Origin of the sequence: Arthrobacter echini (genome assembly GCF_004803505.1) — a bacterium.
GTDB lineage: Bacteria > Actinomycetota > Actinomycetes > Actinomycetales > Micrococcaceae > Arthrobacter_D > Arthrobacter_D echini.
Genome location: NZ_SSWH01000002.1, coordinates 112,707 through 157,298 on the forward strand (window position 1 = coordinate 112,707; position 44,592 = coordinate 157,298).

36 protein-coding genes and 1 pseudogene (3 of these 37 only partly in view) are annotated in these 44,592 nt (G+C 67.1%); 18 read left to right on the plus strand and 19 right to left on the minus strand.

What is annotated here, in order from left to right; genetic code table 11:
* From E8P82_RS02970 to E8P82_RS02985, 4 genes are all read right to left on the minus strand, one after another.
* A protein-coding gene (locus E8P82_RS02970) for an adenylate/guanylate cyclase domain-containing protein (protein ID WP_136453215.1) crosses the window boundary here: on the minus strand, window positions 1–958 show its 5' portion. 134 nt of this gene lie to the left of the window's left edge; only the first 958 of its 1,092 coding nucleotides appear in the window; it begins with the start codon at window positions 956–958; the stop codon falls past the left edge of the window.
* A gap of 260 nt (window positions 959–1,218) precedes the next feature.
* Window positions 1,219–1,812 carry a PH domain-containing protein gene (locus E8P82_RS02975; protein ID WP_136453011.1) on the minus strand — a complete coding sequence of 198 codons (594 nt, stop codon included), beginning with the start codon at window positions 1,810–1,812 and terminating at the stop codon, window positions 1,219–1,221.
* Window positions 1,813–1,815: 3 nt separating this feature from the next.
* Window positions 1,816–2,697: a biotin--[acetyl-CoA-carboxylase] ligase gene (locus tag E8P82_RS02980; protein ID WP_136453012.1), complete on the minus strand. Its 882-nt coding sequence runs from the start codon at window positions 2,695–2,697 to the stop codon at window positions 1,816–1,818.
* 90 nt (window positions 2,698–2,787) lie between these two features.
* Window positions 2,788–3,654 (minus strand): SDR family oxidoreductase, encoded by an 867-nt coding sequence (locus E8P82_RS02985; RefSeq protein WP_136453013.1) that lies wholly within the window; start codon window positions 3,652–3,654, stop codon window positions 2,788–2,790.
* 263 nt (window positions 3,655–3,917) lie between these two features.
* Here E8P82_RS02985 and E8P82_RS02990 point away from each other — a divergent pair, with 263 nt between their 5' ends.
* Together E8P82_RS02990 and E8P82_RS02995 are read left to right on the plus strand one after the other, a co-directional pair.
* Window positions 3,918–5,501 carry an acyl-CoA carboxylase subunit beta gene (locus tag E8P82_RS02990; RefSeq protein WP_136453216.1) on the plus strand — a complete coding sequence of 528 codons (1,584 nt, stop codon included), beginning with the start codon at window positions 3,918–3,920 and terminating at the stop codon, window positions 5,499–5,501.
* On the plus strand, window positions 5,498–5,761 hold the full coding sequence (locus E8P82_RS02995; protein ID WP_136453014.1) for an acyl-CoA carboxylase subunit epsilon: 264 nt from the start codon (window positions 5,498–5,500) through the stop codon (window positions 5,759–5,761). Before E8P82_RS02990 ends, E8P82_RS02995 begins: the two co-directional genes overlap by 4 nt.
* On the opposite strand, the gene E8P82_RS03000 is transcribed toward E8P82_RS02995, so the two are convergent.
* Window positions 5,738–6,211 (minus strand): hotdog fold thioesterase, encoded by a 474-nt coding sequence (locus tag E8P82_RS03000; RefSeq protein ID WP_246020911.1) that lies wholly within the window; start codon window positions 6,209–6,211, stop codon window positions 5,738–5,740. The genes E8P82_RS02995 and E8P82_RS03000 overlap by 24 nt on opposite strands.
* 89 nt (window positions 6,212–6,300) lie before the next feature.
* Here E8P82_RS03000 and E8P82_RS03005 point away from each other — a divergent pair, with 89 nt between their 5' ends.
* The 5 genes from E8P82_RS03005 (at window position 6,301) to E8P82_RS03025 (ending at window position 13,054) form a co-directional block, all read left to right on the plus strand.
* Window positions 6,301–8,028: a DUF885 domain-containing protein gene (locus E8P82_RS03005; protein ID WP_246020912.1), complete on the plus strand. Its 1,728-nt coding sequence runs from the start codon at window positions 6,301–6,303 to the stop codon at window positions 8,026–8,028.
* A gap of 179 nt (window positions 8,029–8,207) precedes the next feature.
* Complete coding sequence (locus tag E8P82_RS03010; protein WP_425455985.1) at window positions 8,208–9,617, plus strand: dicarboxylate/amino acid:cation symporter; 1,410 nt, start codon at window positions 8,208–8,210, stop codon at window positions 9,615–9,617.
* A 194-nt stretch (window positions 9,618–9,811) separates the two neighbouring features.
* Window positions 9,812–10,384, plus strand: coding sequence for an AMIN-like domain-containing (lipo)protein (locus E8P82_RS03015; RefSeq protein WP_136453016.1), 573 nt, complete (start codon window positions 9,812–9,814; stop codon window positions 10,382–10,384).
* 66 nt (window positions 10,385–10,450) lie between these two features.
* The gene (locus tag E8P82_RS03020; protein ID WP_136453017.1) at window positions 10,451–11,083 is read left to right on the plus strand and encodes a Maf family protein; all 633 of its coding nucleotides are present in this window, start codon (window positions 10,451–10,453) and stop codon (window positions 11,081–11,083) included.
* Between the two features lie 108 nt (window positions 11,084–11,191).
* Entirely contained in the window at window positions 11,192–13,054 is a 1,863-nt protein-coding gene (locus E8P82_RS03025; RefSeq protein WP_136453018.1) for an acetyl/propionyl/methylcrotonyl-CoA carboxylase subunit alpha, read from the plus strand.
* 86 nt (window positions 13,055–13,140) lie between these two features.
* On the opposite strand, the gene E8P82_RS03030 is transcribed toward E8P82_RS03025, so the two are convergent.
* Complete coding sequence (locus tag E8P82_RS03030) at window positions 13,141–14,562, minus strand: MFS transporter (RefSeq protein WP_136453019.1); 1,422 nt, start codon at window positions 14,560–14,562, stop codon at window positions 13,141–13,143.
* 170 nt (window positions 14,563–14,732) lie between these two features.
* The gene (locus E8P82_RS03035; RefSeq protein ID WP_136453020.1) at window positions 14,733–16,151 is read right to left on the minus strand and encodes an NAD(P)H-quinone dehydrogenase; all 1,419 of its coding nucleotides are present in this window, start codon (window positions 16,149–16,151) and stop codon (window positions 14,733–14,735) included.
* Window positions 16,152–16,295: 144 nt separating this feature from the next.
* On the opposite strand from E8P82_RS03035, the gene E8P82_RS03040 reads away from it, so the two are divergent.
* The 4 genes from E8P82_RS03040 to E8P82_RS03055 all read left to right on the plus strand — a co-directional run bounded on the left by E8P82_RS03040 (window position 16,296) and on the right by E8P82_RS03055 (window position 19,981).
* Window positions 16,296–17,096 carry a purine-nucleoside phosphorylase gene (locus E8P82_RS03040; protein WP_246020914.1) on the plus strand — a complete coding sequence of 267 codons (801 nt, stop codon included), beginning with the start codon at window positions 16,296–16,298 and terminating at the stop codon, window positions 17,094–17,096.
* Between the two features lie 104 nt (window positions 17,097–17,200).
* On the plus strand, window positions 17,201–18,934 hold the full coding sequence (locus E8P82_RS03045) for a phospho-sugar mutase (RefSeq protein ID WP_136453022.1): 1,734 nt from the start codon (window positions 17,201–17,203) through the stop codon (window positions 18,932–18,934).
* 37 nt (window positions 18,935–18,971) lie between these two features.
* Window positions 18,972–19,652 (plus strand): deoxyribose-phosphate aldolase, encoded by a 681-nt coding sequence (gene deoC / locus E8P82_RS03050; RefSeq protein ID WP_246020915.1) that lies wholly within the window; start codon window positions 18,972–18,974, stop codon window positions 19,650–19,652.
* A gap of 29 nt (window positions 19,653–19,681) precedes the next feature.
* Window positions 19,682–19,981: a hypothetical protein gene (locus E8P82_RS03055; RefSeq protein ID WP_136453024.1), complete on the plus strand. Its 300-nt coding sequence runs from the start codon at window positions 19,682–19,684 to the stop codon at window positions 19,979–19,981.
* Window positions 19,982–20,079: 98 nt separating this feature from the next.
* Here the strand turns inward: E8P82_RS03055 and mfd are convergent, their stop codons facing one another.
* Window positions 20,080–23,682 carry a transcription-repair coupling factor gene (gene mfd, locus E8P82_RS03060; protein WP_136453025.1) on the minus strand — a complete coding sequence of 1,201 codons (3,603 nt, stop codon included), beginning with the start codon at window positions 23,680–23,682 and terminating at the stop codon, window positions 20,080–20,082.
* A 263-nt stretch (window positions 23,683–23,945) separates the two neighbouring features.
* Between mfd and E8P82_RS03065 the strand changes: the two genes are divergently transcribed.
* Genes E8P82_RS03065 through E8P82_RS03080 form a run of 4 tightly spaced genes read left to right on the plus strand, consistent with a single transcriptional unit; the run spans window position 23,946 to window position 27,777 of the window.
* A complete protein-coding gene (locus E8P82_RS03065; RefSeq protein WP_136453026.1) occupies window positions 23,946–24,443 on the plus strand; it encodes a DUF2505 domain-containing protein in 498 nt (165 codons plus the stop codon).
* A gap of 43 nt (window positions 24,444–24,486) precedes the next feature.
* Complete coding sequence (locus E8P82_RS03070; RefSeq protein ID WP_136453027.1) at window positions 24,487–24,708, plus strand: SCO4848 family membrane protein; 222 nt, start codon at window positions 24,487–24,489, stop codon at window positions 24,706–24,708.
* Window positions 24,709–24,758: 50 nt separating this feature from the next.
* Complete coding sequence (nhaA, locus tag E8P82_RS03075) at window positions 24,759–26,117, plus strand: Na+/H+ antiporter NhaA (protein ID WP_136453028.1); 1,359 nt, start codon at window positions 24,759–24,761, stop codon at window positions 26,115–26,117.
* Window positions 26,110–27,777 carry a sensor histidine kinase gene (locus E8P82_RS03080; protein ID WP_168796470.1) on the plus strand — a complete coding sequence of 556 codons (1,668 nt, stop codon included), beginning with the start codon at window positions 26,110–26,112 and terminating at the stop codon, window positions 27,775–27,777. The genes nhaA and E8P82_RS03080 overlap by 8 nt, the downstream gene beginning before the upstream one ends.
* Window positions 27,778–27,819: 42 nt before the next feature.
* On the opposite strand, the gene sufU is transcribed toward E8P82_RS03080, so the two are convergent.
* The 6 genes from sufU to E8P82_RS03110 form a co-directional block, all read right to left on the minus strand.
* The gene (sufU, locus tag E8P82_RS03085; protein WP_136453030.1) at window positions 27,820–28,278 is read right to left on the minus strand and encodes a Fe-S cluster assembly sulfur transfer protein SufU; all 459 of its coding nucleotides are present in this window, start codon (window positions 28,276–28,278) and stop codon (window positions 27,820–27,822) included.
* Window positions 28,275–29,546, minus strand: a complete 1,272-nt coding sequence (locus tag E8P82_RS03090; protein WP_136453219.1) for a cysteine desulfurase — start codon at window positions 29,544–29,546, stop codon at window positions 28,275–28,277. The genes sufU and E8P82_RS03090 overlap by 4 nt, the downstream gene beginning before the upstream one ends.
* A 284-nt stretch (window positions 29,547–29,830) precedes the next feature.
* On the minus strand, window positions 29,831–31,516 hold the full coding sequence (locus E8P82_RS15135; RefSeq protein ID WP_211096784.1) for a hypothetical protein: 1,686 nt from the start codon (window positions 31,514–31,516) through the stop codon (window positions 29,831–29,833).
* Between the two features lie 298 nt (window positions 31,517–31,814).
* On the minus strand, window positions 31,815–33,146 hold the full coding sequence (locus E8P82_RS03100; RefSeq protein WP_168796471.1) for a glycerophosphodiester phosphodiesterase: 1,332 nt from the start codon (window positions 33,144–33,146) through the stop codon (window positions 31,815–31,817).
* Window positions 33,147–33,270: 124 nt separating this feature from the next.
* Window positions 33,271–34,620: a hypothetical protein gene (locus tag E8P82_RS03105; protein ID WP_136453032.1), complete on the minus strand. Its 1,350-nt coding sequence runs from the start codon at window positions 34,618–34,620 to the stop codon at window positions 33,271–33,273.
* A 42-nt stretch (window positions 34,621–34,662) separates the two neighbouring features.
* Window positions 34,663–36,075 (minus strand): tyrosine-protein kinase domain-containing protein, encoded by a 1,413-nt coding sequence (locus E8P82_RS03110; RefSeq protein ID WP_136453033.1) that lies wholly within the window; start codon window positions 36,073–36,075, stop codon window positions 34,663–34,665.
* 450 nt (window positions 36,076–36,525) lie between these two features.
* Here E8P82_RS03110 and E8P82_RS03115 point away from each other — a divergent pair, with 450 nt between their 5' ends.
* The 3 genes from E8P82_RS03115 to E8P82_RS03125 are packed head-to-tail and all read left to right on the plus strand — an operon-like array spanning window position 36,526 to window position 39,948.
* Window positions 36,526–37,485 carry a glycosyltransferase family 4 protein gene (locus tag E8P82_RS03115; RefSeq protein WP_246020916.1) on the plus strand — a complete coding sequence of 320 codons (960 nt, stop codon included), beginning with the start codon at window positions 36,526–36,528 and terminating at the stop codon, window positions 37,483–37,485.
* Window positions 37,470–38,981 carry a lipopolysaccharide biosynthesis protein gene (locus E8P82_RS03120; RefSeq protein ID WP_168796472.1) on the plus strand — a complete coding sequence of 504 codons (1,512 nt, stop codon included), beginning with the start codon at window positions 37,470–37,472 and terminating at the stop codon, window positions 38,979–38,981. Before E8P82_RS03115 ends, E8P82_RS03120 begins: the two co-directional genes overlap by 16 nt.
* Window positions 38,982–39,015: 34 nt before the next feature.
* Window positions 39,016–39,948, plus strand: coding sequence for a glycosyltransferase family 2 protein (locus E8P82_RS03125; RefSeq protein WP_136453036.1), 933 nt, complete (start codon window positions 39,016–39,018; stop codon window positions 39,946–39,948).
* Between the two features lie 11 nt (window positions 39,949–39,959).
* Here E8P82_RS03125 and E8P82_RS03130 read toward each other — a convergent pair whose 3' ends face one another.
* Window positions 39,960–42,473: a PKD domain-containing protein gene (locus E8P82_RS03130; protein ID WP_168796473.1), complete on the minus strand. Its 2,514-nt coding sequence runs from the start codon at window positions 42,471–42,473 to the stop codon at window positions 39,960–39,962.
* A 230-nt stretch (window positions 42,474–42,703) separates the two neighbouring features.
* The gene (locus E8P82_RS03135; protein ID WP_136453038.1) at window positions 42,704–43,615 is read right to left on the minus strand and encodes a glycosyltransferase family 2 protein; all 912 of its coding nucleotides are present in this window, start codon (window positions 43,613–43,615) and stop codon (window positions 42,704–42,706) included.
* Window positions 43,616–43,673: 58 nt separating this feature from the next.
* The gene (locus E8P82_RS03140; protein WP_246020917.1) at window positions 43,674–44,390 is read right to left on the minus strand and encodes a hypothetical protein; all 717 of its coding nucleotides are present in this window, start codon (window positions 44,388–44,390) and stop codon (window positions 43,674–43,676) included.
* Window positions 44,391–44,393: 3 nt separating this feature from the next.
* Window positions 44,394–44,592, minus strand: a pseudogene (locus tag E8P82_RS15480) (PKD domain-containing protein) (its annotated part continues 11 nt past the right edge of the window); the annotation flags it as partial.
* On the minus strand, window positions 44,500–44,592 hold the final stretch of the coding sequence (locus E8P82_RS15240) for a LamG-like jellyroll fold domain-containing protein (protein WP_136453040.1). The gene runs 2,790 nt beyond the window's last position; the window shows 93 of its 2,883 coding nt (coding positions 2,791–2,883); its start codon lies off the right edge, out of view; the stop codon is at window positions 44,500–44,502. The pseudogene E8P82_RS15480 and the gene E8P82_RS15240, both read right to left, overlap by 104 nt.

Consider the following 44,592-nt stretch of genomic DNA (forward strand, 5'->3'; position numbering starts at 1 on the left):
CGGAGTCGACCAGTACCTGCCCCGGCTCGGCGAGCGCCGTGAGCCGGGCGGCGAGATTGACCGTCGGACCGTAGATGTCCCCGAGGCGCGACAGCACGCGCCCCCACACCAGGGAACAGCGCGCCGAGGGCAGGAAGTCGTCGTCGGAGAATGCCTTCGCGAGTGCCAGCGAGATCTCCGCGCCGGCCTCGGGCGACTCCGCGATGTAGAGGACCTCGTCGCCGACCGTCTTCACCAGCCTGCCACCGCCCACGGAGATGATCTCCGAACTCTTGTTCTCGAAGCGCTGTACGAGCTGGGCCAGCGTGCGCTCGTTCATCCGCCGCGACAGGCTCGTGTAGGAGACGAGATCCGCGAAGCCGACAGCGCGCGCGAGCGGCAGGGGCGCATCCTGCTCGTCGCCGTCACGCCCCTCGTCACTGGACCGCAGACCCGATTCCGCACGGAGCGCCAGACGCTGGACGGCCGCATTCATCTGGCGACGCCACGCGTAGACGAGCGTCTTCTCCAGAGGATCGATCAGATCCGGCAGTTCGGTGACGAGCGTCTTCCGCGCGTCGGAGTCCGAGAGCCCGCGCTGGGCGACGATCTCCTCGACGATCGCCTCGATCTGCCAGACCACCATGCGGTCCGTCATCTGCCCGACGGCGCGCGTGATGGAGATGGCGGCGTCCTCGGTGAGCTGCTCCTGACGCACCAGGTCGATGATCGTGGTGAGCGCATCGAGATCCTTGTCGGTGAAGGCGACGTCGTCGTCCCCGATATTGGGGAAGCCCATGGCACGCCACAGCTTCCGTGCGGACAGCAGGGAGACCCCGGCAGACGCCGCGATGTCGCGGCGTCTGAGGGTGCGCTCGGCGCCGAGGAGCTCGCACTCGAGCTGCCGTATCGTCTCGCGGTCGAGCTCGACGGGGGCGACGGCCGACGACGCCGCAGCCGTGCCGGTCCCTGCAGCCATGTCGGGCTGCAACTGCCAGACCTCCTTCGCCTGGGGCGGCGCGTCGGCCGTATGGATGCCTTCAGGAATCCCTCCAGCACCAGTCCCGGCGGGAGTCCCGGACCCGGCAGCGCGTGGAACACCGGATTCGTCGGAGGGACTCCCGGAGGAGCCGGAGCACTCCGGACGATCACCAGGATCGGCTGCAGGATTCCCCGCACCGGCTGCTCCGGCGTCGTCGGCCCCGGCAGGCCCGCCGGAGGAGTGACGGTCGTCGACGGTCATGATTGATCGGGCCTCCATCCGTTCCGGTCCTCCCGCGTCCCGCCGCGGTAGTAGTGCCCACCGCTGTCCATGTCTACACCATCAAGGATGCGGGTCGAGGGAAGCTCACTGATGGCCAGGCCGAGATATTCCTTGAACGTTGCAATCTGCGGAACATCACGGTACGGGTATGCGCGGTCGTAGTACGGTCCGATCAGGAGTGTCCCGCTCCCTGTCATCCGCTGCAGCAGTCTCTGCTCCGTGTGGATCTGCAGCCCGGATGACAGCGGAATGTCCTGCTCGATCCGCCGGCTGACGCCCCGCCGGTGAATCAGCCGCCTGCTCGTGAGCACGTACCGCGTACTGGACCAGCGGATGAGGGGCCGGATCACCACGACCAGGAGCAGCAGGACGACGACGGCGAACGCCAGCAGGAGGACCACGGGCTGCCATTCGCCCAGTTGGGCCAGGCTCCCGCGGCCGAGGTAGCCCAGGCAGAACCCGCCGGCGGCCAGGACCACGAAACCGCCGAGGACGGGGCGCACGAGCGGCAGCGGCGAGGGTCTGGTCCGTACGATCACGCGCTCTCCCGGCAGCAGTTTCACGCGCACGCTCTACTCCTGGGGGCGCAGGTGCACGATATCGCCCGCGGAGATGGTGTGGCGCTCGCCGTCGTCGTCGCGCACCACGAGGGCCCCGGTGGCATCGAGTTTCAGCGCCCGCCCGTTCAGCGCGCCGCCCCCGGGCACCTCTGCCCGGATGTCCTGGCCGAGGGTCCCCATGCGCGCCCGCACCCGTGCCGCAAGCGCCGGCCCGTCGTCCCAGGCGGCCTCGGCATCGCCGTCCACGTCGCAGAACGCGCGGTAGTGATCGGCGAAGGTGCGCAGGAAGGACTTGAGCAGGATGTTGCGGTCGGTGGTGGCCGCATACTCCAGCAGGAGGCTCGTGGCCGTGGGGACCGGAAGCTCGTCGTCGGTGAGACTGACGTTCAGCCCGATGCCCACGACGACGGCGGGAGGCTCGGCTCCGGCGCCCGGCACGAAGGTCGCCAGCACGCCGGCGAGCTTCCGTCCGTCGACGGTGACGTCGTTGGGCCACTTGAGCTGAGGGGCGATCCTCGTACGGTCCTCGACGCTCTCGGCCAGAGCCAGCGCGGCGAGCAGGGAGAACCAGGAGTAGGCGGTTGTGGGAACGGGCCGTCCCTGCCGGTTGAAGGGTCGCAGGAGCACGCTGAGCAGGAGCGATGAACGCTCCGGCGCCACCCAGGTCCGGTCGAGGCGCCCACGCCCGGCGGTCTGCAGCTCGGCCGCGAGGACACTCAGGTCGGGCCAGCCCGCGGGCTCCCGCTCGGCGTGCCGGACGAGGTCCGTGGTGGTCGAACCGGTGTTCGCCACGATCTCGAGCCGTGAGACCGGACCCGCCGGCAGGCAGAGGGCCGCCCTCAGTACGCTCGTGTTCAGGCCCGGGCGCTCGAGATTGGAGTAGCGGGAGGACATGCCACCGATCCTATCCGGCCCGCTCCCGGTGGCCGTTCCGATGGAGAGCAACGGTGGCCGTTCCGTTAGCAGGAACGGTGGGAGGACCGGTCAGAGGAAGATGTCCGGGACGAGCCGGTCCTCGGGGGCTCCGAGGCTGTAGCCGGTGAGATCGGTGATTCCCTCCTCACGAAGCACCTGCTCATCGGTGAAGAAGGTGCCGCTGCAGCTGCGCGCGGGCCGCACGAGGATCGCGTGAGCGGCATCGGCGACGATGCGCGGACTCCTGGCCGCCTGCACGAGGCTGCTGCCTCCGGGCATGGCCCTGATCGCGGCCGTGTCGATGAGTGTCGCCGGCCAGAGCGAGTTCACGGCGATCCCCTCGTCCTTCAGCTCCTCGGCCAGACCGAGGGTGGTCAGGGACATGCCGTACTTGGCCATGGTGTAGGCCAGATGCAGCCCGGCCCATTTCGGCTCGAGATTCAGCGGCGGTGAGAGCGTCAGGATGTGCGGATTCTGCGACTGTCCGAGGGCCGCCAGCGAGAACTTGCTGAGCATGAACGTGCCACGGACATTGATGTCCGCCATGAGGTCGTACCTCTTCATGTCGACGTCCGGGGTCTTCGAGAGGTCGATCGCGGAGGCATTGTTCACCACGATGTCGATACCGCCGAAAGTACTGATGGTGGCGTCGACGGCGGCCCTGACGTCGTCGTCCTTCCGCACGTCCCCCACGACGGCCAGCGCCCGCCCGCCCGCGGCCTCGATCTCGGCGGCCGCCGTGTGCACCGTGCCCTCGAGCTTGGGGTGGGGTTCCCCGGTCTTGGCCATGATGGCCACGTTCGCACCGTCGCGGGCTGCTCGCAGGGCGATCGCGAGGCCGATGCCGCGGCTTCCACCGGACATGAGCACGGTGCGTCCGGCCAGGGACCGCGCCGTGTCGGAGGTGGATTCGTGGTCCTCGCTGCGTGCGCTCATGGCTCCACCCTATGCAACCCAGTGCAGTCCGGTCACCGCAGGGCGCCCCGGCGACGCCGTACCCGCGGCGACGTCGACGCGCGCGCTAAGTGATGATCCACGAAACTGTAGGTCTTCTACAACGGTGGCACCTGCCATGATCACTAGACTGGGTCGGACGCACCGCAGCTGGCGGGGATCCACTGTCGGAATCCTCCAGTTTCGGCCGGCGCCGCTTCACCCGCCGACTTCACCCGCCGACCGGAGTACCCATGCACCAGGACCTGCAGCCCGATCTGACCACGACGGCCGGGAAGCTCGCCGACTTCAGGAGGCGCGAGGCACTCTCGCAGGAGCCCTCCGGGCAGGCTGCCATCGAGAAGCAGCATGCACGGGGCAAGAACACGGCCCGCGAGCGCATCGACCTGCTGGTGGACGAGGGCTCCTTCGTCGAGTTCGACGCCCTCGCCGTGCACCGCTCCACCGCGTTCGGCATGGAGAGGAAGAAGCCCCTCGGCGACGGCGTGGTCTCCGGGTACGCCACCGTGGACGGCAGGCTGGTGGCGCTCTACAGCCAGGATTTCACGGTGTACGGCGGGTCACTGAGTCAGGTCAACGGCGAGAAGATCGTGAAGGTGCAGGAGTTCGCACTGCGCAACGGCTGCCCCGTGATCGGCATCAACGACGGCGGCGGGGCCCGCATCCAGGAGGGCGTGGCCTCGCTGGCCATGTTCGCCGACATCTTCCGCAACAACGTGCACGCCTCCGGAGTGGTCCCGCAGATCTCGCTCATCATGGGCCCGTGCGCCGGTGGTGCGGCATACTCGCCCGCCCTGACCGATTTCGTGGTGATGGTGGACAAGACCTCCCACATGTTCATCACCGGACCCGATGTCATCAGGACGGTGACGGGTGAGGACGTGGACATGGAAACGCTCGGCGGAGCACGCCAGCACAACACCACCACGGGCACCTCGGCGTACCTCGCCACCGACGAGGCGGACGCCGTCGGGTTCGTGCGTGAACTCCTCGACTTCCTCCCCTCGAACAATCTCGCCGAGGCTCCGCTGACCGACTGGCTGGAGGACCCGGACCCGACGGAGGAGGATCTGGCTCTCGACGGCCTCATCCCCGACGCCGCGAGTCAGCCGTACGACATGCACGCGGTCATCGCGGCGATCGTCGACGACGGTCACTTCCTCGAACTGCAGGCCCTCTACGCACCGAACATCGTCATCGGCTACGCACGGGTGGAGGGCCACACGATCGGTATCGTGGCCAACCAGCCGCTCCAGTTCGCGGGCACCCTGGACATCAACGCCTCGGAGAAGGCCGCGCGCTTCGTCCGCCACTGCGACGCCTTCAACATCCCCCTGCTCACCCTCGTGGACGTTCCGGGGTTCCTTCCCGGCAAGGACCAGGAGTTCCAGGGCATCATCCGGCGCGGGGCGAAACTGCTGTACGCCTACGCCGAGGCCACAGTGCCGAAGCTGACCGTCATCACGCGCAAGGCCTACGGCGGTGCGTACATCGTCATGGGGTCCAAGAAGCTCGGTGCCGACCTGAATCTGGCCTGGCCCACGGCGCAGATCGGCGTCATGGGTGCCCAGGGTGCAGTCAACATCCTGTACCGCGGGCAGCTCAAGGAGGTCGCAGACGCCGGCGGCGACGTCGAGGCGGCCCGCGCCGACGCCGTCCGGCAGTACGAGGAGGAACTCCTGAATCCCTACCAGGCCGCCGAGCTGGGCTACGTCGACGCCGTCATCGCTCCGTCCGAGACGCGACTGCAGATCGTCCGCGGGCTCCGGGCCCTGCGCGACAAGCGTGCGTTGAACCCCGCCAAGAAGCACGGGAACATCCCGCTGTGAGCGAGCAGGAGGGCGCACAGGAGCGTGAGCCCGACGCCGGGTCCGCGAACGCCGCAGCCCAGGTGCCGCCCGCGTTCTCGGTCGTCTCCGGCTCCCCGACCGCCGAGGAGCTCGCTGCCCTCACCGCCGTCGTCGTCGCCCTGCAGGGTGCGCAGCAGACTCCGGCGAGCGACGGACCGGGGCGATCCTGGGTTCGCCGGGCCCTGCTCTCCCTCGGGCCGAGGCCCGGCCCGGCGTCATGGAGACGCAGCGGCCGCTGAAGCATCGACCACTGAAGGGCGCCGAATGGTGCGGCTGCGCCCGCGGAACTCCGCGACGAGGGTTGCACCCTGCCTGACATGGATGTCGTAGATCCCGCTCCTGCCGGTACGCGAGACGAGAGCACCCTCGGCCGTGAGCGTCTGGCCCTGATAGGCAGGCGCGAGGAAATTGATGTCCGCGCCGGAGGCCACGGTGATGGTCGCCGGATCGCCCGCAGGGTCGTTGCACGTCAGTGCGAAGCACGTATCGGCGAACGCGAAGATGATGCCGCCGTGGGCCATGCCGAAGCCGTTGACCATCTCGTGCCTGATCTCCAGGGAGATCAGCGCCGCTCCCGGCGCCACACGGTCGACGACGATGCCCAGCCAGGCCGACATGTGATCCCCGGCCAGGATCGCGTGGGTCTGCGACATCGGATCGGGCTGTGGCGTCGGACTGGGCTGTTGCATGGGATGCTCCTCACCGGCAGGGAACGGCTGCGACACGCACCGTGCTCCCGACGGTAGCCTCCGGCAACCGTCGGCGCTAGGCTCGGAGCGTGACCCACACCACTGACGACTCCGCCCTGCCCGCTGATCCGATCCGGTCGTCCACGGCCATCGACGCCGTCGCCACCTCGTACTACGAGACGCTGCTGCGCCTGATGCCGGACTTCGCCACCGAGCTGGGCCTGCCGGGCCACGAGACGGAGTACCGCGACTTCTCCCCCGCGGGGCTCGATGCCCTCGCGGACGCAGCACGCGAGACCCTCCGCCGCCTCGGGGGCCTGACTCCGGCCGACGACGTCGATGTCGTCACCCTGGATGCGATGCGGGAACGGCTCGGACTCGACCTCGAGATCCACGAGGCGGGGCTCGATGCGTCGCAACTGAACAACATCGCCTGCCCCGCCCAGAGCATCCGTGCCATCTTCGATCTGATGCCGACGGACACGGTCGAGGACTGGGGCCACATCGCCGGCCGGCTGGCGAACGTACCCGACGCCATCGACCGCTATATCTCCTCGCTGCGGGCCGGCCGGGAGCGCGGTCTCGTCGCGGCACGCCGCCAGGTGGGCATCGTGATCGGGCAGGCCACGAAGTACGCCGAGGACGGCGGCTTCTTCGACGCGCTCGGGAGCACGACGAGTACGGCGAGCGCGGACGGCACCGGCGACGAACAGCTGCCGGAGTCGCTCACCCGCCGGCTCCGTTCCGGTGCCGACGCCGCCTGCACCGCCTACCGGTCCCTCGCAGCCTTCCTCGGTGAGGAGCTCCTGCCCGCCGCACCCGAGCAGGACGCCGTCGGACGGGAACACTACGCACTGATGTCCCGCCTCTTCCTCGGTTCCGCCGTCGACCTCGAGGAGACGTACCGGTGGGGTGTCGGGGAACTGGACAGGGTGATCGCCGAGCAGGAGGCCGTGGCGGAGGAGATCCGTGCAGGGGCAACCGTCGAGGAGGCCATCGCTCTCCTCGACGCGGATCCCGACCGCCAGTTGCACGGTACCGAAGCCCTGCAGAGGTGGATGCAGAAGCTCTCGGACACGGCGGTCGCCGCGCTGGCGGGCACGCATTTCGACATCCCCGAGGTGATGCGCCGCATCGAGTGCCGGATCGCTCCGACCACCGAGGGCGGCATCTACTACACCGGTCCCAGCGAGGACTTCTCCCGTCCCGGCCGCATGTGGTGGTCCGTGCCCGAGGGCGAGGACTCCTTCACCACCTGGCGGGAGACGACCACGGTGTACCACGAGGGGGTCCCCGGTCACCATCTGCAGATCGCCACCGCGACACTCCAGCGGGCCCTGCTCAATCCCTGGCGTCGCAACGCCGTCTGGGTCTCGGGACAGGGCGAGGGCTGGGCGCTGTACGCGGAGCGCCTCATGCAGGAACTCGGTTTCCTCGCCGACCCGGGCGACCGCCTCGGCATGCTCGACGCCCAGCGCATGCGTGCTGCCCGCGTGGTCTTCGACATCGGGGTCCACCTGGAACTGGAGGTTCCCGAGCGCTGGGGGACCGGGACGTGGACGCCGGAGAAGGGGTACGACTTCCTCGGGAAGAACATGTCCATCAGCGAGGGCCAGCTCGACTTCGAATTCGCGCGCTACCTCGGCTGGCCCGGCCAGGCTCCCTCCTACAAGATCGGTCAGCGTCTCTGGGAACAGATCCGCGACGAGGTCCGGACGAACGAGGGCGGGGCGTTCGACCTGCAGGCCTTCCACACCCGGGCACTGAACCTCGGCTCGGTGGGCCTGGACACCCTGCGGCGGGCCCTGGTGTCGTGAGGACGGAGGTCGCCCGAGGATAGATCTTCGTCACACCCGGGCGGCGGTGATTCCCCGCCCGGGTGCCTGCTCCCCGGACCGGCGCGGATGCCGCGCCGAGGGGACGACGACGCAGGGCTGTCCTCGCGTAACATTGCGCAACAAGAGATTCCATCGGGTATCGGACGACACCTAGAGTTCTGGGCGTGTCCACCGAAACCAGCTCCCCCACCCGACGCAGGCTGCCCCGCTGGGTCACCTCCTTCGGCCCGCAGATCATCGCGGCCCTGCTCGTGGGTCTTGCCCTCGGCCTGCTGGCCAAGTACACGGGCCACACGGAGGAGACCCCGAACGCCCTCGGTACCACCCTCGCGACACTGGGTTCGAGCTATGTGGCACTGCTCCGCGCCGCCGTCGTCCCCCTGATCTTCACGGCCGTGGTCAGCTCCATCGCCAATCTGCGCGCCGTCACCAACGCCGCACGGCTCGCCGGGCAGACCCTGCTGTGGTTCGCGATCACCGCGCTGATCGCCGTGGTCATCGGTATCGTCCTCGGTGTCGTCTTCCAGCCCGGGGCGGGCACCGGCGCAGGTCAGCCCGAGGAGTACACGGGCAGGACCGGCAGCTGGTGGGCCTTCCTGACCGGGCTGATCCCCACGAACTTCCTCGGTCTGCAGGCCTCGTCCGCCCTGGACGACGCCGGTGCGGTCGAGACGAGTCTGAACTTCAACGTGCTGCAGGTCCTCGTGGTCGCCGCGGCCGTCGGTATCGCGGCCCTGAAGGTCGGTGCACCTGCCGAGCACTTCCTGACCTTCAACGCCTCGGCACTCGCCGTCATCCAGAAGGTCCTCTGGTGGATCATCCGGATCGCCCCGCTCGGCACGGTCGGGCTGATCGGCAACGCCGTCGCCGTGTACGGCTGGGACACCATCGGCTCCCTCGGCAAGTTCACGCTGGCCATCTACGTCGGTCTCGCGCTCGTGTTGTTCGTGGTCTATCCCATTCTCATCAAGGCCCACGGCCTGTCGATCAGGCAGTACTTCTCCGGAGCCTGGCCGGCCATCCAGCTGGGTTTCGTGTCCCGCTCCTCGGTGGGCACCCTCCCGCTCACGCAGCGGATCACCGAGCGCAATCTCGGAGTACCCCGCGGATACGCCTCCTTCGCCGTACCCCTGGGCGCGACGACGAAGATGGATGGCTGCGCCGCCATCTACCCGGCCGTCGCCGCGATCTTCGTGGCCCAGTTCTTCGGCATCGAGCTGGACCTCACGCAGTACCTGCTCATCGTGCTGGTGTCGGTACTCGGATCGGCCGCCACTGCCGGTACCACCGGCGCAGTGGTCATGCTGACCCTGACCCTCTCCACCCTCGGACTCCCCCTCGCCGGCGTCGGGCTGCTGCTCGCCGTCGACCCGATCCTCGACATGGGCCGGACGGCCGTGAACGTCGCCGGCCAGGCCCTCGTCCCCACGCTCGTCGCCCGGCGGGAGAAGCTGCTGGACCTCGCCCTCTACAACGCGGAGCGCTCGGGTGATCCGTTCGTCGACGACAGCGAGGACGGCACCACGGTCCACGTGGAGACCGAGAGCACGGCGTCCACGACCCGCTGAGCGCGTCCGCAGGAAGGGTCGACCGGCCGTTCCTTCGCTGCACCGGTGTGGCCCGGTCCACGTGATCCGATCGGGCGGGCCGGGGGTCGTCCTGCCGTCTAACGATTCAGACTCGATCGATCACCCGCGGCACCATCACCACACGGCGGGCGCATCATAGTGTGCACCTATCCAGTTCGACAAGGTGGTGCGCCATGAACACAACACGACACGAGACTCACCGGACGAGGAAACTCCCCGCCACCCTCGCCGCCCTCGCCCTCACTGCGGGCCTCGGCCTCGCAGGGGCGCCGCCGGCCACCGCCGCCTACTGCGGCATCACGTGGGGATCGACGGTCAAGGCCGCCCCCAGTCACTCCTCCTCCCCGATCACCGACGTCCGCTCGGGCCGGCACGACTGCTTCGACCGGATGGTCATCGACACCCGCGGCCCCGTCTCCGGGTATCGCGTGGCCTACGTGGACCAGGTCACCCGTCCGGGCTCGGGATTCACCGTCCCCCTGCGCGGTGGCGCACAGCTCTCGGTGACCGTCGCGGCGCCCGTCTACGACGGCTCGGGCCGGACGACCTATTCACCGTCCAACCAGAACGAGCTCGTCGACACCGCGGGGTACTCCACCTTCCGGCAGGTGGCCCTGGCCGGAAGCTTCGAGGGACGGACGACGATCGGTCTCGGCGTCCGCGGTCGGCTCCCCGTGCGCGTCTTCGTCCTGCCGGGTCCCGGGAACGGTTCGAGGGTGGTGGTCGACGTCGCACACCGCTGGTGAGGCGCCGCTGACCGTACCCCGGCCCCGTCGTCCGTGACGGGACCGGGGTACACCTAGTCTTGAACGATGACCCCCCGCCTGATCCTCGCCTCCAAGTCCCCGGCCCGCACGAGACTCCTCACCGACGCCGGAATCCGCCACGGCGTCCTGGTCTCCGACGTCGACGAAGGCGCAGTGGCCGCCTCCTACGGCGAGATCGACGCCCATGACACGGCACTGCTCCTCGCCCGCGCCAAGGCCGAGGCCGTCGCGGCACTCGAGGACGCCGACGATTCCCTGGTGATCGGCTGCGATTCCGTCTTCGAGTTCGACGGTGAAGCGTACGGCAAGCCCTACCGACCGGAGATCGCCGTGGAGCGGATCGCGCGCATGCAGGGACGCTCGGGAGTCCTGCACACGGGCCACTGGCTCGTCGACACGCGTGGAGCCGGCTCGGGCGGGACCGTCGGCGCCGTCGCCTCGGCCACGGTGTCCTTCGGCAGGATGACCGCTGACGAGATCAACGCCTATGTCGCCAGCGGAGAACCCCTGCAGTGCGCAGGATCCTTCACGATCGACGGTCTCGGTGGAGCGTTCATCGACGAGGTCCGGGGCGATCCGCACGCCGTCATCGGGCTGAGCATCTCCACGCTGCGCACCCTGCTGCGTTCCCTCGGAGTGCCGATCACGGCGCTCTGGGGCACCGGAATCTCCTTGTAGGTTCCCTACAAAGGATCACCGACTGACACTTCCATACGGCACGATCCATGCGCGAAAGCGACAAAAGCGGTCTAGGCTCCGAACGGAGAAGAAGGAGTCCCGCGTCCCATGAGCCAAGCCCCCCTCACCCCGTCCGAGCCCGCAGCCGATCCCACAGTGGATCCCGCAGCCGAGAGCAGGCCGGACACCACGCAGCAGCATCGTCCGGTCACGAAGGTCCTGGTGGCCAATCGCGGGGAGATCGCGGTCCGTGTGATCAGGGCGGCACGGGACGAGGGGATCACCTCTGTGGCTGTCTATGCCAATCCCGACCGCGACGCACTCCATGTCCGGATGGCCGACGAGGCCTTCGCACTCGGCGGTGACACGGCGGCCGAGTCCTATCTGGCCGCCGACAGGATCCTCCAGGCCGCGAAGCACAGCGGTGCCGATGCCATCCACCCCGGCTACGGCTTCCTGTCCGAGAACGCCGAGTTCGCCCAGCGGGTCATCGATGCCGGGATCACGTGGATCGGACCAGCTCCGGAGTCCATCGCGCAGCTGGGCGACAAGGTACGGGCCCGTCACATCGCGGAGAGCGTCGGGGCGCCCCTCGTGCCCGGCACCAAGGACCCCGTCGCCTCCGCCGAGGAGGTCCTCGCGTTCGCGGAACAGTTCGGCCTGCCCATCGCCGTCAAGGCGGCCTTCGGCGGCGGCGGCCGCGGCATCAAGGTGGCGCGCACCCTCGGGGAGATCCCCGAACTGTTCGAGTCCGCGGTACGCGAGGCGACCGCCGCCTTCGGGCACGGCGAGTGCTTCGTGGAGCGCTTCCTGGACGCCCCGCGCCACGTCGAGACGCAGTGCCTCGCCGATGCCCACGGCAACGTCGTCGTGGTGTCCACCCGGGACTGCTCGCTCCAGCGTCGCAACCAGAAGCTGGTCGAGGAAGCCCCGGCTCCGTTCCTCTCGGACGAGCAGAACGAGCGCCTGTACGACTCCTCCAAGGCGATCCTGCGGGAGGCCGGGTACCAGGGCGCCGGCACCTGCGAGTTCCTGGTCGGTCAGGACGGGACCATCTCCTTCCTGGAGGTCAACACCCGGCTGCAGGTGGAGCACCCCGTCTCCGAGGAGGTCACGGGGCTGGACCTCGTCCGGGAACAGTTCAGGATCGCCCGTGGCGAGGAGCTCGGGTACGGGGATCCGGCCGTGCGCGGGCACTCGTTCGAGTTCCGGATCAACGGGGAGGACGCCGGTCGCGGCTTCCTGCCCACCCCCGGCACGATCAGGACGCTCACCCTCCCCACCGGGCCCGGCGTCCGGGTCGATTCCGGCATCGAGGCCGGGGAAGTCGTCGGCGGTAATTTCGACTCGATGCTCGCCAAGCTGATCGTCACCGGCGACACCCGGGAGCATGCACTGCAGCGGGCACGGCGGGCCCTGGCGGAGCTGGTGATCGAGGGCATGCCCACCGTGGTGCCCTTCCACACCGCCGTCGTCGCCGATGCCGCGTTCGCCCCCACCGAGGGCCCCTTCTCGGTCCACACCCGGTGGATCGAGACCGAGTTCACCAACACCATCGAACCGTGGAGCGGATCCGGTGACACCTCCGGTGCCGATGCCGGCGGGCCCCGCCAGCTGATCACGGTCGAGGTCGACGGTCGTCGCCTGGAGGTCTCCCTGCCAGCAGGTCTCGGTGCGGGCCCGGGCTCGAAGAACGGCAACGGTACGAAGCCGAAGAAGTCGCCGCGCGCACGGGCCGGCAAGGCCACGGCCGGCGGGGACGATCTCACCTCGCCGATGCAGGGCACGATCGTCAAGGTCGCAGCACGCGACGGCGATGTCGTCGCCGAGGGAGATCTGATCGTGGTGCTCGAAGCGATGAAGATGGAACAGCCGCTGATGGCGCACAAGGCCGGCACGCTCTCGGGCCTGACGTCGACCGCCGGCGACACCGTCGCCGCGGGCGCCGTGATCGCCACCATCAGGGACTGAGCAGCGCCTGGCCCGAAGAACCGGTGAGCACTCCGGCCGAGATCCGGGAACCCGCCGCCTGGGACGACGGCGGCGGGTGGACCGTATCAGGCCACGTTGTTCTCGTAGTCGTGGTCCCGGGTCTCCCGGGACAGGTACAGGGCGATGAAGGTCGCAACCGCGGCGACGGTCAGGTAGGCCCCGACCAAAACGGTGCTTCCACCGGCCGCCCGCCACAGCGCCACGGCGATGAAGGACGCAGGAGCCGCACCGATCATGCTCGCCACGTTGTACGCCACGGCCGAGCCCGTGTAGCGCACGTTGGCCGGGAAGAGCTCGGGAAGCACCGCCGCCATGGGTCCGAACGTGAGTCCCATGAGAATGAAACCGAGGATCAGCAGCGCCATGATCCCGACGATCCCGGCCCCGAAGAGCGGTGCCCACAGCAGCCCGAACACGGCGATACCGACCGTGGTCGCGAGGAGCATCTTGCGCCGGCCGTAACGCTCTGCCAGCGGGCCCGAGATGAGCGTGAAGATCCCGAAGAACACCACGCCGATGATCAGCATCCACAGGAAGTCCGGCCTGCTCATGCCCAGCCCGGGGACGAAGTCGTCGATGTCGTTCTGGCCGAAGGTCCGTCCTGCCGCCTCGGCACGCTCCTGCGCCTGCTCGATGGTCGCCGGAGCAGTACCGTAGGTCAGCGTGAAGGCGGTCATGAAGTAGAAGAGCACGTAGGTCGCGAACATGATGAACGTGCCGAGCAGCAGTGGACGCCAGTGGGAGGCGAAGACCGTGCCGAGCGGGAGCTTGACCACGCGCCCGGACGTCTGGACCTTCTGGAAGGACGCGCTCTCGATGAGCTTGAGCCGGACGTAGAGGCCGACGATGACCATGATGGCGCTCAGCAGGAACGGCAGACGCCAGCCCCACTGCAGGAACTCCTCCGGGGTCAGGAGCGTGCTCAGGAGGACGAAGAGCAGATTCGCCAGGATGAAACCTATCGGTGCGCCGAGCTGGGGGAAGGTCCCGAAGATCGCTCGCTTCCCCTCCGGGGCATTCTCCGTGGCCAGCAGCGCAGCTCCGCTCCACTCGCCGCCCAGGGCCAGGCCCTGCAGGAAACGCAGGACCACCAGCAGGAACGGCGCCCAGAACACCCAGCCCGCACCCTCCGCCGTCGGCAGCACGCCGATGAGGAAGGTGGCGATGCCCATGGTGAGCAGCGAGGCCACCAGCGTCGCCTTCCGTCCGATCCTGTCCCCGAAGTGGCCGAACAGGATGGACCCGAGGGGCCTTGCCACGAAGGCGACGCCGAACACGGCGAAGGAGGACAGCAGCTGATTGGCCGAGGTCTGGTTGGGGAAGAACAGCGCGGGGAACACCAGGACGGCGGCCGTCGCGTAGATGTAGAAGTCGTAGAACTCGATCGTGGTACCGATCAGGCTCGCGAAGATCACGCGTCCCCTGGTGTTCCGGGGCGCTGTGGTTCCGCTGGTCCCGCTGTTCCCGGCGGAGGTCGAAGGCGTCATGGCGTGGACTTTCTCTAAGGAGGCGCCGGACCTACAGCCCGTCACGGCTCTCCGGAGGAGAGGCCACCGGGGCTGCTGATACGGCTGGTTGCTCATCAGTGTTCACCAGGGGAATCGTCGTGTCGACAATTCGGACGCCGGTGCGTAACACTCGTGCCACCGCCGTGTGGTCAGAGGTGCACGTGCAGGCGCCGGGCAGCCTCCGAGATGGAGCCGGTCAGCGAGGGGTACACCGTGAAGGTGCTGGCGACGTCGTCCACGTGGAGTTTCTTCGTCACGGCGAGAGCGAGCGGGAAGATGAGCTCGGAGGCGCGCGGACCGACCACGACGCCGCCGATCACGGTGCCGGAGCCCTTGCGCGATATCACCTTCACGAAGCCGTCCTTGACATTCATCATCTTCGCGCGCGGATTGGTGTGCAGGGAGAGCTTGACCACGTCGCCCTGGAAACGGCCCGACGCGAGATCCTCCTCCGTGACCCCGACAGTGGCGATCTCGGGCGAGGTGAAGATGTTCGACGCGACCTGCTTGAGCTTGATCGGGGTGACGGAGTCACCCATGAGGTGTGCGATGGCGATCCTGCCCTGCATCGCGGCCACGGATGCCAGGGCGAAGATACCGGTGCAGTCCCCCGCCGCGTAGATGTTCGACGCGGTGGTGCGCGAGACGCCGTCGACCTCGATGTGACCGGATTCGCTGAGCTGGACGCCGGCTTCCTCCAGGCCGATCCCGGCAGTACGCGGTACTGCCCCCACCGCCACGAGGCAGTGGCTGCCCTCGACCGTACGCCCGTCGGCCAGGTGGACGAGTACGCCGTCGTCGGTACGATCCACGGCACTGGCGCGCGACCGGGACAGGACGGTCATGCCGCGGTCCCTGAACACGCCCTCGAGGACCTCGGCTGCATCCGCGTCCTCGCCGGGAAGGACACGATCGCGGCTGGAGACCAGGGTGACCTTGGAGCCGAGGCCGTTGTAGGCGCTGGCGAACTCCGCGCCGGTGACGCCCGAGCCGACCACGATCAGGTGCTCGGGGATCTCGCGGAGATTGTAGAGCTGCGTCCAATTGAAGATGCGCTCGCCGTCGGGCTTGGCGCTGGGGAGTTCCCGCGGGGTGGCGCCGACCGCCAGGAGGACGGCGTCGGCCTCGATGATGCTCTTCCCACCGTCCTCCTCGACCTCCATGCGCAGGTCGTCCAGCAGCTTCCCGCTACCGATGATCACGCGCACTCCGAGTCGTTCGAGAGTCGCCCGGATGTCCGAGGACTGGTCGAGGGCGAGTTTCAGCAGTCGCTGATTCACCTTGTCCAGATCCGCGAAGACCGCGCTGTCCGCCGAGAACCGCACGCCGAGACCGGCGGCGTCCGTGAAGCGGGTCATGGTGTCGGCGGTGGCGATGAGCGTCTTGGACGGGACGACGTCCGTCAGGACCGCCGAGCCACCGAGCCCCTGGCGCTCGACGACGGTGACCTTGGCTCCCAGTGAAGCGGCGACCAGGGCGGCCTCGTATCCGCCGGGCCCTCCGCCGAGGACGGTCAGACGCAGCGAGCTGAGATCGAGTTGATTGGGCACGCACTGATTATGGCCCATACCACCGACACGCCGAAACGGTGCATGGCTGATCGATGCTTCGAGTACCGGTGCTCGACCACCGAAGGATGCCTGAACGAACAACGAGGCAGGCAGAGCGCCACGAGCGAGGGATCCGGTGCCCGCAGGGGGTACGTTGGATCCGTGAATTCCGAACCGTTCGATCTGGCCCGCGAGGCAGCCGACCAGATAGCCCGCGCCACCGGTGTGGACCACCACGACACCGCCCTCGTCCTCGGTTCCGGGTGGGGTGAGGCCGCCGAGCTGATCGGTGAGACCACCCACACGCTCGACGCCGCGGACATTGCCGGCTTCTCGGCCCCCGCCGTCGCCGGTCACACCGGCACCATCCGCTCCGTCCTGACCCCGGCAGGGTCCCGGGCGCTGGTCCTGGGGGCGCGCACGCACTTCTACGAGGGCAGGGGAGTCCGGTCCGTGGTGCACGGCGTGCGGACCGCCGCTGCCACCGGCGCGACGACGATGATCCTCACCAACGGCTGTGGCGGCCTGCAGGAGCACTGGCAGCCCGGCACTCCGGTCCTGATCAGCGACCACATCAACCTGACCGCGTCCTCGCCCCTGGAGGGTGCCACGTTCGTGGATCTGACCGATCTCTACTCGGCGCGCCTGCGCGAGGTGGCCCGCCGGGTCGATCCCTCGCTCGAGGAGGGTGTGTACGCCCAGTTCACCGGCCCGCACTACGAGACGCCCGCCGAGGTCCGGTACGCCAAGCGCATCGGTGCCGATCTGGTCGGCATGTCCACCGCGCTCGAGGCCATCGCGGCCCGGCACGCCGGGATGGAGGTCTTTGGGATCTCCCTGGTGACAAATCTCGCCGCCGGCATCAGTCCCGTACCGCTCGATCACTCCGAGGTGATCGAGGCCGGAGCACAGGCGGGCCCGCGCATCTCACGCCTGCTGGCCGATATCGTCGGCTCGCTCTAGCCGGACCTCGCTCCCGTGCACTCTCGACCCCGTCAGCCGCAGAACCTCGTTCAGCCACACCAGCACCCCGACGGCGCCGACCGTCGCCCGACGACAGGACCCCGATGACCCGCGCCGACCTGGAAGCACTCCTGTCCGCCAGCGACACCTGGGCCGCCGGCGACCCTGATCCGCAGACCGCCGCCGAGCTGCGGACCCTGACCACGCAGGTGCGCTCGGGCGACGACCCCTCGGCGGAGCAGGAGCTGCGCGACAGGTTCTCCGGGCCGCTGGCCTTCGGTACAGCGGGTCTGCGCGCAGCGCTCGGCGCGGGCCCCAACCGGATGAACCGCGTGGTGGTGCGCAGGGCCGCGGCCGGTGTCGCCGCCCACGCGCTGGAGCTGGCGGCCGGCGCCTACACCCCGCGCGCCGTCGTCGGCTTCGATGCGCGCCACAATTCGCGGATCTTCGCCGAGGAGACGGCTGCGATCTTCGCCGCCCGGGGCATCCAGACCTTCCTGATGCCGCGCGAGCTGCCCACCCCCGTGCTCGCCTACGCCATCCGGGCACTGGAGTGCGAGGTGGGCATCATGGTCACGGCGAGCCACAACCCGCCGCAGGACAACGGCTACAAGGTCTACCTCGGTGGCAGGGCCGTCGAGGAGGATGCGCGTGGGGTCCAGATCGTGGCACCCCACGACGCCGGTATCGCCGCCCACATCGACGCCGTGGGCGAGGTGGAACTCGCCGATGGCGGCTGGACGGTGCTGCCCGGGAGCATCGAGACCGACTACATCGCGTCGGTCTCCTCCCTCGCCGACCCGACGACGGGCCGGGACCTGCGGATCGTGCTCACCCCGCTCCACGGCGTGGGCGGCAGGACGGCGCTCTCGGTTCTCGCCACGGCCGGGTTCGACGACGTCACCGTCGTCGAGCGTCAGGCCGAGCCGGATCCGGACTTCCCCACGGTCGCGTTCCCGAACCCGGAGGAGCCCGGCGCGCTCGATCTCGCCCTGGAGACCGCAGCGCAGGTCGACGCCGATCTCGTGATCGCCAACGATCCCGATGCCGATCGCGTGGCCCTCGCCGCGCGCGAGCCGTCCACGGGAACCTGGCGCATGCTGCGCGGGGACGAGGTGGGCTCGCTGCTCGGTCTGCACCTGGTCGCCCGCCTCACCGGAGAGGCCGCGGATCCAGGGGGATCCGATGCAGGTCGGGGCACGGTGTTCGCCAACTCGATCGTCTCCTCGCGCCTCCTCGGCCGGATCGCGGAGTCCTCCGGTATCACCCATGTGAGGACCCTGACCGGGTTCAAGTGGATCGCGCGCGTCCACGACCTGTCGTACGGCTACGAGGAGGCTCTGGGGTACTGCGTGGCGCCGGAGCTCGTCCGCGACAAGGACGGCATCTCCGCCGCGCTCCTGCTGGCCGAACTCGCGGCGAGCACCAGGGCGGCGGGGCGCACGCTCTTCGATCTGCTGGACGACGCCTATCTTCTCCACGGCGTGCACGCCTCCGATCAGCTCTCGATCCGGGTCGAGTCGCTGGACCTGCTGGGCGAGCTGATGAGCCGACTGCGGCAGAACCCGCCGTCGTCCCTCGCGCAGTCACCGGTGCGGGTCGCAGAGGACCTCGCCGACGGTTCGGCCCAGCTGCCGCCGACGGACGGGCTCCTCTACCTCACCGAGGACGCCACGCGCGTCATCGTCCGGCCCAGTGGAACGGAACCCAAACTGAAGTGCTATCTCGAGGTCGTCGAAACCGTCGCGTCCGCAGACACCCTCGGGGCCGCCAAGGACGCCGCGCGCGCCCGGCTCGCGTCCGTCAAGGACGATGTCGCTGCGGCCCTCGGCGTCTGACAGGGAGTTCCGACGAGCGGCATGGAAAGATGGAATCATGCCTACCGACGTGTCCCTCGCCAGCTACATCGACCACACCCTGCTCAAGCCCGACGCGAGCCGTGAGCAGATCCTCACGCTGTGCCGGGAGGCGGTCGAGTACTCGTTCAAGTCCGTGTGCGTGAATCCCCTCTGGGTCGGCACGGTCCACACCATGGTCAAGGACAGCGGTGTCCTGACCTGCTCCGTGATCGGATTCCCGTTCGGCGCCACCACCACCGAGGTGAAGGTGTTCGAGGCCCGCGGGGCCGTCGCCGACGGCGCCGACGAGATCGACATGGTCATCGACATCGCTGCCGCGCGCGCCGGGGAGAAAGATGTCCTGGTCCGGGACATCCTCGCCGTGGCGGACGTCGTCCACGACCAGGGCGGCGTGCTCAAGGTCATCATCGAGACCTCCCTGCTCACCGACGAGCAGAAGGTCCTCGCCTGTGAGGCGGCGGTCGAGGCGGGGGCGGACTTCGTGAAGACCTCGACCGGTTTCAACGGAGGAGGTGCCACGGCCGCGGACGTCGCACTCATGCGCAGGACCGTGGGGCCGGACATCGGGGTCAAGGCCTCGGGTGGAGTCCGCTCGCTCGAGGATGCGCGCGCCATGATCGACGCCGGAGCAACCCGTATCGGTGCGAGCTCCGGAGTCGCTATCGTTAGTGGTGAGCGAAGCACAGCCGAGTACTGAGCAGGACCAGTCGAAATCTAGGAGAGCACATGTCGCACGAAGCCACCACCGCGCGGGAGTCCGCCAAGGAGCCGGAGCACGCAGGCGCAGGCCACCTCGTCGAGAACATCGTCGTCTTCTTGATCATGTTCGGCATGTTCCTGCTCGGTATCTACCTGCTGAGCTGGTTCACCCCGCAGAACGTGTGGCCGATGGGCGCGGTCATCGTGCTCGCCTTCATCGCGTTCTTCATCCCGCAGGGCATCCTCGGCCGCGCCGACACGGGCTACGACCTCGCCGAGGGGAAGCAGAGCGACGCCAAGGAGACCTCCGCGGGCGTCAGCTCCTGACGAGCTGGGTCGGCACGACGCGTCGATGCTGATGAAGTCGATGCTGATGAAGTCGATGCTGATGAAGGAGGCCGTCCCTGCGGGACGGCCTCCTTCGTTCATGGCGTGAAGACCGTCTCGAGGACATTCCCGGCCCACGACAGGATGTCGGCGTCCACCAGATCGCGGCCGCCGATCCGCGCGGTCTTCGGCTTGGGCACTAGCACCGCATTGAGGGCCGGTTTGATCGTGGCGCCCGGGTACAGGCGGGCGAGCCGCAGCTGCTTGGACTCGGGCAGATCGGCCGGCGAGAACTTGATGAAGTTCCCCTGGAGTGCCACGTCCGTGAGGCCGAGCGCACGGGCGGCCACGCGGAAGCGGGCGACGGCGACCAGGTTCTCCACCGCTGCGGGCGGCTCACCGTAGCGGTCCCGGAGTTCGGCGACCACCGCGTCGATGGCCTCGTCCGTCACGGCCGAGGCCAGTTTGCGGTACGCCTCGAGGCGGAGCCGCTCCCCCGGCACGTAGTCGTGCGGCAGGTGCGCGTTGACGGGCAGCTCGATCTTCATCTCCGCCGCCTTCTCCTCGGCCTCACCCCGGAAGGAGGCCACGGCCTCGCCGACGAGCCGGATGTAGAGGTCGAAGCCGACGCCCTGGATATGGCCCGACTGCTCCCCGCCGAGCATGTTCCCGGCCCCACGGATCTCCAGGTCCTTCAGGGCCAGCTGCATGCCGGCGCCGAGCTCGTTGTGCGCGGCGACAGCCTTCAGGCGCTCGAGCGCCACCTCCCCCAGCGGCTTCTCCGACGGATAGAGGAAGTAGGCGTACGCCCGCTCGCGTCCCCGGCCCACGCGGCCCCGGAGCTGGTGGAGCTGTGAGAGCCCGTAGGAGTCGGCGCGGTCCACGATCAGCGTGTTGGCGTTGGAGATGTCCAGGCCCGTCTCGATGATGGTGGTGCAGACCAGGACGTCGAAGCGCTTCTCCCAGAAGTCCACGATGATCTGCTCGAGCCGGGACTCCGTCATCTGCCCGTGGGCGACGGCGATGCGCGCCTCCGGGACCAGTTCCCGCAACTGCGCGGCGGTGCGATCTATCGACGAGACGCGGTTGTGCACGAAGAACACCTGACCCTCGCGCATCAGCTCGCGCCGGATGGCGGCGGAGGCCTGCTTGTGCGTGTACGGGCCCACATAGGTGAGCACGGGGTGGCGCTCCTCGGGCGGCGTCGCGAGCGTGGAGGTCTCGCGGATCCCCGTCAGGGACATCTCGAGCGTGCGCGGGATCGGCGTCGCGCTCATCGCCAGGACGTCGACGTTGGTGCGCATCTTCTTCAGCGCCTCCTTGTGCTCCACACCGAAGCGCTGTTCCTCGTCGACGATCACGAGGCCGAGGTCCTTGAAGGCCACCTCCCTGGAGAGCAGGCGGTGCGTGCCGATGACGACGTCGACCGCACCGGAGGCGAGTCCCTCGGTCGTCTCGCGTGACTGGCCCGCCGTCTGGAATCTCGACAGCGCACGGACGCGGACCGGGAAGCCGGAGAAGCGCTCGGAGAACGTCTCGAAGTGCTGCTGCACCAGGAGCGTCGTCGGCACGAGCACGGCGACCTGCTTGCCGTCCTGTACCGCCTTGAAGGCCGCGCGCACGGCGATCTCCGTCTTGCCGTAGCCGACGTCGCCGGAGACGAGCCGGTCCATGGGCACCTCGCGCTCCATGTCGGCCTTGACCTCGTTGATCGTGGTCAGCTGGTCCGGCGTCTCCACGTAGGGGAACGCCTCTTCCAGCTCACGCTGCCACGGCGTGTCGGGTCCGAACGCATGACCGCGCGAGGCCATGCGCGCCGAGTAGAGCCGGATCAGCTCACCGGCGATCTCCTTGACGGCCTTGCGCGCCTGGTTCTTCGTCCTGCTCCAGTCCGAGCCGCCCATCTTGCTCAGTGCGGGGGCATCACCGCCGACGTAGCGGGTCACCTGGTCCAGCTGATCGGTCGGGACGAAGAGCCGGTCACCGGGAGCACCGCGCTTCGAGGGGGCATACTCGAGCACGAGGTACTCGCGTGTGGCCCGGGTGGGACCGGCGCCCGTGGACCGCTGCATCAGTTCGACGAATCTCGCCACCCCGTGCTGCTCGTGGACCACGAAGTCGCCTTCCTTCAGCTGCAGCGGGTCGACCGCGTTGCGCCGGCGGGAGGGCAGCTTGCGCATGTCGCGCGTCCCCGCGGCGCTCGTGCGCCCGAGCAGATCCGCCTCGGTGAGCAGGCCCATCCTGAGTCCGTCCACCACGAAACCACGGCCCGCGCACGCGGTCGTGATCTCGATGACGCCCGGTTGCGGCGCGTCCTGCAGGGAGTCCACCGTGCGGGAGGGGATGTCGTTGTCGTGGAACAGCTCGGCGAGGCGCTTCGCCGGGCCGGGGCCCTCGGTGGCGACCACGACGCGCCACTGGTCCCGCACCCGGCTCCCGATGAAGTCCATCATCTCGGCCACGTCGCCCTGGTAGCCGCGCGGCTCCCGCGCGTGCAGACTGAAGCTGTCGACGTCGCTGAGCTCCTCGTCCGCGCCCAGGGACGTGATCTCCCACCAGGCGACGGCGTTCGCGAGCATGGCCTGGCGCGTGTCGGTGAGCGAGCGGAAGCCGGCCTCCTGCAGATCGAGACCGAGCCCGACGCCGAGATCGAGCGGCGCCGCCCCGCCGTCGGAGGCGGTGGACCACGCAGCGGCGAGGAACTCCTCGTTCGTGGCAGCGAGATCGTGCGCGCGCGTGCGTACCTTCTCGGGCTCGATCACCACGGCGATCGAGCCCGGCGGCAGCTGATCCGCGAACGGGACCATGGCGTCGACCAGCACCGGCGCGAGGGACTCCATGCCCTCCACCGCGATCCCGCCCGCGATCTTCTCCAGCATGTCCGCGGCCGCCGGGAGCTCGGCCCGCAGCTTCGCGGCACGGGACATGACCGCGGGCGTGATGAGGATCTCGCGGCACGGCGGGGCGTAGAGCGCCACCGGCGGCTCACCGGAGGTCAGCGAGCGCTGGTCGGCGACGGCGAACCAGCGCATCTGGTCCACCTCGTCGCCGAAGAAATCGATGCGCACCGGGTGGTCCTCGGTGGGCGGGAAGACATCGATGATGCCACCGCGCACAGCGAACTCGCCACGGCGCGTGACCATGTCCACGCGCGCGTAGGCCGCATCCGCGAGCGCCTTCACGACGTCGGAGAAGGCCACCTCGTCGCCGACCGTCAGAGAGACGGGTTCGAGCTCGCCGAGACCGGCGACGAGCGGCTGGACGACGGCACGCACGGGCGCCGTGATGACCCGCAGGGGCGCTCCCTCCGGATGGGCGAGCCGCCGCAGGACCGACAGCCGCCGGCCCACGGTGTCGGATCTCGGCGAGAGCCGCTCGTGGGGCAGCGTCTCCCAGCTCGGGAACTCCTCGATGGCGGTCCCGGGCAGGTAGCTGCGCAGTGCCGCCGCGAGATCCTCGGCCTCGCGGCCGGTCGCGGTGATGGCCAGGACGACCGGCGGAGCGGTCCCGTCGCGCTCCCCCACGGTATTCATACCCTCCAGGCCCTCCGCGATCTCGGTGATCAACGGAGCACGCATGCCCGCCGGCGCACCGATCCGCAGGTCGGCGCTCCGCTGGTCCACCGGACGCGAGGCATTGGTGCGGACGCGGGCATAGGACGCGTCCTCGGCGAGCGCGGCGCGCAATCCGTTCAGGCTCATCTGGGGCACTCCTCAGGCGTGGGTTCTTCCGCCGCCGGTCCCGGCTCCGGCACCAGGGATGCCCGGTGGTCGGGTGAGGGCGGCAGGACAGCACGAAGACCCGGGAACGTGGATCGCTACCGGGTGCGGATCAACACTAGCAAGGGCTCCCGACGCTTTCGTCGTCGGAAGCGCGGGAGCAGCGGCGAAACGGAGCCCACGCCGTAGGATGTCGAGGGAACCCGACCACTCCTGGCTGCCCGCCACCATCCTGCGGAGGATCAATGGCACTGAATGCTTCCACCACGCTCCCGTACGACGCCTCGAGGATCCTCGAGGTCTTCGTCGACGAGGGCTTCGTGCGGCACATGAGCGAATACGTGGGCGGGTCGCTCGAATCGCTCACCATCGACGGCGATACGGCCGGAGCATTCACCCTCACCATCGTGCGGACCCTGCCCACGGACCGTCTTCCCGACATGGCGCGCAAGTTCGTCGGCGAGTTGCTCTCCGTCACCCAGACGGAGCGATGGGCTCCGCCGTCCCCCGACGGCAGCCGGGAGTCGGCACTGGAGATGACGGTGACCGGAGCGCCGGTGAAGGTCACCGCCGTCCAGCGGCTGCTCTCCGAGGGTACGGACACCGTCGTGGACCTGCACGGGACCGTCTCCTCGTCCGTCCCCTTCCTCGGGGGCAGGATCGCCGCCGCCGCCGAACCGATGATCGGCAAGGCGCTGAACGTCCAGGCCGCCGAAGCCCGCAGATGGCTCGAACGCCGTTGATCCGCCCCCGCCCAGCCTGCACGTCGTCGCGAAAGTCACCGAAGTGAATCTCCCCACTCCCCTGGCCCTCATCCTGATCCTCTCCGGCGCCTGGTCGCTCGTCGTCTGGCCGCCGTTCCTGCGCCGTGTCCTGAAGGATCCGCGGTCCCGTGACGAGCACGGCCGGAGCACACGATTCCGCACGGTCCACATCATGCTGGTCTCGACGTCGATGATCCTCGGCGCTGCGACCCTCGTCATCGGCATCCGCGCACTCATCGCCTGAGCATTTCTCCGCGCCCGCACACCACGTGCCCTACTGAGGAAGAGGCCCTTGTGGCACACGAGAACTCCCCGGAGCCCGTCCGCGCACGAGCTGTCATCCTCCAGCGTCCCAGCTACCCCGAGTACCTGCGCATCAGTGAACTCATGCGCAAGGAGACGGTGGGAGGCATCCTCCTGCTCATCGCGGCGGTCCTCGCGCTGGCCTGGGCCAACTCGCCGTGGGGGGACACGTACTTCGCCATCCGTGATTTCGAGTTCGGCTACGAGCCGTGGCATCTGCGGCTCTCCGTGGGTGCGTGGGCGTCGGACGGGCTGCTGGCGGTCTTCTTCTTCCTGACCGGTCTCGAACTCAAGCGGGAATTCGTCGCGGGGGACCTGAGGAAGATCAGCCGTGCCATCGTCCCGGTGGCCGCGGCCTTCGGTGGCGTCGTCGTGCCGGCCCTGATCTACACGGCGGTCAATCTCTCCTCCCCCGAGACCCTGCGCGGCTGGGCCATCCCGACGGCGACGGACATCGCCTTCGCCCTCGCGGTCCTGGCCGTCATCAGTTCGCACCTGCCCGGCGCCCTCCGGCTGTTCCTGCTGACGCTGGCCGTCGTCGACGACCTGATCGCCATCGCGATCATCGCGTTCTTCTACTCCGAGGACGTCAGCCTCGCCTTTCTGCTGTGGATGCTCGTGCCGCTCGGCCTGTTCGCCCTCCTGGCGCAGAGCAGGCCGAAGTTCTTCGGCAGGACCACACGGGGGCCCTGGCTGATCCTGCTGCCCCTCGGTGTTGCCACCTGGGCCCTCATGCACGCCTCCGGCGTGCATGCGACCGTCGCCGGTGTGCTGCTCGGCTTCTGCGTACCCGTGCTGCGCCGTAAGCCCAACGGCAAGGCGGCGCTGCCGCGACGGAACAAGCCCGGGCTGGCCGAGGTGCTGGAGCATCGGTTCCGCCCCCTCTCCACGGGCTTCGCGGTACCGGTCTTCGCGTTCTTCTCCGCGGGCGTCGCGATCGGCGGTGCCGAGGGGTTCGTCTCCGCGCTCTCCGATCCGGTCCTCATCGGCATCGTGCTCGGACTCGTTCTCGGCAAGCCGATCGGGGTCCTGCTGACCACCCTCATCGTCACCAGGACGACGAAGGCCAATCTGGATCCCGGGCTGAGCTGGTGGGATCTGCTCGGCGTCGGGATCCTGGCGGGCGTGGGCTTCACCGTCTCGCTCCTGGTCAACGATCTCAGTTTCGGGGCAGGCTCACCCCATGACGACCACGCCAAGGTCGCGATCCTCCTGGCGTCGCTCACCTCCGCGCTGCTGGCCACCGTCGTCCTGCGCAGCCGCAACAGGCGGTACCGCGCCATGGCCGAGGAGGAGAAGATCGACTCCGACGACGACGGCGTACCCGATGTCTTCGAGAACCGTGACTGAGAGCCCCGCGGCCGAGCGGCCGAGGGCCAGATGTGCCGGTACCTCCCCGGGCTCGGGCGAGGCCGTACGGCAACGCTCGATCATCCTGACCCAGATGGGACTCACCGCGATCCTGATGATCACGGTGCTGCTCGGGCTGGTCACCGACGACGCCGACGCGTTGCCCGCCTTCTTCCTTGCCGGTGCGCTGCTCAGCCTCGGCGTCAGCACGAGCGCCGCCGTCCTGCCGTGGTGCAGACTGCATCCGCGATGGTCCCTCGTACTGCCCCTGCTGAACTTCCTGGTGGTCGGGCTCGTACGGTTCGGCGCAGGAGAGACCCTCTCCGGCGTGGGTCTGCTCGCTGCCCTTCCTGCCGTCTGGATCGGAGCGTCGCACCTGGGCACGGCAAGCGCCGTCGCCCTGACCTTCGGTGCCACGGCAGTGCTCGTCTCGCTGCCGCCGATCCTTCGGGCCGCTCCGGTGCTCGGTGGAGGAATCGTCGGCCTGGTGCTGTTGCCGGTGGTACTCACGGGCCTCACGTGGTTCGTCTCCAGCCTCACGAAGGAGAACCGACGGAGCCAGGAGGCCGTGCTGGTCTCCGAGCGGGCCCTGCGCAGAAGCGTCCAGGACGTACGCATGCGCGAGCGACTCCTCCGCACTGTCCTGGAAACCGTCCGGGTGGGACTCCTCGTGGTCGACCCGGACGGCCACGACACGCTGATGAACGCCCGCCAGCGGGAACTGCACAATACCGCGGCACCCGAGGACAACGCCGATCCCGACGAGAGTCAGCTGCTCCTCTACGGGCCGGATCGCGTCAGCGCCCTGACCCCGGCCGAGCGCCCGGTCCACCGCGCCATCAGCGGGGAGGATCTGGAGGACGTGCAGATCTGGGCCGGGGACCCTCCCGCCCAGCGCGCCATCAGTGTCTCCTCGAGGAGCATGCGCGACGACGACGGATCCCTGGCAGGAACCGTGGTGTCCTTCAACGACATCACCGATCTCATGCTCGCCCTGCAGTCCAAGGATCACTTCCTCTCGAACATCTCGCATGAATTCAGAACACCCCTGACCTCGATCCTCGGCTATCTCGACGTGACCCTCGAACTCGGTGGGGAACTTCCCGAGGAAGCCGTCGGCTACCTGGAGATCGCCAGGCGCAACGCCATGCGGCTGGAGCGGCTGGTCGAGGACTTCCTGGCCATCAACGCCGGTACCTTCGAGGTCCGGCCTGTCCCCACCGATGTGGGCGCGGTCCTCGCCGACGCCGCTGCATCGTCCCTCGTGCGCGCGAACCGGGCGGGGATAACGCTGACCAATCGCGCACCTGCCTCGCTATCGGCCGTCGTGGACGGTGAGCGCATCGGACAGGTCGTCGACAATCTGCTCAGCAATGCCGTGAAGTACAACAGGCCCGGCGGCGACGTCACGCTGGATGCGTCCATGGACGACGGCGAACTGCGGATCACGGTGGAGGACACCGGCATCGGTATCGCGCCGGAGGAACTCCAGCAGGTGTTCGACCGCTTCTTCCGCTCGGCGTCGATCCGCTCGTCGGCGACCGGGGTCGGTCTGGGCCTGCTGATCACCAGGAGCATCATCAGCGAGCACCACGGATCCATCTCGGTGACCAGCGAGCTCGGTGTGGGGACCCGCTTCTCGATCGCCCTACCCCAGTGATCCCCGATCATGGGCGCCTGGTGGACCCTCGCCCACGTACTATCAGGCGTTGGATGCGAGCAGGGACTCCTCCAGCGCCACCCACGCCAGCATGGCGCACTTGACGCGGGCCGGGAACCGGGAGACCCCGGCGAAGGCCGCGGCATCGCCGAGCACCTCCTCGTCGGCCTGAACCCTCCCGCGCGAGCGCAGGACGTCCCGGAAGGTGTCCACCAGGGGCATCACCTCGTCGCGCGAGAGACCCTGCATGAGATCTGTCAGCACGGACGCCGACGCCATGGAGATCGCGCAGCCGGCTCCGTCCCAGCTCACGGAGGTCACCGTGCCTCCCGCCACGCCCGCGCGCAGCGTGATCTCGTCCCCGCAGACGGGATTGAGCTGATGCGACTCGCCGTACCTGACCTCGCCGCCACCGTCGTCGTCCCGCAGGGGGGATCCGTGCCGGGCCCGTGCGTGGTCGAGGATGATCTGCTGGTACAGCTGTTCGAGATCCGAACTCATCGGGTGGCTCCGAAGAACGTACGGATCCCTGAGACCGCGTCCAGGAACGCGTCCACCTCGTCCGTGGTGTTGTAGAGATAGGTGCTCGCGCGCGTGGTCGCCGTGAGTCCCAGCCGGCGGTGGAGTGGCTGCGCACAGTGGTGGCCCACGCGCACGGCGATTCCCCTGGCGTCGAGGAACTGCCCGACGTCGTGGGCGTGCACGCCGTCGACGTCGAACGCCGCGAGCCCGATGCGCGGCAGACCTGCCGCCGGACCGAGCACGCGGATGCCCTCGATCTCACCCAGGCCCGCGACCAGCCGCTCCCCCAGGCGTAGCTCCCAGTCCTCGACGCGCTGCATCCCGGTCTCGCCGAGATACCGGGCGGCAGCACCGAGGGCGACTGCCTGCGAGATGCGCTGGGTGCCCGCCTCGAAACGGTTCGGCGCCTGCAGGTACTCGGCCCGCTCCATCGTGACCGTGGTGATCATCGAGCCGCCGGTCAGGAAGGGCGGCATCGAGTTCAGGAGCTCGGCGCGACCGTAGAGGGCACCGATACCCGTGGGTCCGAGCATCTTGTGGCCGGAGAAGACGAGGAAGTCGACGTCGAGCGCCTTCACATCGACCGGGAGGTGCGGCACGGACTGGCAGGCGTCCAGCAGTGTCAGCGCCCCCACGGCGCGCGCGAGGCGGACGAGCTCGGAGACGGGATTGATGGTACCGAGCACGTTGGAGGCGTGGGAGAACGCCACGATCCTGGTCCTGGGATCGATCACCTCGCGGGCAGTCTCGAGTCTCAGGACGCCGTCGTCGTCGATCGGCACGAACCGCAGTTCGGCACCCGTGCGCGCCGCAAGTTCCTGCCAGGGAATCAGATTGGCGTGGTGTTCCATCTCGGTGACGACGATGGAGTCGCCCGGGCCCAGGGCGAAGCGGCGGGCGGCCTCTCCCCCTCGACCGAGGGAGGCATTGGACATCGCGTAGGCCACGAGGTTGATGCCCTCGGTGGCGTTGGAGGTCCAGACGATCTCGTCGGCCCGAGCTCCGATGAAGCCGGCGACCGTTGCCCGGGCATCCTCGTACGCGTCCGTGGCGTCCACGGCGAGGGTGTGGGCACCGCGGTGTACTGCTGCGTTGCGTTGCTCGTAGAACTCCTGCTCCGCCTCCATCACGCTCACGGGATTCTGCGAGGTGGCACCGGAGTCGAGATACACGAGCGGCCTGCCGTTCACCTCGGTGCCCAGGATCGGGAAGTCATTGCGGATGCTGTACACCTCGGTGTCCGTCATCCCCCCTGCACGCTGGGTCGCGGGGGCTCTGAGCGTCACGGGTGTTTCGATCACGGGCACGCGGGACTCCTCGGATCAGTCGGTACTCCCCGCGCCAATTACGCAAGGACTCGCTGTGCTAATCCTGCCACCTGAGTGTGGCGCACGGCATCCCAGTGCAACCTAAGGAGGACCGGTGAGTCCAGGTGTCGCCCTACCTGGCCCAGAGAAAGGGATGGGGTGTCGAGCCGCGGTGATTGCGCCCCGCCTGATGCTCCCGGCGTCTCGCTCAGGTTTCGTGTGGCTCAGTGGGCCCACGTATATGGAACCGCAGTGACACCATCATCGAGGACTATCCTGGGCGGAGTTTTGATCGTGTTGTCATTGGACGTGCGGTAACTGTAGGGGGTGAGCACGAGCATCCGCTTCCCCTTTCCAATGGGGCCTGACTGACTCCCGCTGATCCATTCATCCGTGGTCGCCCCGATGACGGTGAGCTTCCCGTCCGACCTGTTGGACATGAAATTGATGTGTCGGCGCGAGTAGGAACTGTGCATCACTGGCTGATGATGCACGATGTTGAAACTTTCCTCGTGGTTGATGCCTGTCACATTTCGGATCGACTGCAGGTTCCACGTCTGCGCGTTGTCGGAATACCAGAAGGTGGGCATGCCGACTTCGGAGTCGTGCGTCAGCACGTTGAAGAGTCTGGCACCGTCGTGGTTGTTGTAGCCGATGGGCGACGCGCCGACGATCGGTCCCCTGATTCGGGAACTGAACGAATCACCGGTCCATCGGTAACCGTCGATCTCGACGTCGCGCGTCACCGACTCACTTCCGCGCCACCAATTGAGCCCGAAAGTTTCACCCGGCGGCGTGCCCGCGTCTCCTGGGACACCCGTGATCAGTAGATTCTCGACTCGCGTACCGGGCGAGGAATTGCCCACCATGATCCCGTTGTAAAGGTGCCCCTGTTCGGTGCCCTGAAGCCAGAAGTTCGAGAGGATCTGACCCTGGCCGTCGTTCATGCGCAGCAGGTAGAGCTGATTCGTACCACCGGCGCTCTGGGCCGGGACTGTCTCGCCGAAGCTCGACGTGTTCGCCTTCATACGGATGATTGTGTCGCGTCCTTCGCCGATAATTCCCTTGACAGTCGGCGGAACGCGGATCGCGGCATTCTGGTTGCGAAAATTGGAGACCTCGAAAACGCCGGCAGGGAGCTTGAGCACTTTTCCAGCGAGCTCAGGTTTGGCGAGGACGGTATTGATGCTCTCGCCCGGTTTGGCTACATCGGACCACAATGCCCAATTACCCCCAGGAGCCGGAACAGGCGGAGCCGGAACAGGCGGAGCCGGAACAGGCGGAGCCGGAACAGGCGGAGCCGGAACAGGCGGAGCCGGAACAGGCGGAGCCGGAACAGGCGGAGCCGGAACAGGCGGAGCCGGAGTATTTGGTTTCGCCACCCAGAATCGCGCCCCCTCGTCCATCCACCCAGCCTGTGTCAGTGCTGCACGCTCCATGTCGGAGGTCACGAACCGATGCGTGTCTCCCTTGAGGAGTCGGTACACAGGAATCCCGCAGTCGAGTGGGGTGGTGGACGCGTAGAAGGCGAGGTGCTGAGCCAGATAAGAGTGCTCGGCTTTCGCCTTCTCGTACTCTCCCGTCCCCGGAGTGTCCGGGATCCATGAAAAGTTGCCGTTGCGGTACAACCGGTAGACAGGCTGAAGCGAGTCGGACGGCGCAGCGGCAGCCCTGAATGCCTGGCCGCGATTGTCCGAAAACCCGTACTCCGACTTGGCGCGCTCCACCTCCGACAGGGAGGAAGTCAGAAGAGTCGCCCCGGTATCCGGATTGATGCTCCGATAGATGCTTGTTTCCATAGCCTCACAGGCGTCTGTCTCCGGCGATGTCGCCATGGAAGCCGTTCCTGTGAGGGGTAGCAGGGGCAGCACGAGCAGCGAGCCGATGAAACCGGTAGTTGTTTTCCTCATGAAGGGTCCTTCGTCAGATGCGACGAGCTGCAGGAACACCAGAACGTGTTCGAGCGCGCTCCTGGCAACTAAGCCCAGCCCTTAGTCAGCGGTGCACCAATGCGTCGGCATCGGAGGCACGGCGGGTTGACACTGCCGAAACCGTCCGGCCGAATCCTCAGTCGGCCTTCACCGCCACGGCGGACCCACTCTGAGCCGTGGGCGACCGCCTGACGTCGTCGCTATGTGAGGACGATCGACTGTCCCGTGATCAGCAGAGACTGTATCACGGGTTGACGATGCCGTCGGACCGCTGTTCCTACGCTACAAAAATGCCACGGAACTCCACCGGCGGGTATGCGTAATAATTCCGACACAGGGAGAAGTAGCCGCCCCTGTACAGACTGGAATGCGCCGTAAGAGTGCCGCCTCCACCATCGAGCCGGGTGCACGCTACGGTGTCGGCCGATACGTCGATACGGAAGCTCATCCATTCGCCCGGAACAGGGGGCTCGGTTGCAGCGCGGCCCAACTCGTAGCCGTCCACGGCCTCCGCGACCCGCCCGAACAGGGCGAACTCCCCATCTCGGTTGATAATCAGGTGGTATCCCCCGGATGCCGAAGGCTCCCGGACGCGATAGACGGAGTCGTCATGCTGCCCGAATGCGACGCCCGCATGATCGTTGCCCCGGGGTAGTGCTTCGGGCCACCGCATCTCGAACGTGATGCTGTGATCAATGGATGTGATAGGACAGAGCGATCCCATGCAGTAGCTCGCTTTGTCCTTATGGTCGATGAGGATCGAGGATCTTGCACTGCTGATCTCTGGTTGGTGACTCCACGCAAGTGCCCACGGAAGGTCTCCATCGCCGCGCAGGCCTGTCGCGAAGACGTCGGAGGTGTTGCGTGCGGTGGACGCTGTGACGTAAGGAATGTTGGAGCACATCATTCCTCGCACTCCGAGACTAACAAGTCGGTCCCGGGTCGAACGGGTGTGTACCTCCCACGCCATGACGGGCTTTCCGAGCCCTACGATCGTACGGACGAGGTCGTCGGAGGCGGAATGGTGGATCCCGATGAGATCGTATCGCCCAGCCACGCCGGTGAGTGGCGTCCGTTCGGCGACCGCGAGATCGTCACCGGTCAGATATCCCCAGGTCATGTAACCGCGGTCAGTCACCTCGACCGGGATGTCGGTCAGTGCCGGCTGTTTCCACACGAAGTGCCGGGTGGACTCGGGGTACGAGTCCATGAGATCGAGCAGTTCGACAGTGTTCGTGGCTTGCTTGTCCTCGACGAAGATAACGGCGTTCGCAGCGTGCTTGTCCAGAACGTCGCGGAGGCGAGGGATGGGAAGCAGTAAACTGTTCGGTCCGAGCCAGGGCCTGGCATCATTCTGAAGTTTGCTCAATTCCTCCAGGGTCGTCTCGGCAATGAGACGGTCGACACCGGTCATCCTGAGCGTGTTCAGGTCGTGGTGACAGACCAACTCGCCGTCCGCTGTCGCGCTGAGCGAAATCTCTATCGCTCTCGCCCCTGCTGCAAGTGACTGGGCGTATGCCTCCGCCGTATGTTCAGGCCAGTTGTCCATGGATCCACGATGGGCTACATAAAACACCGGGTCTTCGAGCATACTGTCGACGGTGTGCACTGCTTGTCGTTTCGGACCGGGCGTCACCTCGGAACACCCCACGAGCACGATTGCGCTCGTGGTGAACGCCAGAAAGTCTCGCCGGGACGGGAGCCCATGCGGGCCCTGGGTTGCTTGCATGGACCTAGCGTCCGATCCAGGACGTAGGGACTCGGGCATTCACCCTTCTGGCGACGACGGCCCGGCGTCCATCGGAGTCCGCGCGATATCCACCCACTTCCCGAGAGGTGACCCTTGGGCTCTCACGGGACCGCTCGGCGGCGACCACGACGAGCGCGACGATCGTCCACACGACGATGCCGGCGACCGAACGCGTCGCCAGACCGCTATAGGTCTGGGGTACGAACACGACGACCAGCCCTGCCAGCGTCAACCCTGGGACGGCTTGCCTCGAACGGTTGACCAGCACCAGCGTCAGCAATGACCCGAAGTAGAGGACAGCGAAGACGATGCCGATATCCACCGCATACATCAGTATCGAACTCTCGAAGGTCGTCTGAAGACCGGCGTAATCCGCGGCCTCATAACTGGAACCTATTCCGTCACCGGTGATGAGATACCGGCTCCAGTCGCGCAGGAACACTGCGTAGGCGTCGTTCCTGGCCTCAGCAGAGCCGGTATCGTCGGCAACCCGACCGAGCAGACCCTGTCCCAGTGGCGAGATCAGGAGGGGAATGAAGCCTGCACCGATGACCGATAGTGCGAGAACCCTAGTTGACGCGCGGTGCCTCGAGGCTGCTATCGCGTAGACGGCCCCGGCCGCAGCCACCACCAGGCCCACGCGCGACTGACTGATCAGCACGCCGCTGATGAACAGCGCGATCAGCGGGACCGCAATGGCGAGACTGCGGACACCCGCGACGAGGGGCATGAGCGCGCAAAGGACGAGGGACAGGGCGAGGGGCTGGTCGAAGGTTCCCATCCACCGTTGCGTGTCGGGATTGAACCAAAATTGGGTGAGGAACCCTGCCTCGTAGAACAGCACGTCCTGGGCAAACCACTGGCAGACCGCTACGACCGTGACGATGGCAGCGAAGACCAGCAAGACTGTCCGGAGAACCGGAAGGAGACTCGGCATCCCAGCACCCGTGGAGATGATCAGCAGGAAGAGGACGACCGGAGCGACCATCTGATCGACGAACAGAACCACTCCACCGGATTCCTGGACGGTCCTGGTGGTCAGGAAGGACACGGCGAGGACAAGGGCGAGGACAAGGAAGACGTACGCATGCCTGCCGATTGCGCGCATCAGCGATCGTGGATCACACGCAAGCTGCACGCCGAAGATGGCGAATATGAGCCACGACGCGGCATGGAAGGTCCATGGACCGAACCGCTGCCCCGTGAGCAGGTAGCTTCCCACGGTCGGAACGAAGAACCAGAGCGCCACGACGAGGATGATCGCGACGAGGGGGCGGGTCCGGAGGAGCCCGGCCGTCAGGACGCACAGAGCTATCCATCCGAGCAACTGCATCTCAGTGCCGTCCTCCTCCGGCCGGCCTGCCTCGGCTGTCCATCAGCGGCGGTCCAGGTGCTGTCCACGCTGCTCAAGAGCGATGATGTCCGATGCGGAGCGCGGTCTCGTGCGGTCAGATCTGGGCGTGGACGGGGACCTCGCGAATCTGCGCTTGCTCTGCGGAACTGCGTTGAAGACCACCCCGAGCACGTTGGCGTGGACAAGATCCAGCATCTCTTCGGCCGCTTTGAGCCTTCCCTGGTTCGATCGTCCGTACCGGGCCACGACCACGACTCCGTCGGAGACCGCGCAGAACGCCCGTGCGTCCGCGAATGGAAGCAGAGATGCTGTATCGAGGATCACGATGTCGAAGGACTTCCGAGCTTCGTCGAGGAAGTGGTCGAGATCGGCGCTTCCAGATACCCCCGGCGTCCGCTCATCCGCTGATCCCGCGCCCATCATCCACAGACCCTCCTCGCCACCGGGCGTGACGACGTCGAGGAGGTCACCCGGGTGTGCAAGCACATCTGACAGGCCCCTCCGCTCCCCCGTTTCCAGCGTCTCGGCGAGCTGGGGATTGCGCACGTCGGTTTCGACCAGCACTGTGCGGTGACCCGCTTCTGCGAATGCAGCAGCAAGATTCAGAGCAACGGTCGAGGTTCCCTCGCCCCTCGACGAGGACGTGACTGCTATGGTGCGCAGTGCGTCCGCATCCGAGCGGAAACGCAGTGTGGTGCGAAGGTTGCGCAATGCCTCGAGGACAACCGACTCCCGGTCCGCGCCGCCGGATCTCCTGCGTCCGGCCCTGTTCACCGCAGGCACCGTCGCGAGAAGCCGCAGACCGCTGGCGGCTTCCACGTCGTCGACCGAGTACAAGGATGCGTCGGACCTCCCGCGCAGGATCACCAGACCCATGCCGAGCGCCATTCCGACCAGTATACCGAGCCCGTAATTCAAGGTCTCGCGCGGCGATACTGGATTGTCATCACTCGTGGGTCCAGCCACGACGTTGAGCCTGGTGTCCGCATCCGCGCTCCCCGAATCCTCGAGGTCGTTGACGAGCCGGTTGAAGTTGGTAGCGACGGACGAAGCAAGTGCAGAAGCCTCGTCCTGATCCGTGCTGCGGACATTGACGGTCAGTAACAACGTCTCGGCATCCCCGTTTGCACTGATCATGTCCTGGACCTCCTCGATCGGCAGGTCGGCACCGCTCGCCTTCGCGATCTGTTCGACGATGCGTTCGCTGGTGAGCAGACGCGCATACCCGACGATCCTCAGGCGGGCGAGCTCGTCCGCCTGCAGTGCCGTCTGACCTGTCGCTGTCGGAGCAAACACGTAGAACCTCACCGTGCTCTCGTAGACGGGAACGGTTGCAGCCGTGATGACGGCGGCTATACCCGTGCAGAGCAGGACCGAGAGGAGAACCATCCACCAGTTCCTCAGCGCGGAACGGACGAAATTGTCCTGGATCATCGATCTAGACCTGCCTTCATCAGGGGCGCCGACGGGCGCCTGGAGCACCTTCCCGGCTTTCACTCTCGTAGACCAGGCCGGCCGAGGACCACGACCCGGGCCGCGTCCACCGTTCGGTCGTCAGGTTACCCCGTCGATACGCTTGTGGACGATCAAGGTCCATCCTATTGGTACACCTGCATGCAATCATTGCTAGTCAAGGGCGCATCGAGCACCGCGAACGCGCCGGTCCTGGTGCCGAGCAGGGGGAGTGCAGTGAGGAAGCAAGACATGCGGGTTCTCGTCGCACATCCGAGTAGTGAGCTCTATGGGACCGATCGGGTTCTACTGGAAAGTGTCGACGGCTTCCTGGAAGCTGGGTGGACGGTCGGAGTGGCCCTGCCTGTCGACGGGCCGCTGGTACCGGAGCTCCGCAGGCGGGGCGTTGCAGTCTACCGGTGCAGTTCGCCTGTGCTGCGGAAGAACCTCATGTCCCTCGGAGGAGTTGCGCGGCTTGCTGCCTCGAGCGTCATGGGATCGCTTCGAGGGCTGCGCTTGATCCACCACTTCGCCCCGGACGTGCTCTACGTGAACACGATCACGATCCCACTGTGGCCGATACTGGCACGTCTGACTCGGCGTAGGGTCCTCACTCATGTCCATGAGGCGGAAGGCAGCGCGTCCAGGCTGCTGCAGATTGCTCTCGCCGCCCCTCTCCTGATCGCCACCTCGGTCGTCGCCAACAGCACGTACAGCTCCGGCGTCCACGTTCGTGCCCTCCCCCGCCTCTCGGGACGCCTCAAGATCGTGTACAACGGGGTACCAGGACCCTCAGGTGCCGCACCTGCACGGCGTGAGACGCCCAGTCCACTGACGGTGCTGTACGTCGGCCGACTGTCGTACAGGAAGGGCGTCGACGCCGTCATCGACGCCGTCGGGGAGCTGACCAGGCGATCAGTGTCGGTACATCTGGACATCGTTGGCGCCGTCTACCCGGGGTACGAGCCCTACGAGGCGACGCTGCGTGAAAGTGTTGCACGGCAGGGCCTCGAGTCGGTGGTCTCCTTCCATGGCTTCCATGCCGATGTATCTGCCTTCCGGACCGCTTCCGACGTCGCGGTGGTCTCCTCCCGGCTCGACGAGCCGTTCGGCAATACAGCCGTGGAGACCCTTCTCGCGGGACGCCCGCTGGTCGTCAGCGAGACGTCGGGACTGAAAGAAGCCGCGGGGGGTTATGAGAGTGTTCAGTTCGTCCCGCCCGGCGACGTGCTGCAGTTGGCACAGGCCCTGCAACGTGTCGCCGAGGAATGGGGTCGTTACCGGGATGCCGCCGCGCGGGACTCCGTCTCTGCCAGCGGCAAACACGGGACAGCCGCCTACCGACGGGCCATATCGGAGGCACTGGAGCGGACGGCATGGACCGACGATTGAGGCGGACGACCTCACGCGCGTCCCGGACCGCAGCGGCGGGCGACGACGGCGACGGGATGTACCGACAATCGGCGGCGGTACGAGGTATCAGGTGGTCGATGCTCGCCGTGATCGGCCGCCAGGGCTTTCAGATCGTGGGCGCCTTGATCATCGCCCGAATACTCGGTCCGGAAAGTTTTGGCATCATCAGTGTGGCCAGCATCTATGTCGTCCTCGTGACCTTGTTGCTCGATCAGGGGCTGTCCGCCGCACTTGTGCAGCGTCCTGACCTCTCGCCGCGAGCACCGGGGGCAACGGTCACGCTCAATCTCGTCATGGCCGTGCTGCTCGGAGGTCTGACCTGGGTGATCGCACCGGCGTTGGCCGATTTCTTCTCCGTTCCCGAACTGGTCCTGATTCTCCAGATCCTCGCGGTCGCTTTGCCCGCCAAAGCCCTCGGCATCGTTCCTCGGGCCGTCCTGGCCCGCCGCCTGATCTTCCGTGGCATGGCAGTCTCCGACGTGGCAGGTGCGGCGTCAGGAACCGTCGCAGGTGTTACCTCCGCACTGCTCGGCGCAGGCTATTTCGCTGTTGTATTCCAGGTGATCGCCACCGATGTCGTCGCCGCCGCTGTGCTCCTGCTCGCAGCGCGAGGACCGGCCCCCAACGTGAATCTTCGTGAAGTTCTCCCGCTCCTGAGATTCAGCGTCGGAGTGTTCGGCGTGAACGCGCTCGCCTACTTCTCCAGGAACATCGACAACATCCTCGTCGGCCGCTACCTCGGCGTCACGTCGCTGTCGCTGTACGGCATGGCCTACCGAGTGCTTGCTGTTCCGGTGATGCTGTTCGGTCAGACGGTGAACCGGGTCATGTTCCCCGTGTTCTCCCGGACGTCGTCCGACAAGGCGCTTGTGTCTGCGAATCTGCTCACGTCGATGCAGGTCCTGTCGATGCTGGTGGTCCCCGTCATGGTCTTCTCCGCCTGTGCATCTCCCCTCCTCGTGACGCTTGTCCTCGGTCAGGACTGGGTGGAAGCTGCCCCGCTGCTGAGCGTCCTTGCGATAGCAGGAGCCCGGGAGACCATTTTCTTCATCGCGCCCTCCCTGATGCGCGGACTGGGACGAGCGGGGCTGAATCTGCGGTACGAGATCCTCGCGACCGTCCTCCAGGTGTCGGGCATCGTCGTCGGACTACAGTTCGGGCTGCTCTGGGTAGCAGTGGGGTACGCCGTCGGCGGCTTCCTGCTCACCCCTGTCCTCCTGGTCATCCAGTCGCGCCTGTCCGGCGCTTCTGTCGGCGCACAGGTGGCCACCATCTGGCCCGCTGTGCACTGCAGCATCTGGGGAGCGGCTGCCTACTTCGGCGCAGGGTTCGTCGATCTACCGGCCGGCCTTGACCTGCTCGCCGGCCTCGCTGCCTTCATCGTCGTCGCTGTGGGGGTCCTTCGGCTGGTTCACCGGGACAGGACACGTGTCTTTCTCTCACGAGTGGCAACCCTGGCCGCCATCCGCAGGTAGACCCGTGACGCTGCTTCCACGAAAAAGGACCACGATGCCCGTACCCGACACCACGCCTCTCGTCATTGCCGTCCTCACCTTCCGACGGCCCGATGACCTGGCTGCCATTCTTCCCGCACTGGTGACCCAGGCGAGGTCGAGCACCATCCCGGCTTCCGTTGTCGTCGTCGACAACGATCCGGCGGCAAGTGCACGGGCGTTCGTCACTGCTCAGGACCCGACCATGGTGCGTTACGTCCACGAACCCGAACCAGGAATTGCGGCAGCACGCAGCCGGGCCATGACCGAAGCCGGCGCTTCCCGATTACTGGTCTTCATCGACGACGACGAACGACCGACGGAGGGCTGGCTGAACCACCTCCTGGCAACCCAGAGGCGTACAGGCGCGGCGGCTGTGGTTGGACCGGTCATCTCCGAGTACGCCCATCCTCCTGATCCCTGGATCAGCGCAGGAAACTTCTTCACGCGTCGAAGAATGCCCACAGGAACAGCGGTCACAGTAGCGGCGACGAACAATCTCCTGCTCGATCTGGAACAGGTACGGCACTTCGGGCTGGCCTTCGACCGCCGGTACGGATTACTGGGAGGCGAGGACACCCTCTTCACGCGTCGTCTGTCGCAGCAGGGAGGGAAAATCGTCTGGTGCAATGAGGCCGTAGTGGTGGATCGTGTACCAGCGAACAGGCTGACCCGCTCGTGGGTCCTGCACCGGGCCTTCAGCAGTGGAAACAGCTGGAGCCGGGTCAGCCTGGAACTGGCCTCGACGACCGTAACGCGTGTCCTCGGTCGGATCAGGTTGGTCCTGGCTGGGCTCATGCGCATCGCTGGAGGTTCCGCGCGGGTCGTCCCGGGAGTAGTCGGGAGGTCCTTGACATGGCAGGCCAGAGGAGCACGGACAGTTGCACGCGGCGCCGGCATGGTTTCCGGAGCGATCGGCTACGTGTACCGGGAATACCGGCGCACGTAGCCGACTCCCGATCAGGGCACGCTATCGACAACCACATCGTCGAGGGTCACGACCACCGGTGCGTTGGAAGCTCCACTCGACAGGTAGGTGAAGATCCCGATACTCCCCGATGACTGCAGCGCAGCCGTGGAGTCAGTTGCTGTGACCAACCACTCCGACGGCTCCGGGGAGCCTGCGGACCACACCTTCGCACTGAGTGTCGTCGGTGCAACGCCGACGACACGCAGGCGGATCTGCAACTGTTGACCTGGGCGGTAGCGCAGGCCAGGGACCGACCGGGACATCAATGAGGTCTCGGTCCCTCTCACACTACGCGTGGCGTCGAGACGGACGGCCCCGTCGGCGGCGATCTGGACCTTGGCCTGATAGCGGTCGTTCGGACCCACGCTGCGTCCCGAGAGCCAGAAGTACGTGCCACTTCCGCTGCCCAGCTTCGACAGCGCCACTCCGACGGTGGAGTCGGTCCGCGTCGAGGCCACTCCGGCGACGCCTGCTGACGGTCCGGCCCCCGGACGATCGAGAGTGATGCTGCCGACTCCGTCACGCACAGCAAACATCGATGCGGAGCCGCTGGTCGTCCAGGGTCCGCCCTCATCGGCACTGCCGAACCCGGAAGGAACGGTCCGTTCGAACCCGTCGCGGACGAGCCTACCGCCGACTGGGGGCGGACCATCGTCGACGACGGTGATCTGGCGTGTGGCCGACGCCGCGGCCCCGTCGTCGTCGGTGATGGTGAGGCGCACCGGATAGGTTCCATCCCCGGCGTACTCATGGGTCGCGGTGACGCCGGTCGCTGTTCCGCCATCGCCGAAGTCCCACGTGTAGGATCGGACCGTCCCGTCCGGGTCGGTGGAGCCGGACCCGTCCACGGTCGTCCTCAATGAGTCGACCGCGACGGAGAAGGCCGCCGTGGGAGGCGTATTTCCGGGTCCTCCTGGATCACCCGTAGGAACTGCAACACCGACCGTGTCCGACCCCACGGTGTTACCGAAGGGGTCAGCCGCCAGGATTTGGTAGGTGTGGGTTCCCGCCGCCAGCCCGCGGTCGACGACCTCGATGAACGGTCGATTCCAGAAGGTCGACTGGCCGTCGAGGGTTCGTACGGCCGATCCGGTGTTTCCGTCCCGGATGATCCGGTAGGTGAGGTTCTGATTGTCGCGGTCCCAGTTCGACTGCCACCGGACCCGCACCTCTCCTGCGCGCAGATAGGTCAACACCAGCTTCATCCCGCTGCCCGACAGTCTCGGTCCGTCCGCGTTGGGAGCAATGGCCGGGACAGCAAATCGGACGAGGCCCTGTTGCGCTCTCCCGTTCACATTCCGGAATTCTCCGGCCAGGACGACGTACTGTTCAGTGCCGCTGACCGTCCATGGGCCCTGGGATTGTCCGGTAACGGTACCGGTGTCCAACTGTGGGTACCAGGTGAGGAGATCAGGAGCTGGGCGGCCGGTGAAACTGGGATACCCGTAGATGTCAGCGGTCGCCGTCCGGGTGGCGGCCTTGCTGAACCCGATTGCGCGCCACCACGTCCTCGGCTCCGTCTGCGGAAACCCACCGATGTTGCCGCAGTAGTGCGCATGACCTGCCGTGTACACCGCGGTCGAGGATGCCCAGATCCCATAGGTATCACCATGGCAGTCCTCGACCCACGCGAGGTCACCGTCAGACCATCGTCCGCTGAAGGCGCCCTCGAGATTCCCGCCGGTACCGAAGATGTACCCGGTTCCGTAGAAGCGGGTCCTGTCGGAGGAGAGCGAGAGTATTGCCGAGTCCTTACCACCGTCGCGCACGACATCGTTGACGCGTAGCGGAAGCGTGGCCCCCGAAGCGGCGTCGACCCGTCCGAGACCATAGCCGGGGCGGCCCGTACCGTTGAGCGTGGTGAAGGCTCCGCCGATGATCACCTGCGACCGATCAGGTGATACGACGAGCGCATTGACCCTTTCGTTCGCGACGGGCTTCCATGGCAGGAGCGATCCGTCGGTCGCCTTGACTGCGGCCAGGCGGGACCTGGACGCCGAGCCCACGGACGTGAACGCTCCACCCAGGTACACCGTGTCGCTGGTTGCTGCAATGGCACGCACGGACCCTCCCATCCGCGGGTTGAAGCTTGTGACCACTTCTCCCGTCGAGGGGTTGAGAGCAACCGCGCGCAACCGCGAGATTCCGTTGACGGAAGTGAAGTCTCCTCCGACGTAGATTCTGGAACCGTCGGGTGCAGCAGCAATCGCCAGCGCCTGCCCATTGAGGTCGGGGGCGAACGACGTCACCAGGGCACCTGTGGTCAGGTTGTAGGCGAGGATATTGTTCCGCGTCACGGTATTCGTGTTCGGTGTGGCGCCCGCGGGCCGAGCTGTCGTGAATTTCCCTGCGACGTAGACCGTATTGCCGACGATCACCTGCTGCCACGCCACGCCGTTGATCTGGGCGGTCGGCAGGGCGTCCGTGGATACCGTGACGGGCGTCGCCGGATTCGCCGGGTCCAGGGGGGCGGTGTCCGCCTGAGCTGGTGGGCTTCCGAACATGGTCAGGCAGGCGAGGAGAATGCACAGAGGAATATTGGCAACTCGATTCCATCTGTGCCTTAGGGCGCCGGTTGGGCGAGCGGTCCGGATGCGTGCAACCGGCCCCTCTCTTACTACTGAGCGATCGGTCATGACAGACCTGCCTTCATCGTGCGATGTGTTGCCTGGTAGAGAGAGAAACGTCGGGCCGGGAGCTCCGGCCGTCCGGTTCTGCAACCACCCGCCTCGGCCTAGGCGGGCTCGACGGAGAAGGCGTCCGCTATCGTGCTCCGATCGCCTTCTGAATACAGTCCCCGGATCCAGGTGTCGTTCCCGGAACCTTCGACATTGTTGGTGGACATCAGCGTTCGTCCCTGCGTGCCGGGTATCAGCGCGAAGTGCCTTGGGACGGGGGAGATCTGACGGACCGGAATCCTCGAGCGCAACGCCGTCCAGTGCAACCAGACGTCGTCGGCCGTCGGACTCAACTCGCGGAAGGCCGCACCGCGCGCCGCCAGTGCGGTGAGCATCGCCGGTGGATAGATCACGCCTGAGACACCCAGACCGAAGTTGGAGAAACCAGGCGTGGTATCGGTGCAGTTCGGCCAGGTGTGGTAACTCGCAAGGTGCTCGCCGGTCAGCAGGATGCGGCTCGCCCAGTGGCAATTGATGCTGGACGGATGAAGCTCGTAGGCCTCGTAGAGCCGGTTCAACCAGTCCTGCGGGTACATGATGTCGTCGTCCGCCGTGACCAGCGGCAGCTGGTGCTCCCGCTGCGACCGCACGAAGGGGTAGTACTTGGTGTGTGGACCGTAATTCTCGCTGAGCCTGATCTCCAGTCCCCGTCCTTCGAGCCGTCGAAGCGCCGCCGGCCTCTCCTCGTAGAGAACTGCGTCGTCCATCCACAGGACGATCCTGGAGGGCTTGATCCTGCCACGCGCAATGGACTCGATGGCGACGGCGGCCGCACCAACCCGGTCACCGTAGGTGGTGAGTGAGACGACAAGGGGTGCGTCGCCGATGACCGGGCTACGGTCGACGACGTTCCGCACCCGCAGATACGACCACAGCGCTCGGTTCCTGATCCTCTTCAATGCCTTGCGCAGTCCTTGCACGCTCGTCAGCGAGAGCGATGTGCCGGAGTGGGGTGGGTGAGCAGTCATGGGATCCTTCTGATTCTCCTGCGAAGGCCTCAGCTCGGCCGGGACCTGCTGGACGGGGCTAGGGCAGCGTGCTGATTCTGAGGTCGTCGAAGCTCGCGGTGATCGGCGCATTGGTGGCCGATCCGGACAGATACGTCATCAGTCCGACACTCCCGGCCGACTGCAGCACCGCCGTATCATCGGTGGCGGTCACGGCCCATCCTGTCGGCTCTGCCGTTCCGACCTTCCAGATCTTCGCGTTCACCCTGGTCGGCGAGTTCCCGGTGACCTGGAGGCGTACCTGCAGTTGCTCACCCGCTGCGAGACGCAGCCCGGAGACACTGCGCGAGGCAAGCGTCGTCAGGGTCCCGTCGACCACCCGCGTCGCGTCCAGACTCACCGCACCCGAGGACGAGACCCAGACCTTCCCGCGATACTCGGCGGACCCCACCTTCCGCCCCACCACATACACATACGTCCCACCACCGCTACCGATCCTGTCCAGGCCGAACTTCACCGTCGCCTCCGTGTCCGCCGACGACACAGATGCCAAATACGCCGACGGACCAGACCCGGCACTATTCATCCGGATCGAACCGACACCGTTCGCCACCGAGAACAACGACGACGAACCCGCCAGGGTCCAGGCACCGCCCTGCTCGGCGGTACCCAGCCCGGAAGACACAGTCCTACCGAAGGAATCCGCCGCAAGGACACCGTCTCCCGCAGGAGCCTGGACAACTGTCACATCCTTCGACGTACTGTGCGTCGCCCCCTTGTCATCCGTGACGGTCAACCGCACAGGATAAGTCCCGGCAGCAGCATACGTATGCGACGCCTTCACACCAGTCGCCGTCACCCCACCACCGAAGTCCCACGCATACGACTCGACCGTCCCGTCCGAGTCAGTCGAACCCGACCCGTCCACCGCGACACCCAACCCATCGACCACCGACACGAACCCAGCCACCGGCGGTACATTCGCAGGAGCCTGGACA

Bases quoted from the DNA above. Each gene is read 5' to 3' on its own strand.
- deoC (WP_246020915.1), top strand. From the start codon at position 18,972: ATGCCTACCGACGTGTCCCTCGCCAGCTACATCGACCACACCCTGCTC.
- E8P82_RS03055 (WP_136453024.1), top strand. From the start codon at position 19,682: ATGTCGCACGAAGCCACCACCGCGCGGGAGTCCGCCAAGGAGCCGGAG.
- E8P82_RS03105 (WP_136453032.1), bottom strand. From the start codon at position 34,620: ATGCAGTTGCTCGGATGGATAGCTCTGTGCGTCCTGACGGCCGGGCTC.
- mfd (WP_136453025.1), bottom strand. From the start codon at position 23,682: ATGAGCCTGAACGGATTGCGCGCCGCGCTCGCCGAGGACGCGTCCTAT.
- E8P82_RS03045 (WP_136453022.1), top strand. From the start codon at position 17,201: ATGACCCGCGCCGACCTGGAAGCACTCCTGTCCGCCAGCGACACCTGG.
- E8P82_RS03020 (WP_136453017.1), top strand. From the start codon at position 10,451: ATGACCCCCCGCCTGATCCTCGCCTCCAAGTCCCCGGCCCGCACGAGA.
- E8P82_RS15135 (WP_211096784.1), bottom strand. From the start codon at position 31,516: ATGAGGAAAACAACTACCGGTTTCATCGGCTCGCTGCTCGTGCTGCCC.
- E8P82_RS03125 (WP_136453036.1), top strand. From the start codon at position 39,016: ATGCCCGTACCCGACACCACGCCTCTCGTCATTGCCGTCCTCACCTTC.
- E8P82_RS03110 (WP_136453033.1), bottom strand. From the start codon at position 36,075: ATGATCCAGGACAATTTCGTCCGTTCCGCGCTGAGGAACTGGTGGATG.
- E8P82_RS03030 (WP_136453019.1), bottom strand. From the start codon at position 14,562: ATGACGCCTTCGACCTCCGCCGGGAACAGCGGGACCAGCGGAACCACA.
- E8P82_RS03015 (WP_136453016.1), top strand. From the start codon at position 9,812: ATGAACACAACACGACACGAGACTCACCGGACGAGGAAACTCCCCGCC.
- sufU (WP_136453030.1), bottom strand. From the start codon at position 28,278: ATGAGTTCGGATCTCGAACAGCTGTACCAGCAGATCATCCTCGACCAC.
- E8P82_RS03120 (WP_168796472.1), top strand. From the start codon at position 37,470: ATGGACCGACGATTGAGGCGGACGACCTCACGCGCGTCCCGGACCGCA.
- E8P82_RS02985 (WP_136453013.1), bottom strand. From the start codon at position 3,654: ATGAGCGCACGCAGCGAGGACCACGAATCCACCTCCGACACGGCGCGG.
- E8P82_RS03035 (WP_136453020.1), bottom strand. From the start codon at position 16,151: ATGGGCCATAATCAGTGCGTGCCCAATCAACTCGATCTCAGCTCGCTG.
- E8P82_RS03090 (WP_136453219.1), bottom strand. From the start codon at position 29,546: ATGACGGACACCGAGGTGTACAGCATCCGCAATGACTTCCCGATCCTG.
- E8P82_RS03135 (WP_136453038.1), bottom strand. From the start codon at position 43,615: ATGACTGCTCACCCACCCCACTCCGGCACATCGCTCTCGCTGACGAGC.
- E8P82_RS03025 (WP_136453018.1), top strand. From the start codon at position 11,192: ATGAGCCAAGCCCCCCTCACCCCGTCCGAGCCCGCAGCCGATCCCACA.
- E8P82_RS03065 (WP_136453026.1), top strand. From the start codon at position 23,946: ATGGCACTGAATGCTTCCACCACGCTCCCGTACGACGCCTCGAGGATC.
- E8P82_RS03000 (WP_246020911.1), bottom strand. From the start codon at position 6,211: ATGCAACAGCCCAGTCCGACGCCACAGCCCGATCCGATGTCGCAGACC.
- E8P82_RS03130 (WP_168796473.1), bottom strand. From the start codon at position 42,473: ATGTTCGGAAGCCCACCAGCTCAGGCGGACACCGCCCCCCTGGACCCG.
- E8P82_RS02980 (WP_136453012.1), bottom strand. From the start codon at position 2,697: ATGTCCTCCCGCTACTCCAATCTCGAGCGCCCGGGCCTGAACACGAGC.